Annotated in this window: 48 protein-coding genes and 1 pseudogene (2 of these 49 only partly in view); 20 read left to right on the top strand and 29 right to left on the bottom strand. The window is 69.0% G+C overall.

Annotation, left to right across the window (positions count from 1 at the left end; all coding sequences use genetic code 11):
- The 5 genes and pseudogenes from ABT115_RS03555 to aspS form a co-directional block, all read right to left on the bottom strand.
- Positions 1 to 646: the 5' portion of a nitroreductase gene (locus tag ABT115_RS03555; RefSeq protein ID WP_351783569.1), read on the bottom strand. Its footprint begins 20 nt before the window's first position; 646 of the gene's 666 nt are visible here — the first part of the coding sequence; its start codon is at positions 644 to 646; its stop codon lies beyond the left edge, outside the window.
- Positions 647 to 980: 334 nt separating this feature from the next.
- Positions 981 to 1349, bottom strand: a pseudogene (locus ABT115_RS03550) (helix-turn-helix domain-containing protein); the annotation flags it as partial.
- 126 nt (positions 1350 to 1475) lie between these two features.
- On the bottom strand, positions 1476 to 1883 hold the full coding sequence (locus ABT115_RS03545; protein ID WP_351783567.1) for a PIN domain nuclease: 408 nt from the start codon (positions 1881 to 1883) through the stop codon (positions 1476 to 1478).
- A complete protein-coding gene (locus ABT115_RS03540) occupies positions 1880 to 2113 on the bottom strand; it encodes a type II toxin-antitoxin system VapB family antitoxin (RefSeq protein WP_114249151.1) in 234 nt (77 codons plus the stop codon). The genes ABT115_RS03545 and ABT115_RS03540 overlap by 4 nt, the downstream gene beginning before the upstream one ends.
- Before the next feature lie 234 nt (positions 2114 to 2347).
- A complete protein-coding gene (gene aspS / locus ABT115_RS03535) occupies positions 2348 to 4165 on the bottom strand; it encodes an aspartate--tRNA ligase (protein ID WP_351783565.1) in 1818 nt (605 codons plus the stop codon).
- Positions 4166 to 4403: 238 nt separating this feature from the next.
- Here aspS and ABT115_RS03530 point away from each other — a divergent pair, with 238 nt between their 5' ends.
- Positions 4404 to 6503 (top strand): ATP-binding SpoIIE family protein phosphatase, encoded by a 2100-nt coding sequence (locus tag ABT115_RS03530; protein WP_351783563.1) that lies wholly within the window; start codon positions 4404 to 4406, stop codon positions 6501 to 6503.
- Between the two features lie 37 nt (positions 6504 to 6540).
- On the opposite strand, the gene ABT115_RS03525 is transcribed toward ABT115_RS03530, so the two are convergent.
- The 3 genes from ABT115_RS03525 to ABT115_RS03515 form a co-directional block, all read right to left on the bottom strand.
- Positions 6541 to 7596 carry an AI-2E family transporter gene (locus ABT115_RS03525; protein WP_351783561.1) on the bottom strand — a complete coding sequence of 352 codons (1056 nt, stop codon included), beginning with the start codon at positions 7594 to 7596 and terminating at the stop codon, positions 6541 to 6543.
- A gap of 84 nt (positions 7597 to 7680) precedes the next feature.
- The gene (locus ABT115_RS03520; protein WP_351783559.1) at positions 7681 to 8637 is read right to left on the bottom strand and encodes a pirin family protein; all 957 of its coding nucleotides are present in this window, start codon (positions 8635 to 8637) and stop codon (positions 7681 to 7683) included.
- 149 nt (positions 8638 to 8786) lie between these two features.
- Entirely contained in the window at positions 8787 to 9227 is a 441-nt protein-coding gene (locus ABT115_RS03515; protein ID WP_072487501.1) for an SseB family protein, read from the bottom strand.
- A 171-nt stretch (positions 9228 to 9398) separates the two neighbouring features.
- Between ABT115_RS03515 and ABT115_RS03510 the strand changes: the two genes are divergently transcribed.
- The 4 genes from ABT115_RS03510 (at position 9399) to ABT115_RS03495 (ending at position 16692) form a co-directional block, all read left to right on the top strand.
- A complete protein-coding gene (locus ABT115_RS03510) occupies positions 9399 to 11225 on the top strand; it encodes an acyl-CoA dehydrogenase (RefSeq protein ID WP_351783557.1) in 1827 nt (608 codons plus the stop codon).
- 272 nt (positions 11226 to 11497) lie between these two features.
- Positions 11498 to 12796 (top strand): M18 family aminopeptidase, encoded by a 1299-nt coding sequence (locus ABT115_RS03505; protein WP_351783555.1) that lies wholly within the window; start codon positions 11498 to 11500, stop codon positions 12794 to 12796.
- A gap of 155 nt (positions 12797 to 12951) precedes the next feature.
- Entirely contained in the window at positions 12952 to 15753 is a 2802-nt protein-coding gene (locus ABT115_RS03500) for an AfsR/SARP family transcriptional regulator (protein WP_351783553.1), read from the top strand.
- Positions 15754 to 15933: 180 nt separating this feature from the next.
- On the top strand, positions 15934 to 16692 hold the full coding sequence (locus ABT115_RS03495) for a DUF4232 domain-containing protein (RefSeq protein ID WP_351783551.1): 759 nt from the start codon (positions 15934 to 15936) through the stop codon (positions 16690 to 16692).
- A gap of 93 nt (positions 16693 to 16785) precedes the next feature.
- Here the strand turns inward: ABT115_RS03495 and ABT115_RS03490 are convergent, their stop codons facing one another.
- Both ABT115_RS03490 and ABT115_RS03485 read right to left on the bottom strand, forming a co-directional pair.
- Positions 16786 to 18612: an NHL domain-containing thioredoxin family protein gene (locus tag ABT115_RS03490; protein WP_351783549.1), complete on the bottom strand. Its 1827-nt coding sequence runs from the start codon at positions 18610 to 18612 to the stop codon at positions 16786 to 16788.
- A gap of 180 nt (positions 18613 to 18792) precedes the next feature.
- A complete protein-coding gene (locus ABT115_RS03485) occupies positions 18793 to 19593 on the bottom strand; it encodes a carbon-nitrogen family hydrolase (RefSeq protein ID WP_351783547.1) in 801 nt (266 codons plus the stop codon).
- Between the two features lie 330 nt (positions 19594 to 19923).
- Between ABT115_RS03485 and ABT115_RS03480 the strand changes: the two genes are divergently transcribed.
- Positions 19924 to 20748: a maleylpyruvate isomerase family mycothiol-dependent enzyme gene (locus tag ABT115_RS03480; RefSeq protein ID WP_351783545.1), complete on the top strand. Its 825-nt coding sequence runs from the start codon at positions 19924 to 19926 to the stop codon at positions 20746 to 20748.
- Between the two features lie 80 nt (positions 20749 to 20828).
- Here ABT115_RS03480 and ABT115_RS03475 read toward each other — a convergent pair whose 3' ends face one another.
- Together ABT115_RS03475 and ABT115_RS03470 are read right to left on the bottom strand one after the other, a co-directional pair.
- Positions 20829 to 22139, bottom strand: a complete 1311-nt coding sequence (locus ABT115_RS03475) for an MFS transporter (protein WP_351783543.1) — start codon at positions 22137 to 22139, stop codon at positions 20829 to 20831.
- Positions 22136 to 22843 (bottom strand): GntR family transcriptional regulator, encoded by a 708-nt coding sequence (locus ABT115_RS03470; RefSeq protein WP_351783541.1) that lies wholly within the window; start codon positions 22841 to 22843, stop codon positions 22136 to 22138. Before ABT115_RS03470 ends, ABT115_RS03475 begins: the two co-directional genes overlap by 4 nt.
- Before the next feature lie 157 nt (positions 22844 to 23000).
- Between ABT115_RS03470 and ABT115_RS03465 the strand changes: the two genes are divergently transcribed.
- A complete protein-coding gene (locus tag ABT115_RS03465; RefSeq protein ID WP_351783539.1) occupies positions 23001 to 23957 on the top strand; it encodes a BRO-N domain-containing protein in 957 nt (318 codons plus the stop codon).
- A 33-nt stretch (positions 23958 to 23990) separates the two neighbouring features.
- Here ABT115_RS03465 and ABT115_RS03460 read toward each other — a convergent pair whose 3' ends face one another.
- Together ABT115_RS03460 and ABT115_RS03455 are read right to left on the bottom strand one after the other, a co-directional pair.
- Positions 23991 to 24170 carry a DUF397 domain-containing protein gene (locus ABT115_RS03460; RefSeq protein ID WP_351783537.1) on the bottom strand — a complete coding sequence of 60 codons (180 nt, stop codon included), beginning with the start codon at positions 24168 to 24170 and terminating at the stop codon, positions 23991 to 23993.
- Complete coding sequence (locus tag ABT115_RS03455; RefSeq protein ID WP_351783535.1) at positions 24167 to 25057, bottom strand: helix-turn-helix domain-containing protein; 891 nt, start codon at positions 25055 to 25057, stop codon at positions 24167 to 24169. The genes ABT115_RS03460 and ABT115_RS03455 overlap by 4 nt, the downstream gene beginning before the upstream one ends.
- A 226-nt stretch (positions 25058 to 25283) precedes the next feature.
- Between ABT115_RS03455 and ABT115_RS03450 the strand changes: the two genes are divergently transcribed.
- Together ABT115_RS03450 and ABT115_RS03445 are read left to right on the top strand one after the other, a co-directional pair.
- The gene (locus ABT115_RS03450; RefSeq protein ID WP_351783533.1) at positions 25284 to 25733 is read left to right on the top strand and encodes an ATP-binding protein; all 450 of its coding nucleotides are present in this window, start codon (positions 25284 to 25286) and stop codon (positions 25731 to 25733) included.
- A gap of 131 nt (positions 25734 to 25864) precedes the next feature.
- Positions 25865 to 26764: a D-alanyl-D-alanine carboxypeptidase family protein gene (locus tag ABT115_RS03445; protein ID WP_351783531.1), complete on the top strand. Its 900-nt coding sequence runs from the start codon at positions 25865 to 25867 to the stop codon at positions 26762 to 26764.
- Positions 26765 to 26836: 72 nt separating this feature from the next.
- Here the strand turns inward: ABT115_RS03445 and ABT115_RS03440 are convergent, their stop codons facing one another.
- The 4 genes from ABT115_RS03440 to pdhA (ABT115_RS03425) form a co-directional block, all read right to left on the bottom strand.
- Complete coding sequence (locus tag ABT115_RS03440; protein WP_351783529.1) at positions 26837 to 27226, bottom strand: VOC family protein; 390 nt, start codon at positions 27224 to 27226, stop codon at positions 26837 to 26839.
- Positions 27227 to 27428: 202 nt separating this feature from the next.
- Entirely contained in the window at positions 27429 to 28838 is a 1410-nt protein-coding gene (locus ABT115_RS03435; protein ID WP_351783527.1) for a dihydrolipoamide acetyltransferase family protein, read from the bottom strand.
- A gap of 10 nt (positions 28839 to 28848) precedes the next feature.
- Positions 28849 to 29829, bottom strand: coding sequence for an alpha-ketoacid dehydrogenase subunit beta (locus ABT115_RS03430; protein WP_351783525.1), 981 nt, complete (start codon positions 29827 to 29829; stop codon positions 28849 to 28851).
- Positions 29830 to 29831: 2 nt separating this feature from the next.
- Positions 29832 to 31004, bottom strand: coding sequence for a pyruvate dehydrogenase (acetyl-transferring) E1 component subunit alpha (gene pdhA, locus ABT115_RS03425; protein WP_351783523.1), 1173 nt, complete (start codon positions 31002 to 31004; stop codon positions 29832 to 29834).
- A gap of 340 nt (positions 31005 to 31344) precedes the next feature.
- Here pdhA (ABT115_RS03425) and ABT115_RS03420 point away from each other — a divergent pair, with 340 nt between their 5' ends.
- From ABT115_RS03420 to ABT115_RS03410, 3 genes are all read left to right on the top strand, one after another.
- On the top strand, positions 31345 to 32004 hold the full coding sequence (locus tag ABT115_RS03420; protein WP_351783521.1) for a response regulator: 660 nt from the start codon (positions 31345 to 31347) through the stop codon (positions 32002 to 32004).
- Between the two features lie 166 nt (positions 32005 to 32170).
- The gene (locus ABT115_RS03415) at positions 32171 to 32599 is read left to right on the top strand and encodes a pyridoxamine 5'-phosphate oxidase family protein (RefSeq protein ID WP_351783519.1); all 429 of its coding nucleotides are present in this window, start codon (positions 32171 to 32173) and stop codon (positions 32597 to 32599) included.
- Positions 32600 to 32725: 126 nt separating this feature from the next.
- Positions 32726 to 33718, top strand: coding sequence for a phosphotransferase enzyme family protein (locus tag ABT115_RS03410; RefSeq protein WP_351783619.1), 993 nt, complete (start codon positions 32726 to 32728; stop codon positions 33716 to 33718).
- A 30-nt stretch (positions 33719 to 33748) separates the two neighbouring features.
- Here ABT115_RS03410 and ABT115_RS03405 read toward each other — a convergent pair whose 3' ends face one another.
- Entirely contained in the window at positions 33749 to 35383 is a 1635-nt protein-coding gene (locus ABT115_RS03405) for a protein kinase domain-containing protein (RefSeq protein WP_351783517.1), read from the bottom strand.
- 458 nt (positions 35384 to 35841) lie between these two features.
- Between ABT115_RS03405 and ABT115_RS03400 the strand changes: the two genes are divergently transcribed.
- The 6 genes from ABT115_RS03400 to ABT115_RS03375 all read left to right on the top strand — a co-directional run bounded on the left by ABT115_RS03400 (position 35842) and on the right by ABT115_RS03375 (position 43537).
- On the top strand, positions 35842 to 37479 hold the full coding sequence (locus ABT115_RS03400; RefSeq protein ID WP_351783515.1) for a protein kinase domain-containing protein: 1638 nt from the start codon (positions 35842 to 35844) through the stop codon (positions 37477 to 37479).
- A 565-nt stretch (positions 37480 to 38044) separates the two neighbouring features.
- Complete coding sequence (locus ABT115_RS03395) at positions 38045 to 38359, top strand: hypothetical protein (protein WP_351783513.1); 315 nt, start codon at positions 38045 to 38047, stop codon at positions 38357 to 38359.
- An 83-nt stretch (positions 38360 to 38442) separates the two neighbouring features.
- Positions 38443 to 39069 (top strand): PadR family transcriptional regulator, encoded by a 627-nt coding sequence (locus ABT115_RS03390; RefSeq protein ID WP_351783511.1) that lies wholly within the window; start codon positions 38443 to 38445, stop codon positions 39067 to 39069.
- 186 nt (positions 39070 to 39255) lie between these two features.
- Positions 39256 to 40035: an ABC transporter ATP-binding protein gene (locus tag ABT115_RS03385; RefSeq protein ID WP_351783509.1), complete on the top strand. Its 780-nt coding sequence runs from the start codon at positions 39256 to 39258 to the stop codon at positions 40033 to 40035.
- A complete protein-coding gene (locus ABT115_RS03380; protein WP_351783507.1) occupies positions 40032 to 42869 on the top strand; it encodes an FtsX-like permease family protein in 2838 nt (945 codons plus the stop codon). Before ABT115_RS03385 ends, ABT115_RS03380 begins: the two co-directional genes overlap by 4 nt.
- Before the next feature lie 119 nt (positions 42870 to 42988).
- On the top strand, positions 42989 to 43537 hold the full coding sequence (locus ABT115_RS03375) for a bacterial proteasome activator family protein (protein ID WP_351783505.1): 549 nt from the start codon (positions 42989 to 42991) through the stop codon (positions 43535 to 43537).
- A gap of 116 nt (positions 43538 to 43653) precedes the next feature.
- On the opposite strand, the gene ABT115_RS03370 is transcribed toward ABT115_RS03375, so the two are convergent.
- The 7 genes from ABT115_RS03370 to pdhA (ABT115_RS03340) all read right to left on the bottom strand — a co-directional run bounded on the left by ABT115_RS03370 (position 43654) and on the right by pdhA (ABT115_RS03340) (position 52374).
- Entirely contained in the window at positions 43654 to 44640 is a 987-nt protein-coding gene (locus tag ABT115_RS03370; protein ID WP_351783503.1) for an NAD(P)H-quinone oxidoreductase, read from the bottom strand.
- A 206-nt stretch (positions 44641 to 44846) separates the two neighbouring features.
- Complete coding sequence (locus ABT115_RS03365; RefSeq protein WP_351783501.1) at positions 44847 to 45983, bottom strand: potassium channel family protein; 1137 nt, start codon at positions 45981 to 45983, stop codon at positions 44847 to 44849.
- Positions 45941 to 47671 carry a molybdopterin molybdotransferase MoeA gene (locus ABT115_RS03360; protein ID WP_502969017.1) on the bottom strand — a complete coding sequence of 577 codons (1731 nt, stop codon included), beginning with the start codon at positions 47669 to 47671 and terminating at the stop codon, positions 45941 to 45943. The genes ABT115_RS03365 and ABT115_RS03360 overlap by 43 nt, the downstream gene beginning before the upstream one ends.
- A 137-nt stretch (positions 47672 to 47808) precedes the next feature.
- Positions 47809 to 48651, bottom strand: a complete 843-nt coding sequence (locus ABT115_RS03355) for an NTP transferase domain-containing protein (protein ID WP_351783499.1) — start codon at positions 48649 to 48651, stop codon at positions 47809 to 47811.
- A 98-nt stretch (positions 48652 to 48749) separates the two neighbouring features.
- On the bottom strand, positions 48750 to 50183 hold the full coding sequence (locus ABT115_RS03350) for a dihydrolipoamide acetyltransferase family protein (RefSeq protein ID WP_351783497.1): 1434 nt from the start codon (positions 50181 to 50183) through the stop codon (positions 48750 to 48752).
- The gene (locus ABT115_RS03345; protein ID WP_351783495.1) at positions 50183 to 51214 is read right to left on the bottom strand and encodes an alpha-ketoacid dehydrogenase subunit beta; all 1032 of its coding nucleotides are present in this window, start codon (positions 51212 to 51214) and stop codon (positions 50183 to 50185) included. Before ABT115_RS03345 ends, ABT115_RS03350 begins: the two co-directional genes overlap by 1 nt.
- Positions 51211 to 52374 (bottom strand): pyruvate dehydrogenase (acetyl-transferring) E1 component subunit alpha, encoded by a 1164-nt coding sequence (pdhA, locus tag ABT115_RS03340; RefSeq protein ID WP_351783493.1) that lies wholly within the window; start codon positions 52372 to 52374, stop codon positions 51211 to 51213. Before pdhA (ABT115_RS03340) ends, ABT115_RS03345 begins: the two co-directional genes overlap by 4 nt.
- Before the next feature lie 265 nt (positions 52375 to 52639).
- Between pdhA (ABT115_RS03340) and ABT115_RS03335 the strand changes: the two genes are divergently transcribed.
- On the top strand, positions 52640 to 53146 hold the full coding sequence (locus ABT115_RS03335) for an Lrp/AsnC family transcriptional regulator (protein WP_502969021.1): 507 nt from the start codon (positions 52640 to 52642) through the stop codon (positions 53144 to 53146).
- 191 nt (positions 53147 to 53337) lie between these two features.
- On the opposite strand, the gene ABT115_RS03330 is transcribed toward ABT115_RS03335, so the two are convergent.
- Positions 53338 to 53931 carry a TetR/AcrR family transcriptional regulator gene (locus ABT115_RS03330; RefSeq protein WP_351783489.1) on the bottom strand — a complete coding sequence of 198 codons (594 nt, stop codon included), beginning with the start codon at positions 53929 to 53931 and terminating at the stop codon, positions 53338 to 53340.
- A gap of 123 nt (positions 53932 to 54054) precedes the next feature.
- On the opposite strand from ABT115_RS03330, the gene paaN reads away from it, so the two are divergent.
- The gene (gene paaN / locus ABT115_RS03325) at positions 54055 to 55755 is read left to right on the top strand and encodes a phenylacetic acid degradation protein PaaN (RefSeq protein WP_351783487.1); all 1701 of its coding nucleotides are present in this window, start codon (positions 54055 to 54057) and stop codon (positions 55753 to 55755) included.
- A 232-nt stretch (positions 55756 to 55987) separates the two neighbouring features.
- Here paaN and ABT115_RS03320 read toward each other — a convergent pair whose 3' ends face one another.
- Complete coding sequence (locus ABT115_RS03320) at positions 55988 to 56629, bottom strand: TrmH family RNA methyltransferase (RefSeq protein ID WP_351783615.1); 642 nt, start codon at positions 56627 to 56629, stop codon at positions 55988 to 55990.
- A gap of 116 nt (positions 56630 to 56745) precedes the next feature.
- Positions 56746 to 57671 carry the 3' portion of an HTTM domain-containing protein gene (locus ABT115_RS03315; RefSeq protein ID WP_502969016.1) on the bottom strand. It continues 337 nt past the right edge of the window, so only the last 926 of its 1263 coding nucleotides appear in the window; its start codon lies off the right edge, out of view — the gene reads right to left on this strand; its stop codon occupies positions 56746 to 56748.

The following is a 57671-nucleotide window of genomic DNA, read 5'->3' as shown; positions in this document are numbered from 1 at the left end:
CTGTTTCTGTCATGTCCGCCCGCCCGGTACGCAGCCGTGGCACGCCTTCCTTCTCGAATCCCACCGCGACACCGCAGAACAGTACGAGCCCGTCATCGGCTCCGACCATCTGGCTGACGGTCTTGCGATACATCGTCCACATCACCTGGGGGCAGCTGTGCAACCCTTCCGCCCTCAGCAACAGCATGACCGTCTGCAAGTACATCCCCGCGTCCCCCCACTGCCCGGGCCCCATCGTCCGGTCGAGGTAGCAGAACAGCACGACCGGCGCCCCGAACGCCTCCGAGTTCAAGGCAGCGATCTTTGTGGGCCTGTCGAGGTCGTCGCGCTCGATTCCCAGCGCTGTGTACCGCTGGGCGGCCGCGGCGGAAAAACGGTCCAGATACGGCGAGGTCAGTTCGGCCGGGTACATCGGATACTCCCGCTCATCTCCCGGGTCTCCCGCCAGTGCCCTGGCCGTCGCACGCCTCTTCAGTCCGGCCAAGGGCTCGCCGGTCACGACAAACACATGCCACGGCTGGAGGTTCCCGCTCGACGGTGCCCGCGTCGCTGCAGCCAGCACTCGTTCGAGTACCTCTTTGGATACCGGCTCATCGCTGAACGCCCGCACGGCCCGGCGGCTGTCCACGGCTTCATACACATCCACGTCTTCTCGTCCTCTCGCTCAACGACAACCGCTTCTCCACCGTCTTCAGTACACAAAAGAGGCAACACGTTGATCCGGATCGCACTTCGATCTGCGGCAGGCGGGAGCGCCGTTCCTCGGCTGGAGAGAGGTGTGTGGCATGCCTGCCGGCGAGGACATCCGGTAAGCGGCATGTGTGCGGGCTGTGCGTTGCTGCGAGGCCGCGGAAGTCACGCCTCGCCGAACTGCCCGCCCTTCACGCCACCCAGAAGCCGGCCCAGCTGAGCCGGGGTGACCGCCAGCTCCGTACCGGGGTCATCGCTCTCACGGAGCCGTATCAAGCTGTTTTATGCGGCAAGCTCGACGCGTGGACGATCTCCACATCGCGCCGGAACGAGGCGTGGTGCTCCAGCTCCGACAGATCCAGAAACGCCGGTGGCAGTACTCCCTGGAACTCCTCCCACCAGCCACGCGTACGGTCAGTCACCATCGCCGCGAGCGCGTCGATCAGTTCTTTGTCGGCGCAGGCGCAGTGGGCCGCGAGCCTTCGCAGCCGCTCTTCACTGACGCCGGCATTCCCAGCCTCTATCTGGCTCATCTGAGCAGAGTTCGTTCCGAGAAGTCCTGCCAGCTCCCGAGCCGTCATGCCCGCTGCATCCCGCAGCTTGCGCAACTCCACACCCAGGCGCACCTGGCGTGCGGTCGGCTGACTCCTCGCCGGCATACAAACGCACATTCCTCGCATCGGCCACTTCCCGGCGGCAACCAGCCGGAGCCGGTGATGGCGGCACGCAGCATCGTTCGCTACGAACGGCGGGCCGGGCCGCCAGGATCGACGCTGACAGACGGGTCAAACCCGTACGTCCCGCTGCTGCACTTCCTTGAGGACCGCCGCCACTGCGGCGAAGTCGTTATCCACGTGGAGCACGGTGTGACCATGATGGACCGCTGTCGCACACACCAATAGATCGATGGCGCCCGCCGCCCGGTGCTGCCCGTGCTGCGTGAGCTTGTACTGGGCCGTATCGACCCAGCGCCACGCGTTCTTGGGAACCGGCGAGAGCTCGCAGAGATCGTCCAGCTCTCCGGCCAACTCGTCGCGGTGGGCGGGGCTGGTGGCCGAGTACAGGAACTCAGTACGCGTGGGCTCGCACATGCGGAACACCCCGGCGGCGATGTGCCCTTCCCACGGGCGCAGCGCCCCTGGGGTGCGAAAAAGGTGCCACAGCGCAGAGGTGTCAACGAGATACGTGATCATTCAAACGCCGCCCGCCGCGCGCGCTTGACAGCGTCGTACGCCGCTGCGGCCTTCTCGAACTCACCGCGCTCGCCCCGCTGGGCCAGCTTCTCGGCAGCCTCAAGCCTCCTGATACGAGCCACATAATCCCGCAGGGCCGCGTTGACGGTCTCCTTCTTCGTCGTCGCGCCCATCAGGCGCATCGCCTCAGCCAGCGCCTCGTCATCCAGGTCGATCTGAGTTACGGACATGCTCACCACCTCCACCGGCCCACATCATGTACATAAATAAGATACATAACCAACATCTACTCGCGCTGGGCCACCCATCGAACCCACAGCCGAATGTCGGCGTGCCCTCCGACTCTTGCGGAGTCCAGTGCTCGTCAAGACGGGCTCACCGCTCACCCGCCGGAGATGGCGAACAGCCCCCGGCCGTCCGGCCGGGGGCTGTTTCACGTGGAACAGCAGCGGAACCGCTGACGCCTACTTCGCGCCGGTGTCCCTCGCTACCGAGTCCTTGGCCCCGGCCTTCTCCTTCGCCGTCGCGGCGGGCTTGCGGAGCTGGATGTTCAGCTCGCGCAGGCGGCTCTCGTCCAGCTCCGTCGGGGCGCCCATCATCAGGTCCTGGGCGTTGCCGTTGAGCGGGAAGGCGATCGTCTCGCGGATGTTGGGCTCGTCGGCCAGCAGCATCACGATGCGGTCGACGCCCGGGGCGATGCCGCCGTGCGGCGGGGCGCCGAGGCGGAAGGCGCGGAGCATGCCGGCGAACTCGTGCTCGACTGTCTCGCGGTCGTAGCCGGCGATCTCGAAGGCCTTGAGCATGACGTCGGGCTCGTGGTTGCGGATGGCGCCGGAGGACAGCTCGATGCCGTTGCAGACGATGTCGTACTGCCAGGCCAGGATGTCGAGCGGGTCCTTCTCCTCCAGGTCCTTCATGCCGCCCTGAGGCATCGAGAAGGGGTTGTGCGAGAAGTCGATCTTGCCGGTGTCCTCGTCCTTCTCGTACATCGGAAAGTCGACGACCCAGCAGAACCGGAAGACGCCCTCCTCGAAGTGGCCGGCGCGCTTGGCGGCCTCGACGCGGACGGCGGACATGATCTTGGAGACCTCGTCGAACTCGCCCGCGCCGAAGAAGACCGCGTGGCCGGGGACGAGGGACAGACGCTCGGTGAGGGTCTTGATGTCGTTCTCGGTGAGGAACTTGGCGATCGGGCCGGCAAGGGAGCCGTCCTCGCCGACGCGGACCCAGGCCAGGCCCTTGGCGCCGTGCTGGACGGCGTAGTCGCCGAGGCCGTCGAAGAACTTCCGGGACTGGCCGGCGGTGTCCGGGACCGGGAGGGCGCGGACGTGCTTGCCTGCGAACGCCTTGAACTCCGAGTCGGCGAAGATGTCGGAGATGTCGACCAGTTCCAGCTGGGCGCGCAGGTCCGGCTTGTCGTTGCCGTACTTCAGCATCGCCTCGCGGAACGGGATGCGCGGGAACGGCGAGGTGACGTGACGGCCGTTGCCGAACTCCTCGAAGAGCTCGGTCATCAGCTTCTCGATCGGTCGGAAGACGTCCTCCTGCTCGACGAACGACATCTCGACGTCGAGCTGGTAGAACTCGCCGGGCGAGCGGTCGGCACGGGCGTCCTCGTCACGGAAGCACGGCGCGATCTGGAAGTAGCGGTCGAAGCCGGAGATCATCAGCAGCTGCTTGAACTGCTGCGGGGCCTGGGGCAGGGCGTAGAACTTGCCCGGGTTCAGCCGGGACGGGACGACGAAGTCACGGGCACCCTCGGGGGACGTCGCGGTGAGGATCGGGGTCGCCATCTCGTTGAAGCCGAGGGCCACCATCTTGGAGCGGATGGAGGCGATGACGGCCGAGCGCAGCATGATGTTGCGGTGCATGCGCTCGCGGCGCAGGTCGAGGAAGCGGTACTCCAGGCGCCGCTCCTCGTTGACCCCGTCCTCTGCGTTGATCGTGAAGGGCAGCGGGGCGGCCTCGCCCAGCACCTCGACCTCGGTGACCTCGATCTCGATCTCGCCGGTCGGAAGCTCCGGGTTGACGTTGTCCGCGCCGCGCGCGGACACCTTGCCGTCGATCCGTACGACGGTCTCCTTGGTGAGCTTCGTCAGCGCCTCGTTGCCGGCGGTGCCGGGACGGGCGACGAGCTGCACCAGACCGTAATGGTCGCGCAGATCGATGAAGAGGATGCCGCCCAGGTCTCGGCGATTGTGCAGCCAGCCGCTCAGCCGGACGTCGGTGTCGACGTCAGAGGCGCGGAGCTCGCCGCAGGTGTGGGACCTGTACCGATGCATCGTCGTTCATCCAGTCTTCGCGGTTCGGGGTGGATTCAACCACCCCAGGCTACCGCCCGCGCCCGCACCGAATCATTGACATTGACATTTCAAGATCATCAAGTGTGTGACGGGCGCCCGGCGGACCGCGCCCGGACCAGTCCTGGACCTGCCCGGACGAGTCCTGGATCTGCCCGGACGGGCCCTGGGGGAACGACCTCGGTGGCTTTTGCGGAGCAAATCTTCTTAAAGTAGGGCAATGCTCACTGAGGACGTTCTGGCCGCGACCGCAACCGGTCTGTGGCGCTGGGACAACGGAGCCGGGACCGTCACGCTCGACGCGGAGGCGGCCCGGCTTCTTGAGATGCCCGCGGCGGCCGGTGTCTTCCGTGAGTCCGCGCTGCGTTCCCGTTGCCATCCGGTCGACTGGAACGAAATCAACGGGGTGGTGAATCTCGCGCTCGCCGAGGGCACCCTCGCCGAGGCCCGGCTGCGGATCGTGGACGAAAGCGGCCGGGTGCTGCGTACCGTACGCAGCCGTTCCAAGCCGCTCCCTCCCGAGGAGCCGGACAGCACGGCCTATGTGCTGGTCGGCACCCTTCAGGAGGTCGCCGAGCCGCAGCCCGGCACCACCGGGGCGCACACCCCCATCACCGGTGACTGGCGCCGCTCCCGCGAGGCATTCCTGCTGGACGCGGGCCGGGCGCTGGCCGAGGCCCGGTCGACGGAGGAGGTGCTGCGGGTCGCCGCCTCGCTCTCCATGCCCGGGTTCTCGCCGGACGGCCTGGCGGTCTTCGGCATCGCGGGCGGGCGGCTGACGGTCACCGGACACCATGGACACGAGGCGGGCGACGAGGACCCGTTCAACGACATGCCGCTGAAGACCGACTATCCAGCGGCCGAGGTCGTACGGACGGGCCGGGCGATCTATCTGCCCTCTCCCGAGGACTACAGGCGCCGGTACCCGACCACCTGGCCGCTCGCCAGTCCATTCAAGCGCCAGTCCTGGGCTTTTCTGCCACTGATCGTGGCGGGGCGGACCATAGGCGCCTGGATGGCGGGGTTCCGGCACCCGGTGTCGTTCTCGCCGGACGAGCGGTCCGTGCTGACGACGGTGGCCCGGATGCTCGCGCAGGCGCTTACCCGTGCCGGCGTCGCCGAGAACGAGCGGGAGCTGTCCCTGGGGCTGCAGCGCTCGATGATGCCGTCCCTCGGCCCCGACATCCCTGGGATGACGGTCGCCGCCCGCTACATACCGACCGGCGGCGGGCTCCAGGTCGGCGGCGACTGGTACGACATGATCCCGCTCCCCAATGGCCGCATCGCCCTCGTCATCGGTGACGTCCAGGGCCACGATGTGCGTGCCGCGGGCTTGATGGGCCAGTTGCGGATCGCCCTGCGCGCGTACGCTGCCGAGGGCCACCGCCCGGATGCGGTGCTCTCCCGCGCCTCCCGGTTCCTCTCCGGGCTCACCGACGCGTACGAGGACGGTGAGGAGACCGGGCCGCGCTTCGCGACCTGTCTGTACGCGGAGGCCGACCCGGAGACCGGCACCCTCGACATCGCGCGGGCCGGCCACCCCGACCCGGTGGTGGTGACCGCCGACGGGAGCGCGGTGATCCGCCAGACCGGGGGCGGGCTGCCGCTCGGCGTCGAGGCGGACGCCCACTATCCGACGAGCCGGCTCACCCTGGACGCCGGAGAAACGATCATGCTCTGCACGGACGGGCTGATCGAGACCGGCGGCCATGACATGGCGACGGGCTGGATGCGGCTGCGGCCGCTCCTGGAACAGCGCACGGCCGATCTGGAGAAGCTCGCCGACACCCTCGTACAGGCCGTGCACGGGCCGACGTCGCACTACACGACGGGGCCGCTGGCGGACCGCAGGGAGGACGACATCGCGGTGCTGCTGCTGCGGCGCGACGGGGGTGTGCGGCTGCAGAAGGCGTCGCGGCGCACCGCGCTGACCATCGAGCAGGCCGAACCGGAGCGGATCGCGGCGGCGCGGCAGCGGCTGCGGGAGCTGCTGCACGACTGGACGGATCCGGAGCAGGTCGACGCGGCGGTGCTGATGATCTCGGAGATGGCCACCAATGTCCTCGTCCACACGGACGGGGACGCGCTGATGGTCGCCCAGGCGACGGGCGAGCACGGTGAACGGCGACTGCGGGTGGAGGTGGCCGACGGCAGTGCCGAGCTGCCGCACAAGCGACAGCCCGGGGAGATGGCCTCCAGCGGGCGGGGGCTGGTTCTGATGGAGATGCTCGCCGATGCGTGGGGGGTGGATCCGCGGGGGGCGGGGAAGTCGATCTGGTTCGAACTGTACGAGTCGCAGGGGTCGAGGACGGCGGACTGAGGGGGCCTGGTTCGCGGCTGCCCCACCCGGCAGCCTCTCAGGTGGCTGGCGGGCCGGAACGCCCTCCGCGCAGTTCACCGACGATGCCGAAGGCCGCCGCGCAGGCCGGTACCGCGAGCAGCATGCCCAGCAGGCCCGCAACGCTGGCGCCCGCGGTGAGCGCGATCATGATGGTGGCGGGGTGCATCTGGACCGTTCGGCTCTGGATCATCGGCTGCAGGACGTGTCCCTCCAGCACCTGTACCGCGAGCACGACCCCCAGCGCCCAGAGCGCGATCACGAACCCCCGGTCGGCGAACGCGACCAGGACCGCGACCGCGCCGGAGAGAAACGCCCCGAGATAGGGGATGTAGGCACCGACGAAAACCAGCGCACCCAGCCCCACCGCGCCGGGGACGTTCAGGATCAGCAGACCGATGGTGATGCAGGTCGCGTCGATCATGGCGATGAACGTGGTGCCGCGCATGAAACCCTGGACGGCTTCGAAGGCCCGCCGCCCCATGGCCTCGACCTGTTCCCCGGTACCGCGCGGGGCGACCGAGTGGGCGAGGTTCACGGCCCGGTCGGAGTCGCGCAGGAAGAAGAAGGTCAGCAGGAGGGCGAGGACGCTGGTCGCGATCAGCGAGCCGATCAGGCTGATCCCGGAGAGAATCCCGCCCGCGGCGCTCGCCCCGAACTTCTCGGCAAGCTTCTGGGCGTTGGCGACGACGTCGTTCAAATTGGTGTTCTTGCTGATGCCGAAGTGGTCGACGACCCACTGCCCGGCGTCCTTCAGGGAGCGGACGATCTGCTCGCCGGTGTCGACGAGCGCGGTGACGACGATGTATCCGGCGCCGCCGACCACCGCGACGAGCAGGACGCAGGTGAGCCCGGCGGCCAGCGAGCGGTTCATTCCGCGGACGGTCAGCCAGCGGTGGACCGGACCGAGCAGCGCCGTACCGAGCAGCGCGAGCAGGATGGGGGTGACCGCGGTCTTGAAGACGACGCACAGCCAGACGGCGACCGCCGCGACCCCGGTGACCAGGAGAACGACACCGCACCAGGCCGCTGTGCGCCGCGCGGCATCGGGCAGGAGGGGCTTCTGATTTTGCACCCTCCCACCCGATCACAGTACGGGTGCGATGTCCCGCCTGCACTGCCGTACGGGTGCTAGATTGTCACATTTCAGCCACAGCTGTTACATTCCGTGAACCGCGGGCACCGTACCGAGACGGCCGGCCTGAAAGTCCTCGAAGGCCTGCTTCAATTCGGCCTGACTGTTCATCACGAACGGCCCGTAGTGCGCCATCGGCTCTCGGATCGGACGGCCGCCGAGCAGGACGACCTCCAGGTCCGGAGCGTTGCCGTCCTGCTTCTCGTCCGCGCGGACAGTCAGCGAGGAACCGGCGCCGAACACCGCGGTCTGCCCCATGTGTACGGGGCGCCGCTCCGCACCGACGCTGCCGCGTCCGGCGAGCACGTACGCGAGTCCGTTGAAGTCCTCGCGCCACGGCAGGGTCACCTCGGCGCCGGGACGGACAGTGGCGTGGATCATCGTGATCGGGGTGTGGGTGATACCGGGGCCCTCGTGCCCGTCGAGCTCACCGGCGATGACGCGGAGCAGCGCGCCGCCGTCCGGGGAGGCGAGGAGCTGGACCTGGCCGCCGCGGATGTCCTGGTAGCGGGGGTCCATCATCTTGTCGGCCTTGGGCAGGTTCACCCAGAGCTGGAGGCCGTGGAAGAGGCCGCCCGACATCACGAGGGACTCCGGCGGCGCCTCGATGTGGAGGAGGCCGGATCCGGCGGTCATCCACTGGGTGTCGCCGTTGCGGATGGTGCCGCCGCCACCGTTGGAGTCCTGGTGGACGAAGGTTCCGTCGATCAGGTACGTGACGGTCTCGAAGCCGCGGTGCGGGTGCCAGGGGGTGCCCTTCGGCTCTCCGGCCGCGTACTCCACCTCGCCCATCTGGTCCATCATGATGAACGGGTCGAGGTACTTGTAGTTGATCCCGGCGAACGCACGGCGAACCGGGAAGCCCTCGCCCTCGAAACCGCTCGGCGCCGTGGTGACGGCGAGCACGGGACGGGCTGTGGCGTCGCCCGAGGCGGCGATCTTGGGCAGGGTCAGCGGGTTTTCAACGGTCACTGCGGGCATGGGAGCCACCTCCGGGATTGTCCTGAGCCCCAATTTAGTTGAATGGTGAACATCCCGCAAGGCGTCATTCATTCCCGCACCGGCCACGACGACGAGAAGGGGCCCGTACCGCGGCGCGGTACGGGCCCCTTCTCGGAAAGATCCGGACGTCAGCCGTACATACGGCGCATCGCGAAGTCGACCATCTGCTCCACGGCCTTGGCGTCGAAGACCATGCGGTGCTCGCCCTCCATGTCGAGGACGAAGCCATAGCCGGTCGGCAGCAGGTCGATCACCTCGGCCCCGGTGATCACGAAGTACTTGGACTCCTTGCCCGCGTACAGCCGCAGCTCCTTGAGCGTGGTGAACATCGGGATCACCGGCTGCTGGGTGTTGTGCAGCGCGAGGAATCCTGGATTGTCGCCACGCGGGCAGTAGACCTTCGACGTCGCGAAGATCTGCTGGAAGTCCTCGGCGGACAGCGAGCCGGTGGTGAAGGCACGTACCGCGTCCCCCAGGGACGGCGGCGAGGGCTCGGGATACAGCGGCTGCTCGCCGTAGCCGCCACCCATCTGCTGCTGTGCACCCGGGTTCTGGTCGTAGCCGTACATGCCGCAAAGAGTAATCGGACACATCGGCCCTGGAGGGGTTGCGTCTTATTACTGGCGGGTAGCATCATCGGAGAGGTCAGCTGATATACGTACCGCCAGCTCGTCGCCCGCCCGGCCCATACCCCTTCCCGGGGCGCTGTGCGCCACTGCTATTGATTACGGAGCCTTCCCATGGGGCACTACAAGTCGAATCTCCGCGACATCGAGTTCAACCTCTTCGAGGTCCTCGGGCGCGACAAGCTGTACGGCACCGGACCGTTCGCGGAGATGGACGTCGAGACCGCGAAGAGCATCCTCGACGAGGTCAACCGCCTCGCCGAGAACGAGCTCGCCGACTCGTTCGCCGACGCCGACCGCAACCCGCCGGTCTTCGACCCGGAGACCAACACCGCACCGGTCCCGGCCTCCTTCAAGAAGTCCTACCAGGCCTTCATGGACTCCGAGTACTGGCGCCTGGGCCTGCCCGAGGAGATCGGCGGCACCACCTCCCCGCGCTCCCTGATCTGGTCCTACGCGGAGCTGCTGCTCGGCTCGAACCCGGCCGTCTGGATGTACTCCTCGGGCCCGGCATTCGCAGGCATCCTCTTCGACGAGGGCAACGAGGCGCAGAAGAAGATCGCCGAGATCGCCGTCGAGAAGCAGTGGGGCTCGACGATGGTGCTGACCGAGCCCGACGCCGGCTCGGACGTCGGCGCGGGCCGCGCGAAGGCCGTCGAGCAGGAGGACGGCTCCTGGCACATCGAGGGTGTGAAGCGCTTCATCACCTCGGGTGAACACGACATGTCCGAGAACATCATCCACTACGTGCTGGCCCGCCCCGAGGGCTCAGGCCCCGGTACGAAGGGCCTCTCGCTCTTCATGGTCCCGAAGTTCCACTTCGACTGGACCACGGGCGAGCTGGGCGAGCGCAACGGCGTGTACGCGACGAACGTCGAACACAAGATGGGCCTCAAGGCGTCCAACACCTGCGAGATGACGTTCGGCGACCAGCACCCCGCCAAGGGCTGGCTGATCGGTGACAAGCACGACGGCATCCGCCAGATGTTCCGCATCATCGAGTTCGCCCGCATGATGGTCGGCACGAAGGCCATCGCGACCCTGTCGACCGGCTACCTGAACGCGCTGGAGTACGCCAAGGAGCGCGTCCAGGGCTCGGACCTGTCGCAGTTCATGGACAAGACCGCCCCCAAGGTCACCATCACGCACCACCCCGACGTGCGCCGCTCACTCATGACGCAGAAGGCGTACGCGGAGGGCATGCGCTCCCTCGTGCTGTACACCGCCTCCGTCCAGGACGCGATCCAGGAGAAGGAGGCCGCGGGCGAGGACGCCAAGGCGCTGCACGGCCTCAACGACCTGCTGCTCCCGATCGTGAAGGGCTACGGCTCCGAGAAGTCGTACGAGCAGCTGGCGCAGTCGCTGCAGACGTTCGGCGGCTCCGGGTACCTCCAGGAGTACCCGATCGAGCAGTACATCCGTGACGCCAAGATCGACACGCTGTACGAGGGCACGACGGCCATCCAGGGCCAGGACTTCTTCTTCCGGAAGATCGTCCGCGACCAGGGTGCCTCGCTGAACGCCCTCTCCGAAGAGATCAAGAAGTTCCTGGCCGGCGCCCAGGGCGACGGGGAGCTGTCCGGTGCGCTGGACTCGCTCGCCAAGGCGGCCGTGGACCTGGAGGCGATCGTCGGCACGATGATCACCGACCTCACCGCGACCGGTGAGGACGTCAAGAACATCTACAAGGTCGGCCTGAACACCACCCGCCTGCTGATGGCCTCCGGCGATGTCGTCGTCGGCTACCTGCTGCTCAAGGGCGCGGCCGTGGCGGTCGAGAAGCTGCCCACCGCCTCCGCGAAGGACGTCGCCTTCTACCAGGGCAAGATCGCCGCCGCGAAGTTCTTCGCCGCGAACGTCCTGCCGGGCGTCTCCACCGAGCGCGCGCTCGCCGAGTCCGTCGACAACTCGCTGATGGAGCTGGACGAGGCAGCGTTCTAGCCTCCGCCCCCGCTCACGATCGCAACACGCACCGTCACCCGGACACGCTTTCGGGTGGCGGTGCTGTCGTATCAGCTGGGTACGCTGGCTGCAGCGCTCAGAATCCCGTCGACCGCCTGAAGCTCTCCGACCCGTGCGACATCGACCTCACCGCCATCGACCAGTTGTAGGCCCGGCCTCCCCGCACGCGCCCCGGCTCCGCGGACGTCCCGCGACCCCGGCCGCGGGGCGACGGTGAATCCGGCCGGTGCGGCCTCGTTACAGTGAGGAACATGAGTTCCTCCCTCCGCTTCGACCGCGGTCACACCGACGATCTGATGGCCTTCCTGATGGCCTCCCCCTCCCCGTACCACGCCGTGGCCACCGCGGCCGGGCGGCTGGAGAAGGCCGGCTTCCGACAGGTCGAGGAGACCGCGGCCTGGGACGGCACCAGCGGGGGGAAGTACGTCCTGCGCGGCGGTGCGATCGTGGCCTGGTACGTGCCGGAGGGCGCCGCGGCGCACACCCCGTACCGGATCGTCGGGGCGCACACCGACTCGCCGAATCTGCGGGTCAAGCCGCTCCCGGACACCGGGGCGTACGGCTGGCGGCAGGTCGCGGTGGAGATCTACGGCGGGACGCTCCTCAACACCTGGCTCGACCGGGACCTCGGTCTCGCCGGCCGGATCTCATTGCGCGACAGCACGCACCGGCTGGTGAACATCGACCAGCCGCTCCTGCGCGTGCCGCAGCTGGCCGTGCACCTGGACCGGTCGTCCAACACCGACGGTCTGAAGCTCGACCGGCAGAAGCACATGCAGCCGATCTGGGGGCTCGGGGACGTCGAGGAGGGCGACCTGATCCGCTTCGTTGCGGAGGAAGCGGGCGTCGACGCCGAGGACGTGACCGGCTGGGACCTGATGCTGCACGCCGTCGAACCGCCCGCCTACCTGGGCCGGGACCGCGAGCTGCTGGCCGGGCCCAGGATGGACAACCTGCTGTCCGTGCACGCGGCGACCGCCGCGCTGGTCGCCGTCGCCGGGCAGCCGGACTCCGAGCTTCCGTACATCCCGGTGATGGCCGCCTTCGACCACGAGGAGAACGGCTCGCAGTCCGACACCGGCGCCGACGGGCCGCTGCTCGGCACGGTTCTGGAACGCTCCGTCTTCGCCCGCGGCGGTACGTACGAGGACCGCGCCCGGGCCTTCGCCGGAACCGTCTGTCTCTCCTCCGACACCGGCCACGCGATCCACCCCAACTACGCCGAGCGCCACGACCCGACCCACCACCCGATGGTCAACGGCGGACCGATCCTCAAGGTCAACGTCAATATGCGGTACGCGACCGACGGCAGCGGCCGGGCCGTGTTCGCGGCGGCGTGCCAGCAGGCGGACGTGCCCTGGCAGACGTTCGTCTCCAACAACTCGATGCCGTGCGGCACCACGATCGGCCCGATCACCGCCGCCCGGCACGGCATTCAGACCGTGGACATCGGCGTCGCGATCCTGTCGATGCACAGCGCCCGTGAACTGTGCGGCGCGGACGACCCGTATCTGCTGGCCAACGCGCTGGCGGCGTTCCTGGCCGGCTGAGAGGCTGTCGGGTGGGCGCGCCCCGGCTCCCACCCCACGGCCGCGCTCCGCGAACTGGCCGGTAACCCTTCGTCGGCTCGACGGAACCTCCCGATATTCTGGGACTTCGCCCGTGCCCCACGCCGGGCGCACCTCGCCCGGAAGGGAAGCCGTACGTGGAGTTCCGGCTGCTCGGCACCGTCTCCGTGGATACGCGCACCGGGCCGCTGCCGCTCGGTCCCGCCAAACGCCGCAGCCTGCTCGCCGCGTTGCTGCTGTCCGCCAACACACCGGTGTCCATGGCCCGGTTGACGGACTCCCTGTGGGACGAGGCACCGCCGCTGCACGCCCGTAGCGTCATCCAGGGGCACGTGTCGCAGCTGCGCGCCCTCCTGGTCGGCGCGGACGCGGAAGCCTACGGGGTGGAACTGGTCACGCTCGGCGACGCGTATGTGCTGCGAATACCGGAAACCCTGCTGGACTCGTACCGGTTCGAGGAGCTGCTGGTACTGGCTCGGGAACAACGCAGCCCCGCCGACGCCGTATTGATGCTCAAGGACGCCCTGTCCCTGTGGCAGGGCCCGGCGCTCACCGGCGCGTTCGCCGGGCCGCCGCTCCAAGCCGCCGCTCACTCGCTGGAGGAGTCGCGGCTGGCGGCGGTCGAGCAACTGGCGCGGGCCTACGCGGCGCTGGGGGAGCACAGCCGGGCCGCGGCGACGCTGCGGGCGGAAGCGGTCGCGCATCCGATGCGGGAGTCGCTGGCGGCAGCCCTGATGGCGGCGCTGTACCGGGCGGGGCGTCAGTCGGAGGCACTGGACTGGTTCCACCGCACCAGGCGGCTGCTCGCCGACGAGCTGGGAATCGACCCTGGGCACGAACTCGCCGACGCATACGCACTGATCCTGCGCGGTGCCCCCGAGCCGGACGCACGGACCGAACCGGCAGCTCCCTCGGACGACTCGACCGGCACCACGGAGGTCGGGGCGGAAACCGGCACCCCCAGCGCTCCCGGCCCGCCGTCACCCCGCCCCCTCCCCCTGCCGCCCCTCGGCGGCCAGCCGCACCCCACCGATCTGCTGCCCCGCGCACCCCGCGGCTTCCACGGGCGGGTTGCCGAACTGGCCGCGCTCACCCGGGCCGCGGCCGGCGAGGCACCCGTCTGTCTGGTCACCGGACCGGCCGGCGTAGGAAAGACCGCGCTGACCCTCCAGTGGGCGCACCGCAACCCCGCCGCCTTCCCGGACGGACGGCTCTTCACCGATCTGCGCGGATTCAGCGACACCGGTGAGCCCGCGCTCATCGAAGTGCTGCGTGATTTCCTGCTGGCGCTCGGCGTCGCACCGCGCCGTGTCCCCGAATCCGTCCCCGCCGCAGCGGCGCTCTTCCGGTCCCTGACCGACCGGCGCCGGCTGCTTGTCGTCCTCGACAACGCACGCGACTCCGCCACGGTCAGGACACTGCTGCCGGGCGGCACCGACTGCGTCACGCTGGTCACCAGCCGGCACCGGCTGGAAGGCCTCATCGCCTCGGACGCGGCGCGTCCCGTCCCGCTCGACATACTCGAACCGCAGGACAGCACGGGCCTGCTGGCCGGTGTCCTCGGCGAGGAACGAGTCCTCGCCGAACCGGTGGCGGCCCGCCGACTAGCCGAGCTCTGCGGCGGCCTGCCGCTCGCCCTGCGCGTCACCGCGGCCCGGCTGGCGGGGCGCCCGCAGTGGACGCTGGCCGGACTGGCCGACGAACTCTCCGACGAACGCAGCCGGCTGATGTACCTCGACGTGGACGACACCGGTGTCTCGGCCGCGCTGCGGCTGACCGTGCAGCAGCTGCCGCCGGACGCCGTCCACCAGTTCACCCGGCTCGGCCACCACCCCGGCAGCCACTTCGACCCGTACACGGCCGCCGCGCTCGCCGGCACGGACCCGGTCGCTGCCACAGCGGCGCTGGAACGGCTCGCCACCGCCCACCTCGTCACCGAGACGGCGCCCGGGCGCTGGGTTTTGCACGATCTGGTCCGTCTGTACGCCCGCGGTCTGGACCCCGCGTCCGGGCCAAAAGCCCTCGTCGGCGTCCTCGACCACTACATCGCCACGGCACTCGCCGCCGCCGACACAGCCGAACCCGGCGGCGAGCCCTGCTTCGTCCTGCCGGACGACTACCACTGCCCCGCCGCCGTCAGGGACTTCACCGACCGGGCGGCGGCGATGAGCTGGCTGGCTGCCGAACGCGACGATCTGGCCCTGGCCGCCGTCGCGGCCCGGACCGCTGGGCTCGACGACCGGGCCTGGCGGATCATTCTGCTCCAGTGGCCGCAGGTGGTTTGGCGGGTACGGGACGGCTGGGCCCCGCTGCTGGAACTGGCGCTGGACTCCGCCCGCACCGAGAGCGATCCGTACGCCGAGTCACGGGTCCTCAATCTGCTGGGCTGGGTGCTGACCGAGGAGGGCAGGACCGCCGAGGCCGTCACCCTGCTGGAACGCTCGCCCGCCCTCGCCCGGCAGGCCGGTGACCGGCTCGGCGAGGCGACCGCGCTGATCAACCTGGCCATCGTCCAGGCGGAACAGGGCGGACTCGACGCGGCGCTGAAGCGCTGCGAACGGGCCGTCCGCCTGGCCCGCGAGGAATCCGACGCGCACACCGAGATGCTCGCCCTGCAGCACCTCGCCCGGATGCAGCTCACTGCCAACCGCCCGCAGGACGCCCTTCGCTCCGCCCGGACGGCACTCGACCTCGGGCCCGAGCACGAGGAGGCCGCGCGCCGTGTGCTGCTGCTGACCGTCAGCGGCGAGGCCCGGCTGGCACTCGGCGAGGAGGACGACGGCATCCAGCTGCTGGACCTGGCGGCCGGGAAGGCGGAAGGCGTCGGCTACGACGAGGGTGCGGTCCGGGCGCTCGAAGCGCTGTTGCGGGTCACGGCGCGGACGGAGTACCGCAGGCGGTACGAAGAGGCGGTCCGGCGGCTCACCGACAGCGGCTGAGCGGTACGCCCGCGCGGTGACGTGAGAGTGACGGTCCCGGACGTCAGCGGGACGTCAGTGGGAGGTCAGCGGAACATGAGCGACGGACCCCAGACTCATGGATGTCAGCAGGTCAGAGGCGTTCGCCACATGACTGGGGCGTCCGCCCCGTATCGCACTCGTCACACTCGGGGGAATTCCATGAGTACCTTCCGCAACCGCTCCGCCGCCCTCGCCGCCGCGACCACCGCCGTGCTCGCCCTGGCCCTCACCGCCTGCGGCGGCAACGACGGCACCGGCACGAAGTCCGCCGGCCCGGCGAGCGACGCCGCAGCGGCTGCCGCCTCGACGAACGCCTCCCAGCCCGCCGGCGACGCGGCGACCACGAGCAGCGCGAAGACCGGCGGTGCCGGGCAGAACACTGGAGCCACGAAGACGGGCGCCTCGAAGACCGGCACGTCCAACGGCAGCACCGGGACGGGCGGCAACACCAGCGACAGCTACGCCTACACGCACCCGTGCAAGAGCGAGGACCTGTCGGTGCGTGTGTACCCCCGCGAGGGCTCGGCCACCCAGCACGTGATCGAGGTCAACAACGTCGGCGCGAACTCCTGCGGCCTGAGCTACTTCCCGCGGGTCAGCCTGGGCGCCGCGAAGGCCTCGGACCGCAGCTCCGACATCACGCCGGCCGTTCCCGGCGGCCTGGGCGGCGCACCCGCGTACCCGGTCAAGCCCAAGACGGCCGCCATCGCGGTGATCGACCTCAACCCGAGCGGTGCGAACGGTCTGACCTGGATCGACGAGATGAACGTGCTCGCCGACGGCGACCACATGCCCAACGCGGACACGCAGAACTTCGCGCTCGGCCCCGATGTGAAGGTGCGCGATCCGAAGCTGGGCCTGTACCAGAGCACGGTTGCCGAAGCGGTGAGCTCCATGAAGCAGGCGGGCACCTCCTGACCCGCTGAGAGCCGTACGACGGGCCTCGCGTGACCTGCCCCCCCCGCCGCACCCGGCGCAGCAGGCCCTCCGTATCCGGGTCTTCGCGTGCCGTCAGGCCTGCTCGTCCATCCCCGCCAGCACCAGCGGCAGCCGGGGCGTTCCTTCCGCGGTCACGTGGACGGGGACGCCCCAGTCCTGCTGGTGGACATGGCAGGCCGGGTACTCGTTCGCAGGGTCGTCGTCGCAGGACGCCGCCATCGCGGACACATGCAGGACCCCCTCGGTGACACCGTCGGCGAGGACCAGGTCGCGGAACAAGTCGGTACCGGGGCCCGAGCCCTCCGCCAGCAGTTCCGGCGGGGTCGACGAGACCAGCAGCCTGGTCGAGGGACCGTACCGGGTGTCCAGCTTCTGTCCGGCGGGGGCCTGGAAGACCACATCGAGCCGGAGCGTGCCCGGGGCGATCTCGGTGGCCGCGCGCTGCGTGTGGTGTGCCTGGTCGGCGACGCGTACGGCCTCCTCCGGGAGCCGCAGCCGGGTCAGCCGGTGCCGGGCGGACTCGACGACGACGAGATCGCCTTCGGCCAACACGGCGTCGCTGGGCTCGCGCAGATCCGTGGCCAGGGTGGTGACCTCGCCGCTCGCGGGGTCGTAACGCCGCAGCGCGTGGTTGTACGTGTCGCAGACGGCGACGGACCCGTCGGGCAGAGCTGTCACCCCCAGCGGGTGCTGGAACAGGGCCTGATCCGCTGCACCGTCGCGGTGTCCGAAGTCGAAGAGGCCACTTCCGACGGCTGTACGGACGGCAAAGCCGGGGCCGTCGCGCTCGACGTGCCGCAGGGCGGACGTCTCCGAGTCCGCGACCCACAGCCGCTCCCCGTCGGCCGATGTGGCGAGCCCGGACGGCTGGGCGAACCAGGCCTCGTCAGCCGGTCCGTCGACCAGGCCCTCGTTGGTCGTGCCCGCCGCGACCCGCACCGTCCCCGTAGCAGGGTCGTACGTCCACAGCTGGTGCACGCCCGCCATGGCGATCCACAGCCGGTCCGCGAACCAGGCGACGTCCCAGGGAGAGGAGAGATCGACCTCGCGGGCCGGGCCCGTCGTCGGCGAGCCCTGCCACCACTGACGGCCGGTGCCGGCGAGAGTCGTCGTCACCCCGGTGGTGAGGTCGAGGGCGCGGATGGCGTGGTTGACGGTGTCGGCGACCGCGATCCGGCCGTCGGGCAGCACGGCCAGCCCCTGCGGCTCGGAGAACCGGACCTCGTCGGGCCCGCCGTCGGCGAACCCCCTGTCCCCCGTACCGAAGTGACGGCGAACCGTTTCACTGTCACGTTCGATCTCGACCAGGCGATGGCGGGTGGTGTCGGAGACAAGGAAGCCGCCGTCGGGCAGGAGCAGGACCTTGCCGGGGAACCGCAGATGCGTGGCGACCGGCTCGGGCGCGACGTAGGGGCCGTCGCCGCGGCGCAGCGTGCCCTTCGCGCCGTGCTCGGCCTCCAGCTCCTCGACCAGCTTCTCGATGGCGTGCGCATGGCCCTCACCCGCGTGCTGGGCGACGACATAGCCCTCGGGGTCGATGACGACGAGCGTGGGCCAGGCGCGTACGGCGTACTGCTTCCAGGTCGCCAGTTCCGGGTCGTCGAGAACCGGGTGGTGGACCTCGTACCGCTCCACGGCGTCGACGACCGCCTGGTGCTCGGCCTCGTGGACGAACTTCGGCGAGTGCACACCGATGATCACGACGGTGTCGCGGTGCTTCTCCTCCAGCTCACGCAGCTCATCGAGGACATGAAGGCAGTTCACACAGCAGAAGGTCCAAAAATCCAGGATCACAATGCGTCCTCGCAGGTCAGCGAGGGTGTACTGCTGGTCGCCTGTATTGAGCCAGCCGCCCTTGCCGATCAGCTCGGGAGCCCTGACGCGCGCACGTGTTGCCATGGGAACAGTCAACATCACGGTGGCCCGCACACATTCCGAAGGGTCCACACATTCCGGAGGGTTGGCAACTGCTCGCTGGGGAGCAGGTATGAGGTCGGTTTAGCTCGATCGTGTCATGGTCGGCCCACAGTCTTCACCGAGCACGTGGGCTGACCTCGGCGCGTTTCACGTGAAACGTGACTACTTGCCCGTCTCTGGCGGGGCCAGCCCCAGCCGCCGGTCCTTGAGCGCCGGGAATTGCTCGCGCGTGGCGGCGACCTTCGACGGATCGAACTCCACGGTGAGCACCTCCTCGTCCGCGCCCGCCTCAGCAAGCACCTCGCCCCAGGGGTCGACGACGATGCTGTGTCCGGCCTGCTGGATTCCGGCGTGGGTGCCCGCGGTGCCGACGGCCAGGACGTACGACTGGTTCTCGACGGCGCGGGCTCGGGCCAGCAGCGTCCAGTGAGCGCGGCGTCGCTCCGGCCAGCCCGCCGCGACGATCAGCGTCTCAGCGCCCGCGTCGACCAGGCCACGGAACATTTCCGGGAAACGCAGGTCGTAGCAGGTGGCGAGGCCCAGGGTGGTCTGTGGCAGGGCGACCGTGACCAGCTCCTCGCCGGCGCCCATCATGACCGCCTCGCCCTGGTCGAAACCGAAGCGGTGGATCTTTCGGTACGCGGCGGCCAGCTCGCCGTCGGGTGTGAAGACGAGCGCGGTGTTGTAGAGGGTGCCGTCAGCCGCGCGCTCGACGAAAGAGCCCGCGTGCAGCCAGACCCCGGCATCGGCCGCGGCCTTCGACATGATGTCGTGCGTGGGCCCCTGGAGCGGCTCGGCCTCGTCCGCGAAGGCGGTATACGCGAACGCGCCGACTGGCCAGAGTTCGGGAAGGACCACCAGATCCGCACCGCCCTGGGCCGCGATCAGCGAAGCCGCGCGCCGCCTACGGAATTCGACGGATTCGTCCGGGTCTACCGCGATCTGGATGAGGGAGGCGCGCACACTACCACCGTTCTGGCATTCAAGCCGTCAACACGGGCCTACGATCGTCACACGAAAGCACTGCCGGGGTGCCTGCTCGCAGCGTAACTTAGAGCGTCCGGCGACTGGGGGGTGGAAGAAGGAGCGGGGCTGGGTGCGTGCAGCTGCAAGGCGGAAGAGGGAGCCAACGCGGAGCGTTGGTGACCGACGACAACGCCGCAGATGTGCGTGCCCAGCCCCGTGACGCCACCCCCCGGTCACCAGACGCTCTGAGCGATCGAACCTCCCACGCAGCCCGCCGCCGCGCCCAGCACTCCAGCCCATGCACCGCAGAACCGCACGAGGGGTCACGTGACCGTCCATCCCAGCCTCCAGACCTACGCCGATGCCTGGACCCACTCCATCGAGTCGATAGCCGAGCTGGTGAAGCCACTCGCCGAGGGAGAGTGGAACCGCCGTACGCCGTGCCCTGCCTGGTCGGTGCGTGACATCGTCTCGCACGTCATCGGCATGGAGTGCGAGCAGCTCGGCGACCCGCGCCCGATCCACAGCCTGCCGCGCGACCTCTACCACGTCCAGAACGACTTCGCTCGCTACATGGAGATGCAGGTCGATGTGCGGCGCCACCACACCGCGCCGGAGATGACCTCCGAGCTGGAGTACACGATCATTCGCCGCGCACGTCAGCTGCGCAACGAGACACGTGACCCCGAGACCATGGTCCGGGCGCCGCTCGGCGCCGAACAGACCCTCGAACTGGCACTGCGGATGCGGGCCTTCGACGTCTGGGTGCATGAGCAGGATCTGCGGACGACGCTGGGGCAGCCCGGCAATCTGGACTCCCCCGGCGCCACCATCGTCCAGGACACGCTGCTCGACGGGCTGCCGAAGGTGGTCGCCAAGGACGCGGGGGCGCCGCCCAACTCTGCGGTCGTGATCGATGTGCACGGGCCGCTGGAGTTTTTGCGCACGGTCAGGGTCAACGCGGAGGGCCGCGGTTCGGTGGACGGTTCGCCGTCCCTCGGCCCCGCGGTGACGCTGGCGATGGACTGGGAGACGTACTACCGCCTCGCCTGCGGGCGGGTGCGCGCGGGGGCGGTCGCGGACCGGATCAAGGTCGAGGGCGACGAGGATCTGGCAGAGGCGATCCTGCAGAACTTCGCCGTGACGCCGTAACGCTCCGGCCTCATGCCACCGTGGTCGGCGGCGCCCGTCGTACGGGACGGGCGCGCCGCCGATCCGGCGCGACAAGCACGTCAAGCGGGTACGTGCACGGCTTCCACGCGGCTGATCACATGGTGGTCCCGCTCGCGGTGCGCGGCCCGGGAGTACAGCCGCAGAATCTGTACGACGCCGAGCGCCTCCAGTACGAAGACCGAGGCGAACGCGATCCGGTAGTTGTCGCCGGTCGCGTCCAGCAGCACGCCGATGGCGAACAGCGTTGTCATCGAGGCGGTGAAGCCGCCCATGTTGACGATGCCCGACGCGGTGCCCTGGCGCTCCGGCGGGTTGGCCGGCCGGGCGAAGTCGAAACCGATCATCGAGGCCGGACCACAGGCGCCGAGCACCACGCACAGGACGATCAGCAGCCACATCGGGGCGTGGTCGCCCGGGTAGAAGATGGTCGACGCCCAGAGCAGAGCCGTCACCATGACCGTCCCGAGGGCCAGCGGGGCACGGGCCGCGTGGTGGCGGGCGATGATCTGCCCGTAGACCAGCCCGAACACCATGTTGGAGAGCACCACCAGGGTGAGCAGCCGACCGGCGGTGGACCGGCTCAGCCCCTGCGCCTCCACCAGGAACGGCAGTCCCCACAGAAGCAGGAACACCATGGCCGGGAACTGCGTGCTGAAGTGCACCCACATGCCGAGCCGGGTGCCGGGCTCCCGCCAGGAAGCAGCGATCTGCTTGCGTACGTAGGCGGCGCCCGCGCGCTCGACGGGCGGCGGCTCGTGCCCTTCGGGGTGGTCCTTCAGGAACAGCAGAAGAAGGACGAGGACGACGACCCCGGCGGCGGAGCTGCCGACGAAGGTGGCGGTCCAGCCGAATTCGTGCAGGGCGGGCGCGATGAAGAGCGTCGAGACGAGGTTGCCCGCCATCCCGAAGAGCGCGGCGACCTGCCCGATCAGCGGAACGCGCCGGGCCGGGAACCAGCGGGCGCCGAGCCGCAGCACGCTGATGAACGTCATCGCGTCGCCGCAGCCGAGCAGCGCCCTGGACGCCAGCGCCATGCCGTACGACGGGGAGAGCGCGAAGCCGAGCTGCCCCAGGGTGAACAGGACGGCCCCGAGGGCGAGAACCTTCTTGGTGCCCAGCCGGTCGATCATCAGGCCGACGGGTATCTGCATGCCCGCGTAGACGAGCAGCTGAAGCATGGAGAACGTGGAGAGCGCGGAGGCGTTGACGTGGAACCGGTCGGCGGCGTCGAGTCCGGCGACCCCCAGACTGGTGCGGAAGATTATCGCGACGAAGTAGACGGCGACACCGATGCCCCAGACCCACACGGCACGCCGACCACCAGGTGGATCACCGGGCAGGGACAGGGTGGGAGAGGCAGCAGAACTCACCGGTCCTCACCCCTGACGAGCACCCTGACCCGGCTGACATGACGCCGCACGACGTGCGCGGCACCGTCAGCGTCACCGGACCTGATCGCCTCCAGCAGCTCACCGTGCTCGGCGATGTTGGCGGCGATTCTCCCCGGATGCGCTTCCATCACGGCGACGCCCATCCGCAACTGCCGGTCGCGCAGCTGGTCGTAGAGGCGCGAGAGGATGTCATTGCCCGCGTTGCGCACGATCTCGGCGTGGAAGCAGCGGTCCTTCACGGACACCGCGGCCAGATCCCCGGCCTCGGCCAACTGCCGCTGCTCCTCCAGAAGTTCTTCGAGCCGTCCGATCAACTGCGCGGAGGCGGGCACGGCCTTGCGGGCCGCAAACTCTTCGACTAGCAGCCGGGTCTCCACCACATCGGCCATCTCCTGCGCGGAGACGGCGAGAACGAGAGCGCCCTTCTTGGGATACAGCTTGATCAGCCCCTCGACCTCCAGCCGCAGCAGCGCTTCACGCACGGGCGTGCGGGAGACACCGACCGCCTGGGCGAGTTCACCTTCGGTGAGGAGCGTGCCGCCCTCGTAGCGGCGGTCCAGGACCGCCCCCTTGATATGGACGTACACGCGCTCGGCGGCGGGGGGCTGCTTGAGGGAAGACTTCACGGTCGACTTCGCGGCGGAATTCGCAGGGGGCTTCACAGCAGGGGGCGCGACAGGCATGCACACAGCATAGATACAACATGCGTACATATGCTTCGCCCCTCCAGGATCTGGACGCGCGAAACCCCGAGAGCCCGCCCCGTAGTGATGAACATTTTTGCTTCCGGTGGCACATTCGATTTGCTCCGCTTTACGTTCCGTCACGGAGGTGGTTCACATGACCATGGAGAACACACCGGGCGCGGCCGACGGGGTGGAGCGGACACCCGCACGGCGTGACGCGATCGACATCAACGACTTCGTGTACGGAGCGACAGGGGCCCGGGTCCGACGGCTGACCATGCCGGACGGAAAGCACTGGTTTCCGGCGGTGGACGTGTGCGGGCAGTTGGGGTACACGACACCGCACAAGGCCCTTCGCGATCACGTTCCTGAGAAAATGCGAGACTTTCTTGAGACAGTGACTGGAAGTCACGGTCTCAGCGTTCCCGCAGGTAGAGAGTGGCGTCGAGACCTGCAAGTCATCGATCTACGGGGACTGATCCACCTCGTCAACGGCTGCACGAAGCTCTCGTGCAGACCGTTCAAGGAGTGGGTCGTCGACGTCATCGTCGCGGTCCAGCGGGACGGCAGTTACTGTCTCGACAGTCCTCGACCGGCCAACTCGGAACCGGCTGTGACCGCCCCCGTCATCCACGCACTGCCGGCTCAGGTCGCCGACGCGATCGTCCGGCTCGAAGAGCGGAACCTCAAGCTGGACGAGCAGTTCGCAGCCGCACAGCATGAGACGCTCCTCGCGCAGCGGGCCACGGCACGCGCGCTGGAACGGATCGCCGACCGGCTCGACACCCTGTTCGCCGACGGCTCCGCCCTGGTCCCGCCCGCGACCGTCGTACCCGCACAACCGGTACGCCCCACCGCCGAGGCCGTCCTCGACGACTGGAGGTCACGCATGTCCTTGACGGAGGACGTCTGGGCGGTCGCCGTCACCATGGCCCCCGTACTGGCGGCGGAGGGTGAGTGGTCCCAGCCCCTGGAGTCCATCGCCGACCGCACCGGCCTCACCGTGCAGCGGGTGAACGAGTGCCTGCGGTTCATGCGCAAGCACGCCTGTATCCGCTCCCGGGGCGGCACGGTGGACGGCGCACCGGTCTATGTCCTGAACCATCCGTAGCGGGGGCGCGGCGTTTGTGCGTCCGTACGTCCGTCAGGGCTGCCGGAGCCCGTCCCGGAAGGCGTCCCACGCGGCGGCTGTGAGGACGAGGACGGGTCCGGTGACGTTCTTGGAGTCGCGGACGGCGACGGTGTGGGGGATGTTGCGGGCGACCTCCACGCATTCGCTGGACGTGGCGCTGTAACTGGACTTGTGGAAGTGGAACACCTTCACCTGCTCATTTCCTTCTCGATGCGCTGGATGAACTGCGTTGAGTCGTAAGGCGAGAGGCTCATCCGCGATGCCTGGTTGAAAAGGTCCACGAAGACCTGGCTCTCGGCTGCGTCTTCAACCCAGATCGTCGACCTCGGGGTGTCCATGTGCACAACGTCCACCGCTTCATCCTCTCCGAAGGAGAGGACGTTGAAGGGGCCGCCAATGCAAGGATGGCTGCCCGCGCGGAATGGCAGCACCTGAATGTGCACATTCGGAAGTTCGGCCAACTGACCCAGGTGCGCCAACTGGCGTGCCATCACTGACGGTCCGCCCATCAGTTGGTGCAGCGCTGCTTCCCAGATAACCGCATGGATGCGCAGCGGCGTATCGCCGTACAGCCTGGCCTGTCGCTTGGCCCTCCCCGTGACAACATCCTCGATCCGATCGAGGTCGTCCCACGACATGTCCGCCACGCCCATGGCTCGCGTGTACTCAGCCGTCTGGAACAAGCCGGGGATAAGCGCCATTTGCCACTGTCTCACCCTGACGGCAGCATCTTCCATGGCGATGTATTCCACCTGCGTGGCGAGGGTCGGGGTGTCGTTCCACCAACCCTTTACCTTCCTGCGCTCGCGGTCCGCCTTGGCGATGTCCAGCAGCCCGGCGATAGTCCTGCTGTCCTCGACGCCATACAGCATGCACAGGGCACGGATGTCGGGGTCGCGGATCGGCACCCAGCCGCTCTCCATCTTCACGATCTTCGTCGGCGTCGCGCTGAGCGCTTCAGCCGCCTCACGCTGAGTCTTGCCGACCGCTACACGCAAACTCTGCAGATCTCCGCCCAGCCGTCGGCCAAGCACGGTGGAGACCCGGTTTCCCTTTGCCCCATTGCCAGATGCCTGCATATCGCCCTCCCACTCGACGTCAACAGTGTCGCAGCAAGAGCTGCGCGCCCAGCACCCCACCACTCCTATGGGGAATATATCTCCCAGAGCCTTGAATCCCAGATATGCCAACCTCTACGTTCGGCGACGAACCACCCACCGAGCGAAACCCGTTGGCGGAAGCGCACCGCCCTGCCCCCGTGCAGGCCCGGCATTGCCACCGCCCTCCACACCGAGAGGCGCGTCCATGACCGCAGCCCAGCCCCTCCCCGCGCCCACACCCGAACCCGCACTTCGCGAGGACCGGCTCGACTACACGCCGAACGCCCGCAGCGTCACCCTCTGTCGGCGTCGCGCCGCACGGCTCGTACGCGAGTGGGGCCACCCCCGCCTCGCGTCCGACACAGCCATCCTGGTCAACGAGTTGGCCACCAACGCACTGCTGCACAGATGCCTGCAGGACCGACTGTTCCGGGTCCGTCTCATCCTCACGGAGACCAGACTCCGTATCGAGGTGACCGATCCGCGCGGTGAACGACTGCCGGGGCTGCGCGCTCCCGCCGACGACGAGAGCTACGGGCGGGGCCTGCTGATCGTCGACGCACTGGCCGCCGACTGGGGCGTCGAACAACGCACGGTCGGCAAGACCGTCTTCGCCGAACTCGCACTCCCCGGGTCACCGCAACCACACTCCTGACACCACCCGGCCATCTGCACACGCCCCAAAGTCAGCCCGGAAATCGGTACATCCATTCACCCCCCTCATGAGTCTCACCACTGAGCGGCACCTCATATGGCCGCATTCCAGGGGCATTTGGAGCGTTCAAGTTGAAAATCGGCATCAAGGGCATAAATCGCGTTTCCGCCGCTGCCACCGTGGCCCTCACCGCGGGTGCCGTCATCTCGGGCAGCGTATTCGCCTCCACCGCGCAGGCTGCCACGCTGCCCACCCCCACGATCACCGCCAAAGGCGGTTACGTGATGAACAACGGGACCGCTAAGACCCTGTACAGCAAGGCCGCGGACACCCGTCGCTCCACCGGCTCGACCACCAAGATCATGACCGCCAAGGTTGTCCTGTCGCAGAAGAACCTCAACCTGGATTCCAAGGTCACGATCCAGAAGGCGTACAGCGACTACATCGTCTCCAAGGGTGCCTCGTCGGCCCGCCTCATCGTGGGCGACAAGGTCACCGTCCGCCAGCTGCTGTACGGCCTGATGCTGCCGTCCGGCTGCGACGCCGCTTACGCGCTGGCCGACAAGTTCGGCTCCGGCACCACCCGCGCGGCCCGTGTGAAGTCGTTCATCGGCAAGATGAACGCCCAGGCCAAGTCCCTCGGGCTGAAGAACACCCACTTCGACTCGTTCGACGGCATAAGCAATGGCTCGAACTACTCGACGCCGCGCGACCTGACGAAGATCGCCAGCAGCGCGATGAAGAGCTCCACGTTCCGCACAATCGTGAAGACCAAGTCGACCAAGCAGAAGGTCACCACGAAGTCCGGTGGCTACCGCTACATGTCGTGGTCCAACACCAACGCGATGCTCAGCAGCTACAGCGGTGCGATCGGCGTGAAGACCGGTTCCGGCCCGGCGGCCAAGTACTGCCTGGTCTTCGCCTCGACCCGCAACGGCAAGACGGTCATCGGCACCGTACTCGCCTCCACCAGCGCGACCACCCGGACCGCTGACATGAAGAAGATCATGGACTACTCCTTCAAGAAGTAGCCCGGCCCGGCAACGCACGCAAAGAGGGGGCCCGCGCCACGCGGGCCCCCTCTCGCCGTACCGGAGAAATACTCAGTCGAGACAGAACTCGTTGCCCTCGATGTCCTGCATATTGATGCACGACTCGTTGTTCTCGTCGGCATACAGCACCTTCAAGCACACCGCCCCGAGCGCGACCAGCCGATCGCGTTCGGCCTCAAGCGTGGCCAGACGCTCCGCACCCACGAGCCCGGTACCGGCCCGCACGTCGAGATGCACCCTGTTCTTGGCGACCTTGCCCTCGGGAACCTGCTGGAAATACATGCGCGGGCCCTCACCCGTGGGATCGGAGCACGCAGCCCATGAACCCTGTCCCTCAGAAGGCAGCGTTACGACGTACCCCAACGCCTCGCACCAAAAACGAGCAACACGCTCGGGTTCTGCACAGTCGAAGGTGACTTGAAACTTCTTGACCGATGCCATCGGGCCACCCTAACAGCGAGCCTCTGCGGCCCATTTCCCGGTAAGGATTGGCACGTTGACCAGATTCAAAGAGTTGCTCACCGTTACAGGTCAGGCTGAAAAAGACCGTTTTCGCCGAACTCACTCTGCGGCAAAGGCCGGACGCACTGGTGGGCCCGCGAATACCGCGCGGGCCCACTCGGCACACGTACCGCAAAAACCCCTACGCCCAGGTGATCAGCCGCTTCGGCTGCTCCAGGATCGCGGCGACATCCGCCAGTACCTTGGAGCCGAGCTCACCGTCGACCAGGCGGTGGTCGAACGACAGGGCCAGCGTGGTGACCTGACGGGGCTTCACCTTCCCCTTGTGAACCCACGGCTGGAGCTTGATCGCGCCGACCGCGAGGATCGCGGACTCGCCCGGGTTCAGGATCGGCGTCCCGGTGTCGACGCCGAAGACACCGACGTTGGTGATCGTCACCGTGCCGCCCGCCATGGCGGCGGGGGACGTCTTGCCCTCGCGCGCCGTGGATACCAACTCACCCAGTGCGGCGGCGAGTTCGGGGAGGGTCTTGTCGTGCGCGTCCTTGATGTTCGGCACGATCAGGCCGCGCGGGGTGGCGGCGGCGATGCCCAGGTTGACGTAGTGCTTATGGACGATCTCCTGGTTCGCCTCGTCCCAGGCGGCGTTGACCTCCGGGTTCCGCTTGATCGCGACCAGGAGGGCCTTGGCGATGATCAGGAGCGGGTTGACCCGCACCCCCGCCATGTCCTTGTCCTCCTTGAGCTCCGCGACCAGCTTCATCGTGCGCGTGACATCGACAGTCACGAACTCGGTGACATGCGGAGCCGTGAACGCGCTGCCGACCATCGCCTGCGCGATGGCCTTCCGTACGCCCTTGACCGGGATACGGGTCTCCCGCGCGCCCGCGACAAAGGCGGCCGGTGCCTCGGGGGCGGGGGCCGGCGCGGCCTCCACCGCGACGGGGGCCTGCGCCTGTGCCGTTACGGGCGCGGCCGCCGCATGCACGTCCTCGCGGGTGATGATCCCGTCCTTGCCGGTCGGGACGACCGTCGCCAGGTCGATGCCCAGGTCCTTGGCCAGCTTGCGCACCGGCGGCTTGGCGAGCGGCCGAGTCTCCCGGGCGGTCACGGCTCCGTGACCGTTCATCTCGCTCTGGACCGCGGCCGCCGCGGCGGGTGCCGCCGTCTCGGCACCCTTGCGGGCGCGCCGCTTCGTGGAGGTCTCGGCGACGCCGTAACCCACCAGGACGGGCTGACGGCCCTTGGGGGCCTCGGGTTCCGGCTCCGGTTCCGCGACCGGCTCAGGAGCCGGGGCCGGGGCCGCGTCACCGCTGCCCGGCGCCACGTCCACCGCGATGATCACCTGGCCGACGTCGACGGTCGTGCCCTCGGGGAAGCGCAGTTCGTGCACCACCCCGTCGAACGGGATGGGCAGCTCCACGGCCGCCTTCGCCGTCTCGACCTCGCACACGACCTGGCCGTCGGTGACGGTGTCGCCGGGCTGTACGTACCACTTGAGGATCTCGGCCTCGGTCAGTCCCTCGCCCACGTCGGGCATCTTGAACTCACGGAAGCGAGCAGCGTTGGAAGTGTCGGTCATCGTTGTCACGCCCCAGTCCTCAGTACGCCAGCGAGCGGTCGACGGCGTCGAGCACACGGTCAAGACCCGGCAGGTACTCGTCCTCCAGCCGCGCCGGCGGGTACGGGGCGTGATAGCCGCCGACCCTCAGCACCGGTGCTTCCAGATGGTAGAAGCAGCGCTCGGTGATCCGGGCGGCGATCTCGGCCCCGGAGCCGTAGAACACCGGCGCCTCGTGGACCACGACGAGCCGGCCGGTCTTCTCGACCGAAGTCTGGATGGTGTCGAAGTCGATCGGGGACATCGAGCGCAGGTCCAGGACCTCGATCGACTTGCCCTCCTCCTGGGCGGCCGCGGCCGCTTCGAGGCAGACCTTCACCATCGGTCCGTACGCGACGAGCGTGAGGTCGGAGCCCGTACGTGCCACCGCGGCCCGGTGCAGCGGGACGGGAATGGAGTCGGTCTCGACCTCGCCCTTGTCCCAGTAGCGGCGCTTCGGCTCGAAGAAGATGACCGGGTCGTCGCTCTGGACGGCCTGCTGCATCATCCAGTAGGCGTCGCTCGCGTTCGAGGGCGAGACCACCTTCAGGCCCGCGACATGCGCGAACAGGGCCTCGGGGGACTCACTGTGGTGCTCGACGGCACCGATGCCGCCGCCGTACGGAATCCGCACGACGACCGGCAGCTTGATCTTGCCGAGCGCCCGGGCGTGCATCTTCGCGAGCTGCGTGACGATCTGGTCGTACGCAGGGAAGACGAAGCCGTCGAACTGGATCTCCACGACGGGCCGGTAGCCGCGCAGGGCCAGGCCGATCGCCGTACCGACGATGCCGGACTCGGCGAGCGGGGTGTCGATCACCCGCTCCTCGCCGAAGTCCTTCTGGAGTCCGTCGGTGATCCGGAAGACCCCGCCCAGCTTGCCGACGTCCTCGCCCATGATGAGGACCTTGGGGTCGGTGTCGAGGGCCTTGCGCAGCGACTCGTTGAGAGCCTTCGCAATGGACATCTTTTCCATGGCCATGGCTAGTTGCTCTCCTCGGCGAACGATGCCTGGTAGGCGGCGAACTGGGCGCGCTCCTCGTCGACGAGCGGGTTCCCGTCGGCGTAGACGTGGTCGAAGATGGCCATCCGGTCCGGATCGGGCATCGCTCGTACCGCTTCTCGCACCCGCTTGCCGAGGGCTTCGCTCTCCGCCTCCAGCGCGGTGAAGAACGCCTCGTCGGCGGCGTCCTGCTTCTCCAGGTACGTACGCAGCCGCAGGATCGGGTCCTTGGCCTCCCAGGAGGCCCGCTCCTCGTCCGCCCGGTACTTCGTCGGGTCGTCGGAGGTGGTGTGCGCGCCCATGCGGTAGGTGAACGCTTCGACGAGCGTGGGCCCTTCCCCCCGGCGGGCCCGCTCCAGCGCCGACCTGGTGACGGCCAGGCAGGCGAGTACGTCGTTGCCGTCGACCCGGACGCCGGGGAAGCCGAAGCCCTGCGCGCGCTGGTAGAGCGGGACGCGGGTCTGCTTCTCGGTCGGCTCCGAGATCGCCCACTGGTTGTTCTGACAGAAGAAGACGACCGGGGCGTTGTAGACCGCGGAGAAGGTGAAGGACTCGGCGACGTCTCCCTGGCTGGAGGCACCGTCGCCGAAGTACGCGATCACGGCCGAGCCCGCGCCGTCCTTGGCGACGCCCATGGCGTAGCCGGTGGCATGCAGGGTCTGCGAGCCGATGACGATCGTGTACAGGTGGAAGTTGTTGCTGTTCGGGTCCCAGCCGCCGTGGTTCACACCGCGGAACATCCCGAGCAGATTGGTCGGGTCGACACCCCGGCACCAGGCGACGCCGTGCTCGCGGTAGGTCGGGAAGACGTAGTCGTCGTCGCGCAGGGCCCGGCCTGAGCCGATCTGGGCGGCCTCCTGGCCGAGCAGCGAGGCCCACAGGCCCAGCTCGCCCTGGCGCTGCAGGGCGGTGGCCTCGGCGTCGAAGCGGCGGGTCAGGACCATGTCCCGGTACAGACCGCGCAGCTCTTCGGCGGTCAGGTCGATCTGGTAGTCCGGATGCTCCACCCGCTCGCCCTCGGGCGTCAGCAGCTGTACGAGCTCGGGCTCGGAACTCTGTGGCGTCTTGGCGGCCCTCTTAGCGGGCGTTTTCACGGCGCTGGTCCGCTTGCTGCTGCGTCGCGGTTTGCGCGCGGCAGTGCTCTCCACGGTCACTTGCGGTGCTCCTCCGTCGGTCCGGCCCCCGGGGTCTGCCGGGAAGCCAGTGCGGCTCGCCTGTTTCCGTACCCGTGCACGGGGTGGGTGCCGCTCGGTCCGGGAACAGGCGTGACAGGTGCCCCGGCGAGCGCCCTGCCAAAAGCACGTTACCCAGTACGCCGCATAACTGCGAAACCCCTCTGACCTGCGATTTTGCTTGGATTTCCAAGTAAATCGAAAACGTCGGGAACTTTCGCTGGTCACAGCACTGGTAACAGCCTTGCAGGCCGCCGGAACAACGGCACGTTATCCCGCCGTTCGGCGGCAGGGAAGAGGCGAGTGTGTGAGACTGCATTTTGTGCGCGAACAAGGAAAAATCACTGTTTTTCTGCTGGATGACCACGAAGTCGTCCGGCGCGGGGTCCATGAATTGCTCTCGGTCGAGGACGGCATCGAGGTCGTCGGCGAGGCCGGCACGGCGGCGGACGCACTGGTCCGTATCCCCGCGACCCGGCCCGATGTGGCGGTGCTCGACGTGCGGCTGCCGGACGGGAGCGGCGTGGAGGTCTGCCGGGAGATCCGTTCCCAGGACGAGAACATCAAATGCCTGATGCTGACCTCGTACGCCGATGACGAGGCCCTCTTCGACGCGATCATGGCAGGCGCGTCGGGATATGTACTGAAGGCGATCCGCGGCAACGAACTGCTGAACGCGGTACGGGACGTGGCGGCCGGGAAGTCGCTGCTGGACCCGGTGGCGACCGCCCGGGTGCTGGAGCGGCTGCGCGACGGCAAGAAGGGCCGGGACGACGACAAGCTCGCCGGTCTCACCGATCAGGAGCGCAAGATCCTCGATCTGATCGGGGAGGGACTGACGAACCGGGTGATCGGGGAGCGACTGCACCTCGCCGAGAAGACGATCAAGAATTACGTCTCCAGCCTGCTCTCCAAGCTGGGCATGGAACGGCGCTCGCAGGCCGCCGCGTACGTGGCCAGGCTGCAGGCCGAGAGGCGCTGAGCGCCACGTGGCGGGAAGGCCGGGGGCTGAGCGCCGCGTCGCGGCAAGGCCAGGACGTGCACGGAGCGGCCGCGGTCCTCGGTGATCCTCCTCGGGACTTTGGTCCCGGACCACTTGGGGCCGCGGCCTCTTTCTGCGGCCTGGTCGGCGGCGGAGAGTGGACGACATGCCCTCTGAGGAACTGCACGCGATCGACCTGCTCGGCCGCGTCCCGTACGGCCGGCTGGCGACGAGCATGCGGGCCCTCCCGATACTGGCGGTCGCCCGCCACATCGTGGTCGACGGTCGCGTCGTCCTGCGGATGCACAGCGGCCTCGGCTACCACGAAGCCTGCAACGGCACGGTCGTGGCGTACGGAGCGGACAACTTCAACGCCGCGCCCTCGGAGGACGACGGCGAGCTGTGGTCAGTACAGTTCACCGGCCCCGCCAAGATCGTGCACCCGACCCCCGAACAGCGGGAGCGCTTCGGCGCCGCCCCCGTCCAGGTGAACGGAGAGCCCTTCGCCCCGGCCTACCTCGGGGTCGACCCGCACTTCGTCTCTGCGCACACTCTGAACTTCCACGCAAGTCAACTGATCCGCAACGCAGCGTGATCTAACATCTGGTGAGTGGCGCGCTCATCTGTAACCCTTCCGTCTGCTCCGCCGGCCGGCGAGGTGCTGTGCTCGTCCGTGCCCCGTTCGACCACGGCTTGTCCTCCCGTCCCTCCGGTGGACGAGGTGCTGCGCCGCTACCCGAATGCCGGTGAGCCCCTCACCTGCAAGCCCGTCACCCAGGGCCTGCTCAACCGCGGCTACCGCGTCTCCACGACCCGCGGCTCCTACTTCCTCAAGCATCACCTCGACGACTCCACCGGCGACCGCGCCACGATCGCCCGCCAGCACCGCGCCACCCAACGGCTGCAGTCACTCGGCGTGCCCGTCGCCCCGCCCGTGGAGGACACCGAGGGCGACACGGTCACGGAGATCGGCGGCCGGTGCTACGCCCTGCACCCCTGGGTCGACGGACTGCACCGAGCCGGCGCCCAGCTCACCGCTGCCCAGTCGCAACGGCTAGGAGCGCTGCTCGGGGCGGTGCACACCGGGCTCGAACAGGTCATGGAGGCGGGCACGGGGCTCGCCGGGCGGTCCGGCGGCTACCAGAGCCCCGACCCCGCCGACACCTTCGCGCTGATCGACGACCTGCTGGCGGCCGCGCGCGGGCGCCACCCCCGGGACTCCTTCGACGAGCTGGCCGAGCACCGCCTCCTGGAGCGGCGCATCCTGCTGGAACAGCACGCCGACCGCAGGCCGCCCACCCCCGGCATCCCGGCCACCGGCTGGGTGCACGGCGACTTCCACCCGCTGAACGTCCTCTACCGGGGCACGGCCCCGGTAGCGATCCTCGACTGGGACCGGCTGGGGGTCCAGCCGCGCGCGGAGGAGGCGGTACGAGCCGCGGCGATCTTCTTCGTACAGCCGGCCGGAAAGCTGGAACTGGAGAAGGTACGGGCGTACGCGGGGGCCTACCGGCGGGCGGCCGGGGCTGGGGCGGCGGAGCTGGCCGCGGCGGTACACCGGGTGTGGTGGGAGCGGCTCAACGACTTCTGGATACTGCGCTGGCGCTACTGCCTGCACGACCGAAGGGCCGACCCGCAGTTCCCTGCGGTGTCGGCCCTGGCGGTCTGGTGGACGCGCGAGTACGAGGCGGTGTGCGAGGCGTTCACGGGGTGAGGCCCCGTGAACGCCTCAGAGCCTGTCGGGTCACTGGGTGGCGGAGCCTGCGAGGGTGCCTGTCGTGCCGGCCGCGCCCGTGGTGGTCCCGTTACCGCCGCCGTCCGTACCCGTGCCTCCGCCGTCCGACCCGGTACCGCCGCCGTCCGTACCCGTGCCCCCGCCGTCCGACCCGGTACCGCCGCCGTCCGTACCCGTGCCCCCGCCGTCCGACCCGGTACCGCCGCCGTCCGTACCCGTGCCCCCGCCGGTGCTGCCACCCGTAGCCGGTGTCGACGGATTCGTCGACGGCGGCTCGGACGACTTGCTCGGGGTGGCCGACGGGGTGTAGGTGGGCCGCGGCTGCCAGTCCTGATGGTTGCCGGTGGAGTTCTCCGGCTGCTGGGTCTGCTCGCTCTGCTTGTCGCTCGGCGGGGGCGAACTCTCCGGCTTGGCCGACGGGCTGGTGGTCTTCGTGGGCTTCTTCTCGTGCTGGTTGCCGTTGTCGTTCGCCGCGCTGACGGCGAAGGCGACACCGGCCCCGATCGCGATCAGCGCGAGTACGACGAAGAGCCACAGCTTGCCGCGGCCGCCGCCGTGGTGTCCGCCTTCGTAGCCACCGTCGTCGGGGTTCATCGGCGGCAGGATCGGGCCCTGCGAGGTGTCCCCGTGCTGCGGGTGGCTCATCGCCATCGTGCCCCCGGCGATGCCCATGGCCGGGGTGTGTCCGCCTTGGTGCATCGCGATCGGGCCGGTGTTCCAGGTACCCGTATGGCCGCCCTGCACCTGAAGCATCTGCAGGCCGTACTGGACGAGGCCGCGCATCTCCTCGGCGCTCTGGAACCGGTCGTCCGGGTCCTTCGCGAGCGAGCGCATGACCAGCCCGTCCAGCTCCGGCGGCACCGCGTCCAGGACCTCGGACGGCGGAACCGGGGTGTCCTGCACATGCTGATACACCACGGAGAGCGGTGTCTCACCCATGAACGGGGGCCGCAGCGCCAGGAGTTCGTACAGCAGGCAGCCGGTGGCGTAGAGGTCGGAGCGGTGGTCGACGGCCTTGCCCAGCGCCTGCTCGGGGGAGAGGTACTGCGGCGTGCCCATGACCATGCCGGTCTGCGTCATCGTCGACTGCGCGCCGTGCAGCGCACGGGCGATGCCGAAGTCCATCACCTTGACCGCACCGGAGTTCGTGATGATCACGTTGGCCGGCTTGATGTCACGGTGCACGATGCCGTGCTGGTGCGAGTACGCGAGGGCTTCCAGCACACCCGAGACGATGATCAGCGCCTGCTCGGGCGGCGGGGCCTCGGCATTGAGCAGCAGATCGCGGATGGTGCGGCCCTCGACGAGCTCCATCACCATGTAGGGGACGGTCTGGCCGCCCACGACGTCCTCGCCGGAGTCGTACACGGCGACGATCGCATGGTGATTGAGGCCCGCCACCGACTGTGCCTCGCGGGTGAACCGGGCCTTGGAGACCGGGTCCTCGGCGAGATCGGAACGCAGGAGCTTCACCGCGACCGTGCGTCCCAGCCGGACGTCCTCGGCCGCGAAGACCTCCGCCATGCCGCCCCGGCCGAGCCGGTGGGTCATCCGGTATCGCCCGTCACCGACGACGCCGCCGATGCCCCAGGAGTCGGTGCCATCCGAAACTCCGCCGCCGTTTGCTTCGGAATCGGGTGCCATCAGTCCTCGCCGTCGTATCTGTCCGCGCGTCCGCGGGTTCTCACGGTGTCCAGTGCCGCGACCGGCAAGGTCTGCCCCCGTCGCGACGTCCGGCACACGCGCTCGCGGCATTGACCAAAAGCCCAGGTAGCTCCCCTACAAGGGCTTCCGGCCGCCTTGATCACATGCACCGGTCGCCGCTCCTTGACGGGCAAACCTTGCCGGCAGCGGCACTAGCTGCATTGCCACGTCACGCTACAGCCTCCGCCGGACACACCGTTTCCGGGAGGGACAGGTCATCCGGCCGACCGGCGTGCCGCGCGCGCAGATTCCGTGCTTTTCCTGTAACGCTTCCGAGACGCTCCTTGTGCTGAGGATCACGGAACGAGCTCTTGGCTTGACGTGTCGTACCCCTCGGGCAGACTTGGCGCGTAATTGAGGATCACCGCGCCAGTCGCGCGCCGAGGGGGAAGCAAGTCATGAGCCAGGACGGCGCACACGGCGCTCAGGGTCGCTACGCGGGCGGTTCGGTCGCCGGCGGCCGGTACCAGCTTCGCGACCTGCTCGGCGAAGGCGGAATGGCGTCCGTATACCTGGCGTACGACTCCGCGCTGGACCGCCAGGTCGCGATCAAGACACTCCACACGGAGCTGGGCCGCGAGCAGTCCTTCCGCGAGCGGTTCCGGCGCGAGGCGCAGGCCGTTGCGAAACTGCAGCACACCAACATCGTCTCGGTCTTCGACACCGGCGAGGACGAGCTCGGCGGCGCGCTGATGCCGTACATCGTCATGGAGTACGTCGAGGGGCAGCCGCTCAGCTCCGTGCTCCAGGCGGACATCCAGAATTACGGCGCGATGCCGGCCGACAAGGCGCTCAAGGTGACGGCCGACGTGCTGGCCGCGCTGGACACCAGCCACGAGATGGGCCTGGTCCACCGCGACATCAAGCCCGGCAATGTGATGGTGACCAAGCGCGGTGCCGTGAAGGTCATGGACTTCGGCATCGCCCGCGCCATGCAGTCGGGCGTCACGTCGATGACGCAGACCGGCATGGTCGTCGGCACCCCGCAGTACCTCTCCCCCGAGCAGGCCCTGGGCCGCGGGGTGGACGCGCGCTCCGACCTGTACTCGGTCGGCATCATGCTGTTCCAGCTGCTGACCGGGCGGCTCCCGTTCGACGCGGACGCGCCGCTCGCCATCGCGTACGCGCACGTCCAGGAGGAGCCGGTCGCGCCCTCCACCATCAACCGGTCGATCACCCCGGCGATGGACGCGCTCGTCGCCCGCGCGCTGAGAAAGAACCCGAACGAGCGCTTCCCGAGCGCCGCGGCCATGCAGGACGAGATCGCGCGCGTGCTGAACGCGAGCGGGCAACCGGGCGCCCCGGCGATCGTCGCGGGCGGCGGCGCGCCGTCGAACAGCGGTATGGGCGTCAGCTCGGCGGTCTTCCCGCCGGTCGACCAGCCGGCGCCGCAGAACGTCCAGATGCCGTACCAGCCGGGTCCGTACCAGCCGGGACCGTACGGTCCGCCGACCCCGGCGCCCGCTCCGTCTCCGTCGTACGGCTATCCGCAGACGGTTCCGGCATACCAGAGCCCGGCGCCCATGTCTCCGATGCAGCAGCAGACCCCGCCGCCCTACACAACCGCGCCGCAGACACAGTCGCGGACCGGCTCCGGCAAGGTCAGCTCGAAGCGGATGAAGCAGGTGATCATCGGCGCGATCGTGGTCGCGCTGCTCTCGGTCGGCGGAGCGATCGTGGAGAACGTGACGAAGGATGACTCGGGTTTGGGCGATTCCTCCGCGAACGAGTCTCCGACCGCGAGCGAGCACAAGGATCCGGAGCGGAACCGGACGATGAAGACCGAGAACTGCACGGACGCCCTGGAGGACTCAGTCGATCCGAGCAAAGTCATCGCGCCGAAGTTCTTGTACAAGGACTATCTCTCCGCGAAGGCGTGCGCGGACGCGGCCGGCTGGACCGTCAAGAAGGTCAAGGTCCCTGGGAACGCGTACGCGGAGGATCAGGTCATCGACCAGTTCCCGTCGTCCGGCACCGCCGTGGACAAGACCGGTGCCCACTTCGAACTGCGCGTCGCGACGGGCGACCCGGCCTGAGCGGACGTGCACTCGGGTACACGGGTAGCCGAGTGCATGAGAGGGCGGGCTTCCCCGACCGCATACACGTGACGGCACCCCTCCGAGGTCGTCACATATCCGAGATGCCGGACATATCGCCACATGTGACGCTGACCTCATGGCTCCAGGACTTCTCCCCTCACGGTCTACGAGGTGTGTGACCTGTCTCATATTCGCGACGGGCGCGGCGATGGGGGGCGCAACCGGCGTGGCGCACGCGGACCGGCGCGCCCCCGGTGGGACGCCGGGGGCGAACAGCGCCTCGGTGGCGCCGCCCACGACCACGCCGGCCGCCCCCTCCGCCCCACCTTCCAGCACCCCCGGTGTCGAACCGTCAGGCAAGGGTTCGGCCACCCCTTCGGCCGCACCGACTCCTTCAGCCGTACCGACTTCTTCAGCCGTACCGACGACCACTCCCTCGGGGGGCGGCTCGGCAGCCCCGACACCTCTGGCATCCGCTCCCCCCTCCTCCTCCTCGGCCTCCGGCTCCCCCTCGGCCTCACCCTCCTCCGCAACCGCTAACGCCGGGTCACCGCCTCCCGAAGTGCAGCCCCCGCTCGCCGGGCGCGAGGCCGGCGGGGGGCGGCTGCGGCCCGGGCGGCAGCTCCTGCCGTGGGAGCTCGCACCCGCGGACGGTTCGTTCGACGAGCCCGACGCGCGACCCGCGGCGACCGACCCGCCGCCGGTGACCGCCGCGACACCGGCGGCGAGCACATCCCCCGAAGCCGGCCGACTCGCTCCGCAGGCACTCGACAGGCCTGCCGTCGAGCGGGTGCAGCGAGTGTCTCTGGGCGCCGGAATCGCGCTGATAGGACTGGGGTTGGGCTTCCTGGCCTTCCGTTTGCGCCGCCCGAACTGAGACCGGTCCACAGGCCTCCCCCGGCTCCCACGCACTCCGGCGGCGACTTGCAACAAGCAACATACTCGGTATACATACTCAGTATGTCGATCCGTCACGGCCTACTGGCCCTGCTGGAGCGGGGGCCCGGATACGGCTCCCAGCTCCGTACCGAATTCGAATCGCGCACCGGCTCCACCTGGCCGCTCAACGTCGGCCAGGTGTACACAACACTGAGCCGACTGGAGCGCGACGGCCTGGTCGCCCAGGAGGACGAGGACGACCAGGGACACGCCCTCTACACGATCACCGACGACGGCCGCACCGAGCTGCGGAGCTGGTTCGAGACGCCCGTCGACCGCAGCAACCCGCCGCGCGACGAGCTGGCCATCAAGCTCGCCATGGCGGTCGGCGCGCCGGGGGTCGACATCCGGGCCGTCATCCAGTCCCAGCGCCGCCACACCGTGAAGGCGATGCAGGACTACACCCGCCTCAAGGGACAGGCCCTGGCCGATGTCCCGGCCAACCGCGACGAGGTCGCCTGGCTCCTCGTACTCGAGCAACTGATCTTCCAGGCGGAGGCCGAGGCCCGCTGGCTGGACCACTGCGAGTCCCGGCTGGTCCGCCTCGCCGAGGCCGCCGCGACGGAGCCGGAGCCCGCGGTGCGTACGACCAGCCGAGCCCCGGCCCCTACCCGTGCCCGTATCGCGCACCTGCGCAGCCGGCGCTGACCACAGACAGCCCGCGTCCACAGACAGCCCGCGTACGCACCCGGCGCTCGAACCACCCTCGAACCGCCCAGGTGCCGACGCCGACCGCCGACCATTGGCCGCTGCGGTATCAGCCGTCGGCCCCACAGACGTCGGCCCCACAGACGTCGGCCCACAGATCCGTTCCAAGGGGGGGAACCACCCACCATGTCCTCGCGTGCCCCGTCCCGATCCGCGTCCTCGCCCGGTTCGCCGCTGTCGCTCCACGCACCGGTACTCGAACTCCGAGCGCTCACCCGCACCCACGGCACCGGCGTCGCCGAGGTGCAGGCCCTACGCGGCGTCGACCTCTCCGTGCACACCGGTGAGCTCATCGCCGTGATGGGCCCCTCCGGCTCCGGCAAGTCCACCCTGCTGACCATCGCGGGCGGTCTCGACACCGCGACCAGCGGCCAGGTCATCATCGAGGGCCAGGACATCTCCGGCCTCGGACGCAAAGGCGTCGCCGCTCTGCGCCGCCGCAGCGTCGGCTATGTCTTCCAGGACTACAACCTGATCCCGGCACTCACCGCCGCCGAGAACATCGCCCTGCCGCGCGAGCTCGACGGGGTCTCCGCGCGCAAGGCCCGCAAGGAGGCACGGGCGGCGCTGGAGGAGTTGAAGCTCCTGAAGGTCGCCGACCGGTTCCCGGACGAGATGTCCGGCGGCCAGCAGCAGCGCGTCGCGATCGCCCGTGCGCTGGTGGGGGACCGGCGCCTCGTGCTCGCCGACGAACCGACCGGGGCCCTCGACTCCGAGACCGGCGAGGCCGTGCTCGCGCTGCTGCGCAAACGCTGCGACCAGGGTGCGGCCGGCGTGATGGTGACACACGAGCCGCGGTTCGCCGCCTGGGCGGACCGGGTGGTCTTCCTCCGCGACGGTTCGATCGTCGACCAGACGCTCACCGCCGGTGCCGACTCGCTGCTGGCTGCCGAGGGCGCCCAGTGAGCGTCTTCACGGGCTGGCGCGCCTCCCTCCGGATAGCCAGGCGCGACGCAATGCGTGCCAAGGGCCGCAGCGCGCTGGTGGTCGCGATGATCGCGGTCCCGGTACTAGGGGTCACGGCCCTCGACGTGACGTACCGCAGTGTCACACCGACCACCTCCGAGCAGCTGACGGCCGAAATGGGCTCCGCCGACGCGCTCTTCAGCGACCCGCAGGTCGGCCCCATCGAGCAGATGCCCGACGGGGAGATGTACAACGAAATCGGAGGCGGCCGGCTGGAGAACGACACCGGCCCCTCGGTCGACATCAGAACCACGTTCCCCAAGGGCTCACGGGCGATCAGCATCCAGTCCGTCCCGGCGAGCGTCACCACCAAGTACGGCATCGCCGACACCGAAGTCCGCGAGTTCCGCACGTCGGACAAGCTGGCCCGCGGCAAGATCGACCTGGTTCGCGGAACCTACCCGCACGGCAAGGGCGAGGTGGCCGCCACCGAACCGTTCCTCAAGTCGACCGGGCTGCACATCGGTTCAACCACCACCCTGCGCAACTCCGGTGAGAAGTACACGATCACCGGAGTGGTCGAGCAGCCCGACGAGCTGAAGGCCAAGGCTCTGTACGCCGACCCGGGAACGGTCATCGCGCCGTGGAAGGCCAAGGCCGACCACGACAAGAAGGTGCTGCCGCCGAACGCCAATTCCAAGAACTGGCTGGTCAAGGCGCCCGAAGGGGTGGGGGTGACCTGGCCGCACATCATGGAGGCCAATAAGTCGGGCATCCTCGTCAAGTCCCGCCAGGTCGTCCTCGCCCCGCCGCCGGACTCCGAGGTCCCACTGGCCAAGAACGCCCCCAACATGTACTTGGACAGTTCCAAGGACCTGAGCGTGGCCCTCATCACCGTGATTTCCATGGCGGTCCTGGAGATCGTGCTGCTCGCCGGACCTGCCTTCGCCGTCGGTGCGCGCCGCTCCCGCCGTCAGCTCGGCCTGCTCGGCACCTGCGGCGGAGACAAGAGCCATGTGCGGGCCGTGGTGCTCGGCGGCGGTCTGGTGCTCGGCGGCGCCGGGGCCGTGGCCGGTGTGGTGGCCGGGCTCGGGCTGACCGCGGCGTTTCGCCCCGTGATCGAAGACTGGGCCGGGACACGCTTCGGCTCCCTCTCCCTGAAGCCCGCGGAGCTGTTTGCCATCGCCGCGCTCGGCCTGATCACCGGTCTCCTGGCGGCGTTCGCCCCGGCGATCGTGGCGAGCCGGCAGTCGGTACTGGAGTCGCTCACAGGACGGCGCGGCGTCCGCCGCTCCTCCCGCGTGCTGCCCATCCTGGGCGTCTGCTTGCTGGCCATCGGTTGTGCCGTCGCCGTCCTCGGCGGCACCAGCGGAAAATCGGTACTGGTCGTCGGCGGCTCGATCACCGCCGAACTCGGGCTGCTCGCCTGCATCCCGGTGATCGTCGGCTTCCTCGGGCGGCTCGGCAAGAGACTGCCTCTCTCGCCCCGGATGGCGCTGCGGGACGCGGCCCGCAACCGCGGTCGTACCGCTCCCGCCGTGGCCGCGGTGATGGCGGCCGTCGCGGGTTCGGTCGCCATCGCCACATACGCGGCCAGCCGTTCGGCCCAGGCGGAGTACGACTACATTCCCTCGCTCGCCAAGGGGGCCATCGTCATTGCGTCCGGCGACGAGAAGGCGGCCGAGCGCCTCCCGCTGGCTCGGACAGCGGTGGAGCGGAACATGGACGTCACCAGCAAACCCGTGAATTTCCGGCGGGTCTGGGCAGGCAGCGACTGCTACGTCTACGAGGATAGCCAGTGCAACTCGCTGGAACTCGTCAAGCCCACCGGCAAAGCCCGCAGCTGCCCGCTCACTGGCAAGGGAGCCAAGAAACTGGCCGCGCGGCTCTCCGCCGACGAGCACAAGAAGCTGATGAGTTCCCCCGTCTGCCTCGACCTGGTGGGGTCGGGCGTCTTCAACACCGATGAGAGCAACATCGTCGTCGCGGACGCGGCCCTGCTCGACACGTATGTGAAGCTCGACGACCCGGAAGCCGCCAAGGCACTGGCCGCGGGCACACCGGTGCTGCTCAACCCGGTGTACGCGGAGAACGGGGAGGTCACCATCAAGGCGGTGCACCAGTACAGCGAGAAGGACAGAACGAACTGGAAGCTGCACCCGGGCAAGGCGCGGACCACTGTGGACAAGCTGAAGGTGTACGTAGCCCCGGCGAAGTACGCTGCCACCCCTGGAATCCGCATGATCCTCCCAGAGAAGACCGCAGAGCGGCTCGGCCTGCACACCAGGGTGTCCGGGAGCGTGTATGCCGTCGGCCATGCGCCGACGGACGCCGAGTACCAGCGGGTCAACAGTGCCATCGAGCAGGCGGGCGGCGGCATGTGGGTGCAGTCCGAACGCGGCCTCGGCCAGGAGCAGGACACCATCTTGCTGGTCCTGACCCTGTTCGCCGGCGTGGTGACCCTGGGCGCGGCCGCGATCACTACGGGCCTCGCCAAGGCGGACGCGGAAGCCGATCTCAACACTCTCAGCGCGGTTGGTGCGACTGACGGCATGCGGCGGAAGCTGTCCGGCTTCCAGTGCGTGGTGGTGGCGCTGACGGGTGTGGTGCTCGGCACACTGGCAGGCGTGGTGCCCGCGGTGGCACTGCGCCTCACCGACCTGCGGGAGGCACTGCAGGTGATGCGGGCGGATCCCACGCAGTCGGCGTACACGCCGATCGTGCTGCCCTGGGAAACCCTCGGTCTGCTCGTCGTGTGTGTTCCGATGTTGGCCGGTTTGCTCGCGGCGGCGTTCACGCGGTCGCGCCTGGTGCTGGCACGGCGGGCCGGATGATGACGCGGGCGGTGCGGTCAGTGGCCTGACCGGCTGATTCGGTGCCCTCGTAAACGGTGGATCAACCGTTTACGGGGGCACCACCGTGTTGTACGGCAGGTGTGCGAGACAATGGCGCCATGGAGATGCCGAGGAATGAACGGTCGCAGGAGCACCCCCAAGTCCTCGTAGTGGGGCAGGACGGCATGGCGATCGGCGGCGGTGGCACTGACGACGAATCGCGTGAGGTCCCAGTGACGGAGATGGTCGAACAGCCCGCCAAGGTCATGCGCATCGGCAGCATGATCAAGCAGCTCCTGGAGGAGGTCAGGGCGGCTCCTCTCGACGAGGCGAGCCGGGTAAGGCTCAAGGAAATCCACGCAAGCTCCGTGAAGGAGCTGGAGGACGGCCTCGCACCGGAGCTGGTGGAGGAGCTCGAGCGGCTCTCCCTGCCGTTCACCGATGAGTCGGTACCTTCCGAGGCGGAACTCCGCATTGCGCAGGCCCAGTTGGTGGGCTGGCTGGAGGGCCTCTTCCACGGCATCCAAACGGCGCTGTTCGCCCAGCAGATGGCGGCACGGGCCCAGCTGGAGCAGATGCGGCGCGCCCTTCCGTCGGGGAGCGGACACGAGGATCAGGACGGCAGCGGGGACCAGCACGGGGCCATCCGGTCGGGCCCTTATCTCTAGCCCGTACATCGCAATTGGTTCGCGCACCTAGATCACATGGCAACATCAAGGCCCGGCGCACATGGTCAACGACCTGTGCGCCGGGCCTTTTCCTGCGCAGTGGGGGAGGCGGCGCTTCAGCCCGTGGGTGTCTGCAGAAGCACCTTGCCGATGTGTGCGCTGGACTCCAGCACCCGGTGAGCCTCGGCGGCATCGGGCATCGGCAGCGTGCGGTCCACGACCGGCCGGACGACACCGTCGGCGATCAGCGGCCAGACGTGCTCGCGTACGGCGGCGACGATGGCGGCCTTCTCGGCGAGCGGTCGGCCACGCAGCGAGGTCGCGGTGATGGCGGCCCGCTTGTTCAGAAGAGCGCTCAGATTCAGCTCGCCCTTGACGCCGCCCTGGAGGCCGATGATGGCCAGCCGGCCGTTGACGGCGAGTGCCTTCACATTCCGGTCCAGGTACTTCGCGCCGACGATGTCGAGGATGACGTCCGCACCGGCCCCCTCCGTCGCCTTGCGCAGCTCCTGGACGAAGTCCTGCTCCCGGTAGTCGATCAGGATGTCGGCCCCGAGCTCCGCGCAGCGCGCGAGCTTCTCCGGTCCGCCCGCGGTCACCGCGACCCGTGCACCCACGGCCTTGGCGAGCTGGATCGCCATCGTGCCGATGCCGCTGGATCCGCCGTGCACCAACAGCGTCTCGCCAGGGCGTAGATGGGCCACCATGAACACGTTCGACCAGACCGTGGCCGTCACCTCGGGCAGTGCTGCGGCCAGAGTCAGGTCGACTCCGTCCGGTACGGGCAGCAGCTGCCCGGCGGGGACGGCGACCTTCTCCGCGTAACCGCCGCCTGCGAGCAGTGCACACACCTCGTCACCGACCGCCCAGCCGGTGACACCGGGCCCGATCGCCGAGATGCGGCCCGCGCACTCCAGGCCCGGATACGGGGACGCGCCGGGCGGCGGGTTGTAGAACCCCTGCCGTTGCAGCACGTCGGCGCGATTGACAGCGCTGGACACGACATCGACGAGGACCTCGCCCGCGCCGGCTACCGGATCTGGCACCTCGGCCCATACGAGCGCCTCGGGGCCACCGGGTTCGGGGATCGTGATCGCATACATGGCGGCGAGGCTACTCCGCGGCGCAGACCGGGCAACGCCGTGACGCCGTGAGACGGGCGACACCGGGGGCAGCGGGCCGGGCGACACCGTGGGCGGCGGGCGAAGCCATGGGCGGCGGGCGACGCCGTTGGCGGCGGGCCGGGCCGGGCCGGCGGAAGCAAACCATGCCTTGGCGACGCCCGCTACCTGCGCGGCGCGATTCCCGGCTACGGTCGCGGCGTACCCGTAGCCGGGTAGCTCAGCGGTGGTTCGTTCGAGGCACGCACGATGGTGATCAAACGGTCCGTCAACTGCAGCGGACTGGCCGCCGGATCGTCGTATCCGATCAGCCGATGCCCGCGCAGCACGCTGACCACGAGATCGTCGGTCTCCCGGACGCTCTTGCCCACCTCGGCCTTTATCACCGGCCGTTCAACGAGATCGAGACCGCTGCCCTGCTGGATCAGATCCTCCATCACCGTGCCCGCGCTGGGGCTGAGGACGGAGAGGCCGAGAAGTCGACCCGCCGCGCTGGCGCTGGTGATCACGGCGTCGGCGCCGGACTGCCGGAGCAGCGGAGCGTTCTCCTCCTCACGCACCGCGGCGACGATCTTCGCGCCGCGGTTGAGCTGCCGCGCCGTCAACGCCACCAGCACCGCCGTGTCGTCGCGCTGGGTGGCGATGATGATCTGACGTGCCTTCTGGAACTCGGCCCGCAAAAGCACCTCGCTGCGGGTCGCATCGCCGACCACGCCCACGAACCCTTCGGCGTTGGCGATCTCAATCACCTTGGTCGCCGGGTCGACGATGACGATCTGTTCCTTCTTCAGGCCGCTGGCCCGCAGGGTCTGAATGGCCGAACGGCCCTTCGTGCCAAAGCCGACGACAACGGTGTGGTCACGCAAGTTGGTTCTCCAACGCTTCAGCCGAAAGTCCTCCCGGGTCCGTTCCGTAAGGACCTCGAGAGTGGTGCCGACCAGGATGATCAGGAAGAGCACCCGCAGCGGTGTCACGAGCAACACATTGGTGAGCCGGGCAGCGTCCCCGTACGGGGTGATGTCGCCGTAGCCGGTGGTGGAGAGGGTGACCGTCGCGTAGTACACCGCGTCCAGCAGGTCGACCGTGCCATCGGCAGCGTCGTGATATCCATCGCGGTCGAGCCAGACGATCAGCACAGTGACGGCAAGCACCATCAACGCCATCATCAGCCGCTTGGCGACCTGCCGAGCCGGTCCGTAGACGACCCTGCGCGGGAGCTGCACCCGTGTGGGCGCGACATACTCGTCGGCGCGCCTGGCCATCGCATCGTGGCCGGGAAGTTTCACGTGAAACACCCTTCCGTCCACGGCGTCGCCGAGGCCCACGGCAGGTCAAGAATCTCCACCTCAGTGCCGGACCGTACCCCGCCCGGTGGTACGACGGCCAGCCCGTCCGCCGCGGCAATTCCTCGGAGCATCGCCGGACCGTTGTAGTGCAGCGGTATGACGTACTCGGCTCCACTGCCGGTGCCCGCGTCGCCGAGGTAACCGGCGCTGTCGCCGGTGCTGCCTGTGCGGCGGACGACAGGCACCAGACGGGTGTCGTGCGGGTGCCCGTGCACCTCGTCGTGCACGACGACCCGGTACGGTGTCTCCGGCGTAAGGCCCGCCAGCCCGCGGAGCAGCGGTTCGGCGAGCGTGAGGAGCCCGGAGACAGCGGCCAGGGGATTGCCGGGCAGTCCAACGAGATACGGGCCCACGTCTGAACCCTCCGTCTTGAGTCTGGCCAGCAGCATCGGGTGACCGGGGCGGACCGCGACACCGTCGACCAGCAGCTCGGCCCCGATCTCGGCCAGGACTGGGTGGACGTGGTCGACAGGGCCCGAGGCGGTACCGCCGGTGGTGATGACCAGAGCGGCGTCGGAGGTGGTGAGGAAGTGCCGGAGGGCCGCCGCGTCGTCGCCGAGACGCTGCGGGGCGGAGACCTCGGCGCCCAGCGCTCGGAGCCAGGGCCCGATCATCGGGCCGAGCGCGTCACGGATCAGCCCGTCGTGCGGCAGACCGCTGGTCAGCAGTTCGTCACCGAGGACGAGGATGTCGACGCGAGGGCGGGCGACGGTAACGAGCTCGTCGTACCCGGCAGCGGCGGCCAGACCGAGGACAGCTGGAGTCACCAGGGCTCCTGCGGGCAGGAGTTGATCGCCGGAACGACATTCCTGACCACGGGGCCTGATGTCCTGTCCGGGGAGCACCTGATGCTTCGCGTGAAGCAGCCCCTTGACCTCGTCCACGTGAGCGTTTTCGCTGCGGATCACGGCGTTGGCATCCGCCGGGATGCGGGCGCCGGTAGCGATACGTATGGCATCGCCGTCGGGGAGCGTGGCGGGGGTGCTGTGCCCGGCAAGGATGCCCAGATCCTGGCCTGGGCGTGAACCTGCACCCGTGTCCCCGGAACTCTTCTCGTTTCCGGCTCCCTCGGCCTTGCGGATGGCCCACGGCCCCGGTCCGGTGACGACCCAGCCGTCCATGGCGGAGGTGTCGAAGGACGGCAGATCGGTGAGCGCGACCAGCGGCTCGGCGAGTACGTGTCCGAGCGTCTGGTCGAGGGGGAGTCGCCGGACGCGGGCGGGAGCATCCCGGCCCGACCGCGCGGCGAGGGCACGCGCCTGCCGCCAGGGCGTCGCCCGCCTGTGCCGGTGCCGGTCGGCGCTCCGGTTCGGGGGCGGGGGCGGAATCTGGGACGCGGACGCGAGTCTTTCCGTGCGGCGGGGCAGGTCCGTGGAGCTCGGTTGCGCCGAGAGGCCGAAGTCCATGAAGTGGGGCTGATCCGCGGGCTGAGGGCGACGTGCGAGGTGGGGCTCATCCGACGACTGATGCCCGACCAGAGCGAGAGCCTGTTCAACAGCCCTGTCCTCCTCGGCAGCCCGCAGCTCCTCAGGAGTCAGGCCTCGATGCGCCGTGGGAGGACGGCCGCTCGCCGAGGGCAGGTCGACGGCTGACGACGGGGTGGCCACCGAAGACGAGCTGACCGTCGAGGAGGAGTTGGTGGCCGCCGACCGATCACCTGCCTCCATTCCGCGGTCGGCCGACTCCGGATGGTCACAGGCCGAAGGCCCGAGCCCTGCCGAGGGCCTCACGCCCGCCGAAGGCCCGACGCCCATCGACGCGACGCCGACCGTCGGAGGTGGGTCTGGCCTGCCGTTGTGGGCTGTCATTGCGTCTCGTTCTCGTCCGCCCACCGAAGTGCGAGCGTGGCAGCCTTTCGGGCGGCCTCGGCCACCGCCGCCGGCCCGTCGCCGCTCGCCTTCGCCGCCGCGTACCCGACCAGGAAGGTCGTCAGGGGCGCGGCGGGCCGGGCGACGCCGTGGGCAGCATCACGGGCGAGATCGAGCAGGACGTCGGTGTCGACGTCGAGTTCGATGCCCAGTTCGTTCTTGACTGCGGTAATCCATTCGTCCAGCACGGTCCCATGCTCTCTGATACGGGCCCGTGCCGACGCAATGTCCTCCCAGGTGTCGCAGTCGAAGGAGGCGTGGGGGCCGGCCCCCACCCGGGCAAGGTCGAGTTCATTCGTCAGCAACCGCAGGGGCAGTCCGGACAGGCTGCCGTGCTCAGTGGCGAGCAGGGCGAGCTCGCGGCGCAGCGGTTCGGCGCGGTACACGGCGACGAGAGGCTGGTCGCGGCCGTCCTGATCGGTGCACAGGGCCCCGTCCCGCTGCCCGTCAACGGCGGCGGCCAGCAGCGCTCCGACCGCGCTCTCCCCGAGGAACGGCAGATCGGCGGAGAGTACGAGAACCCATTCCGCGGCGGTACACCGGACCCCGGCGCCGAGCGCGGCCAACGGGCCGCCGCCCTGCGGCTCTTCGCGCGTCCATGTCACTGCGCGCACGGTGGGCCGCCGCCCGCCAACCACCACGGTGGTCGAGGCATCGGCGCAGGCTGCCAGCACCCGGTCGAGCAGCGCACGGCCACCGACCCGGATTCCGGGCTTGTCGGCGCCGCCGAGCCGCTTGGCGGCCCCTCCGGCAAGGACGATGGCGTCATACGCGGTCATGCATCCGAGTATGCGGGCCGCGGCTTCCCGTTGATCCTCCCGTCCGTGATCCGGTGCATCAGCGACGGAAGGAAACGGGAGCCCGCGCCCCTTTCCGCCTACAACATGCGCAGCAGCACCGCCGGTTGTTCCACACAATCGGCCACATAGCGCAGGAAGCCACCCGCCGTACCGCCGTCGCAGACCCGGTGGTCGAAGGTCAGCGAGAGCTGGACAACCTGGCGTACGGCCAGCTCACCCTCGTGCACCCACGGCTTGGGCACGATCCGGCCGACACCCAGCATCGCCGCCTCCGGGTGGTTGATGATCGGGGTCGAACCGTCGACTCCGAACACCCCGTAGTTGTTCAGCGTGAACGTGCCGCCGGTCAGCTCCGCCGGGGTCAGCCTCCCGGTCCGGGCCACCTCGGTCAGCCGGGCGATCTCAGCCCCGATCGACTCCGCGTTCCGGGCCTGCGCATCCCGTACGACGGGGACAACCAGGCCCCGCTCGGTCTGGGCCGCGAACCCGAGATGGATCTCCGGCAACCGCACGATCTCCCCCGCTTCCAGGTCCACCGTGGAGTTGAGCTCGGGGAACCGGGCCAGCGCAGCGGTGCAGATACGCGCCAACAGGGCGAGCACCGACACCTTGGGCCCGGCGGCCGGACCGGTGGCGCTGTTCATCGCGGCTCTGGCCGCCATCAATTCGGTGGCGTCGGCGTCAACCCAGCACGTGGCATCGGGGATCTCCTGGCGGCTGCGCGCCAACTTGTCGGCGACTGCGCCCCGTATACCGCGCAACGGAATCCGCTCCACGGCCGGACTCGCAGCCTTCTGCGCCACCAGCGGCTGCGACGTCGGTTCCGAGGCCGGCTCCGGCACCGAGGCCGGCATGGGAGCCTCCGCCCCCTCTGCGAGTGCCCTGATCGCGGATTCGACATCGGCCCGCAGGATCAGCCCGTCGGGCCCGGAACCCGCCAGCTGCCGCAGATCAAGACCATGCTGCCGCGCCAGCTTCCGCACCAGCGGGGAGACGACGGCCACCGGCCCCTGCGCCGCGTCCGGAACAGCCTCAGAAGCCGCAGCCGCAGCCGTCACATGTGCGGCAGCAGGCGCCGCCATTTCCTCGGGACGGACCCGTCGACGGCGCGCCACCGGTGCGCCCGTCCCGTATCCGACCAGCACATTGCCGGACGCCTCCGCCTCACCGGACCCGGAACCGGACTCGCCTGAACCAGCCCCCGACCCCACAGCCGATGCCACTGCCCCAGCCCCAGCCCGCACGTCCGAGCCCGCCAAGCCCTCGGAACCCACCGCCACCGTCAACAGCGGTGCCCCGACCGGAAGTTCCTTGCCCTCGTCACCGAACCGCGCGGTCACCACACCCCCGTACGGGCACGGCACCTCCACCATCGCCTTGGCCGTCTCGACCTCGACGACCGGCTGGTCGATGGCGACGACATCGCCGACCTCCACCAGCCAGCGCACGATCTCCGCCTCGGTGAGCCCTTCGCCGAGGTCCGGCAGCCTGAATTCGAATACCTGGGGCATCAGCTCTCCGCCTCCCACTGCAGGCGGGCGACCGCGTCGAGCACCCGGTCCACGCCCGGCAGATGGTGCCGCTCCTGCATCGGCGGCGGATACGGAATGTCGAACCCGGTGACCCGCAGCACCGGCGCCTCCAGATGGTGGAAGCAGCGCTCGGTGACCCGGGCCACGATCTCGCCGCCCGGACCGCCGAAACCGGATGACTCATGAACAACGACGGCGCGCCCCGTACGCCGCACGGAAGCGGCGACTGTCTCGTCGTCGAACGGCACCAGTGAGCGCAGGTCGACGACCTCGAGATCCCAGCCCTCTTCAACGGCCGCATCCGCAGCCTCCATACAGACCGGCAGCGACGGCCCGTACGTGATCAATGTCGCGCTGCGCCCGGGCCGGCGGACGACAGCCCGTCCGATCGGCTCCACGACCACCGGCGCCTCGGGCGACCAGTCCGCCTTCGACCAGTAGAGCCGCTTCGGCTCCAGGAAGACCACAGGATCGTCGGAGGCGATCGATGCCCTCAGCAGCCCGTACGCATCCTCGACCGTGGCGGGCGTGACGACATGGAGGCCGGGCGTCGCCATGTAGTACGCCTCCGAGGAATCGCTGTGATGCTCGACCCCGCCGATCCCGCCGCCGTACGGCACCCGGACCGTGATCGGCAACGGCATGGCACCGGCGGTCCGGTTGCGCATCTTGGCGACATGGCTGATGAGCTGCTCGAACGCTGGATAGGCAAAGGCATCGAACTGCATCTCCACCACGGGCCGCAACCCGTACATCGCCATACCGACGGCCGTGCCGAGGATGCCCGCCTCGGCCAGCGGGGTGTCCGTGCAACGGTCCTCGCCGAACTCCTTCGCCAGACCGTCGGTAATCCGGAAGACCCCACCGAGCGTGCCGACGTCCTCACCGAGGACATGCACCGCCGGGTCCTCGGCCATCGAGTCGCGCAGCGCTCGCCCGAGCGCCTGCGCCATGGTGGCGGGTTTGAGCTTCGCCGTTCGCTCCCCGGCCGGTACCGCTGCGGTGGTCATCGCCCTTCCTCCAGGTCGTTGTGGCCGTGCCGGCCCCGCTCGGCCTCCAGCTCGACACGCAACCGGGCGGCCTGCTCCCGTAGTTGCGTGGTCTGCTCCGCGTAGACATGGGCAAAGAGATCCATCGGTTCGAGCACCGGATCGGCGTTCATCCGCTCGCGCAGAGCGGCAGCCATCCCCTCCGCAGCCGCGCGCGCCCGCTCGATCCCGTCGTCGCCGAGCAACCCCCGCCCGGTCAGCTCCCGTTCCAGGAGCTGGATCGGATCGTGCGCACGCCACACCTCCACTTCGCTGGCGCCGCGGTACCGCGTGGCGTCGTCGGCGTTCGTATGGGCATCCATGCGGTACGTCACCGCCTCGACGAGCGTCGGACCGCCGCCGCTCCGGGCCCGTGCGACCGCCTCACCGAGGACCTGGTGCATGGCGGCTGCGTCATTACCGTCCACCAGCCGACCCGGCATCCCGTATCCCACGGCCTTGTGCGCCAGAGACGGAGCAGCGGTCTGCTTAGCCAGCGGTACAGAGATCGCGAAGCCGTTGTTCTGTACGAGGAAGACGACCGGGGCCCGCCAGACAGCCGCGAAATTCAGCGCCTCATGGAAATCGCCCTCGCTGGTCCCACCATCACCGACCATGGCCAGCGCCACCACATCGTCCCCTTTGAGGCGCGCCGCGTGTGCCAGGCCCACGGCGTGCGGCAGCTGGGTGGCGAGGGGGGTGCAGAGCGGGGCGATGCGGTGCTCTCGCGGGTCGTAACCGGTGTGCCGGTCGCCGCGCAGCAGCGTCAGTGCCTCGACCGGGTCCAGGCCGCGCGCCACGGCCGCCAGCGTGTCGCGATAACTGGGAAAGAGCCAGTCACGCTCCTCCAACACCAGCGCGGCCGCTATCTCGCAGGCCTCCTGCCCCGTGCTCGACGGGTAGACGGCGAGCCGACCCTGCTTGGTGAGAGCGGTGGCCTGCGCGTTGTACCGTCGGCCGCGCACCAGCTCCGCGTAGAGCCGCAGTAGCAGCTCGGGGTCGGCATCGGCCACGGCATCCGTACCGAGCACGCGGTACGGCTCGGGGTCCGGGAGCAGCGGCGCGGGATCGGTGAGCGGCTTCCAGGCCGGGGGCGGCGTGGGCCGGTAAGCGGCCGCGCCGGGCAGCTCTTGGACCGTCATGACAAGCACCTCCTGGCATCGAGGGGTTTTCGAGCGGCGTCTGGCTACATCGGGGGAAAGTCCGATGTCGAGGGGTGTCGAAATACATCGAAATGTCGAGCGCTGTCCGAGGCACGAATGTGGTGTGCCTCACCTACCGATTGTTCGGTCGCGAGCGCATTTTGGCTACAGGCACCTTCAGCCTGTGGACAAACGGTTCTCCACAGCCTGGGATAGGGGCAGGTCGTCCAGGACGGGGAGGCGCGGGCAGATGTCAGCTGAACAAATGGCCGACGGGGGCGAGGATCCGGGCCAGGTTCCGCCCGCGCGCCCGCTCGACGCCATCGACCGCGACATCCTGCGACTGCTCCAGACGGACGGCCGTGCCTCTATACGATCGGTGGCCGATCGCGTCCATGTGTCCCGGGCCAACGCGTATGCCCGGATCAACCGGCTCATCGACGATGGCGTGATCCGCGGTTTCAGCGCGCGCGTGAACCATGAGCGGGCAGGGCAGGGCGCCTCCGCGTACATCACTCTCAAGATCGTCCAGAATTCCTGGCGTACCGTGCGTGAGCAGCTCCAGGCGCTGCCAGGGGCCACGCACATCGCACTGGTCAGCGGCGACTTCGATGTCCTGCTGCTGGTGCACACCCCGGACAACCGGTCGCTGCGCGAGCTGGTCCTGACCAGGATCCAGGCCATCCCGGAGGTGCTCTCCACCCGCACACTTCTGGTGTTCGAGGAGACGGACCTGGCCCCGGGACCGGCCAGACCCACCGAGCTCACCTGACGGAAATCAGTGACCGTGAACCAGTGGTCCGAATCAAGACCGACACTTCTTCAGGAAGCGTACTTCTCGATGAACGCCCGGACCGTGGCCCAGTTCTTCACGCTGTTGAGCAGCGCCACCCCGTGCTCGCCCGCACCCTTGATGTAGACCAGCTTGTACTCCGACGCCTTGGTGCCGGCCCTGTCAACGGCTCAGCGGCTGGACCGCATCCCCTCGAAGGCCACCCGGACGAGCGTGTCCGCCAGCCGCTCCCCGTCGGCGCCGCCGTCCGGTTGTGGCCGGTACCACTCCACCAGGGAGTTGACCATCCCGAAAAGCAGCCGTGTCACCAGCCGTATGTCCACGTCGGAGCGGAGATCGCCGTCCGCGACCGCCGCCTCGAGCAGATCGGTCACCCGATGGTCGAACTCGCGCCGCCGCTCCATGGCCCAGCGCTCGGTCTTCGTATTGCCCCGTACGCGCAGCAGCAGCGTGACGTAGGGCAGTTCGGCTATCAGCACATCGACGGTACGACGGGTGACGTACTCGACCCGCTCGATCGCACTCCCCTGCGTGGCTCCCGGCTCGTCGAGGATTCCGAAGAGCCCGTCCAGCGCCCGGCTGACCGCACGGCGGAGCAGTTCCTCCTTGCCCGCGACATGATGGTAGATGGACGACTTGGAGATGCCCGCCGCCTTGGAGAGATGCTCCATGGATGTGCCGTCGTAGCCGCGCTCGTTGAAGACACGGACGGCGACGGTGAGCAGACTCTCCGGGGTGTACGTGTCCCGCTTGGCCGTGGTCATGTCCGCGATCCTCCCCTATGAGTTGTCCACAGGTTTGGCGGGCCCCCTTGTCCCGACCGATCGTTCGGTTACTCTAACTCTGTCCGCCCGTCCCTGCCCAGCTCGATGAGGAGTTGGTCCGTCATGGCCGCCGAGCTCTCCCCGCACCTGCTGTCCGAGAAGCACCGCCCCACGCTCGACCAGGCCCTCGACGCGATCCGTACGCGCGCCTACTGGTCCCCGCATCCCGAGCATCCGAAGGCATACGGCGAAGGCGGTGCCCCCGGCAGCCTGAGCGCCGCCGAGGGCAAGGCAGCCTTCGACGCCGTGCTGAACACCCGGCTCGACCTCGGCCAGCCTGGCACCGACGGCTGGACGGGCGGAGAGATCTCTCCGTACGGGCCCGAACTCGGCGTCGAATATCCGCACACCGACCTCGACGTCCTGCTTCCGGCGATGCGTATGGGAATGGCAGCCTGGCGTGCGGCGGGCCCCGAGACCAGGGCCCTGGTCTGTCTGGAGATCCTGGCGCGGATCAGTGCGAGGACCCATGAGTTCGGCCACGCCGTGATGCACACCAGCGGCCAGGCCTTCATGATGGCGTTCCAGGCAGGCGGCCCGCACGCCCAGGACCGCGGCCTGGAGGCGGTGGCGTACGCCTACGAGGAGCAGATCCGCACCCCGCAGAGCGCCGACTGGTCCAAGCCACAGGGCAAGCGCGACCCGCTCCAACTGCAGAAGTCGTTCACCGCGGCGCCCCGCGGCATCTCGCTCCTGATCGGCTGCAACACGTTTCCCACGTGGAACGGCTATCCGGGCCTCTTCGCCTCCCTGGCCACCGGCAACCCAGTCCTGGTGAAGCCGCACCCCCGCGCCGTGCTTCCGCTCGCGCTCACAGTGCAGCTGGCCCGCGAGGTGCTCTTCGAGGCGGGCTTCGATCCCAACCTGGTAGCCCTGGCGGCCGAACGGCCGGGCGAAGGCATCGCAAAGACCCTCGCGGTACGACCCGAGATCAAGATCATCGACTACACCGGCTCCACCGCCTTCGGCGACTGGCTGGAGACCAACGCCCGCCAGGCCCAGGTCTACACGGAGAAGGCCGGAGTCAACACGATCGTCTTCGACTCCACCGACAACTACCAGGGCATGCTCGCCAACCTGGCGTTCTCCCTCTCGCTGTACAGCGGCCAGATGTGCACCACCCCGCAGAACCTGCTGATCCCCCGGGACGGCATCACGACCGACGCCGGCGACAAGTCGTACAGCGAAGTCGTCGACGACATCGCCGCCGCGATCAATGGACTGCTGGGCGACGACGCCCGGGCCAACGCCCTGCTCGGCGCGCTGGTCAACCCCGATGTGAAGGCCCGCCTGGAGGCGGCCGCGGAGCTGGGCGAAGTCGCCCTGGCCTCCCGCGAGGTGGCCAACCCGGAATTCCCCGATGCCGTGGTCCGCACCCCCGTCGTCGTCAAGCTGGACGGCGCCAAGCCCGACGACGAGGAGCACTACCTGTCGGAGTGCTTCGGACCGGTCTCCTTCGCCGTAGCGGTCGACTCGACAGACCACGCCGTGGAACTGCTCCGCCGCACGATCCGCGACAGGGGCTCGATGACGGTAGGCGCGTACACCACCTCACCGGAAGTGGAGCGCGCGGTGGAGGATGTCTGCCTGGAAGAGTCGGCCCAGCTCTCGCTGAACCTGACCGGCGGGGTATACGTCAACCAGACCGCGGCGTTCTCCGACTTCCACGGCTCGGGCGGCAACCCGGCAGCGAACGCAGCCCTCTGTGACGGAGCCTTCGTAGCAAGCCGCTTCCGCATGGTGGAAGTCCGTCGCCAGGCGTAATACCCGCCCCTGCCCTTTTGGACTCGTCCGCCTCTCGCCTCCCCACCCAGCCCCTGCTCACCCCTCCCGGCTCCCTCAGCCCCTCCGGCGTTTGAGGAGCGGGGGTCCGGGGGGGGCGGAGCCCCGGTTACGGGAAGGGGCGGTGGAGGAACAGGCCCGCTACAGCCGCCGCCCCACCCGCACCCGCCGGCCCCACCTAACCTCTTAGAACCCCGGCCCCGCCCCCGGGCCCCTACTCCCGCTCCGCCCCCGGAATCTCCGCATACCGCTGCACCCACGCATGCATGGCAATCGCCGCCGCAGCCCCCGCATTGATCGACCGCGTAGACCCGAATTGCGCAATGGAGCACACCATCGCCGCACGCTTGCGGGCCTCCGCGGTCAGCCCGGGCCCTTCCTGCCCGAAGAGCAGCACACACCGCCGCGGCAACTCGGTCCGCTCCAGCGGCACGGCCCCCGGCAGATTGTCGATCCCGATGATCGGCAGCCCCTCCGCAGCCGCCCACGCGGTCAGCGACTCCGTGTCGGGGTGGTGACGCACATGCTGGTACCGGTCGGTGACCATCGCACCACGTCGGTTCCAGCGCCGTCGCCCCACGATGTGGATCTCCTTGGCGAGGAAGGCGTTCGCGGTGCGCACCACGGAACCAATATTGAAGTCGTGGCCCCAGTTCTCGACCGCCACATGGAAGTCGTGCCGCCGCAGATCCAGATCGGCGACGATTGCCTCCCGCGTCCAGTACCGGTAGGCGTCGCCCACGTTGCGCCGGTCGCCGTGGGCGAGCAGCTCGGGGTCGTACTGCTCACCCACGGGCCAGGGCAGCGGATGCGGCCCGACGCCGACCTCCGTCCCGTATCCGTCGTCGTACTGCATCGGTTCCGCCGCCGGTACAGATGCGACGGGCGGTTCGAGTCCGAGTCCCACGGGCTCTTCGGTCAATGCGTCCCCACCGGTATTACCGGTGCTGCCACTGCTGCCGCTCTTACTGCTCACCCGACGAGCGTATGACCCCCGGCGCCACTGTGCTGCGGGGCCTCCTCGTCATCGACGGCATGCCGCTGCCCCGGCACCTTGCCCCTGCGCGCGAACAGCAGTTCCCGCCCCAGGGTCACCCGGCCGCCGAGCCACACCAGGAAGACGGTCGGCAGGAAGACGGAGTCGGCGGCGATCATCGCCATCGAGAAGAACGGCAGCCCGAGCAGCAGGGCGATGCCGACGTGCTCACACATCATGACGACGAGCAGGACGTTCTTGACCCGCCGGTTGAACAGGGCGAAGGGAAAGGCGACCTGGACGATGACCGTGCCGTACGTCAGCAGCATCACCATGACACCGCTGGACGCGAGGATGTCCGACAGCCCGGGCCAGGGCGTGAAGTAGTCGAGCTTGAGTGGGTAGTACAGCGCCGTGCCGTCCTGCCACCGCGAACCCTGGATCTTGTACCACCCTGCCGTCGCGTAGATCAGACAGACCTCGGCCATGATCACGACAAGAGTCGCATTGTGGGCGAGATTGGCGACAACATCCAGCAGGGTGCGCGCTTCGCTGTCCGGCGCATACCGATTCACAGCCCACCAGGCACCCTGGCCGACCCAGAGGACCCAGAAGAGAACCGGCAGCCACCAGGTGCCGCCAAGGCCGTCTGTCACGGTGGCCACAATCAGAACCAGGCCGAGCACCACCCAGAGAACCGGACCGGCCGCATTCCCCCGCACCGAACGCCGCGGACCATCGTCTTCCGCATCCGCGTCCGCCTCTGCCGGACGCCCCACACGGGCCGCACGCCGCGCATCCAACGACCAGACCTGCCCGCAGCGCGTAAGCACGAGATAGATCGCCATCAGATGGATGACATTGTCGCCGCCGTCGCCCATGAAAATGCTGCGGTTCTGCAGGGAGAGCACACCGGCCATGA

Origin of the sequence: Streptomyces sp. NPDC001832 (genome assembly GCF_040297265.1) — a bacterium.
Classification (GTDB): domain Bacteria; phylum Actinomycetota; class Actinomycetes; order Streptomycetales; family Streptomycetaceae; genus Streptomyces.
This window is presented reverse-complemented; position numbering and strand designations above follow the sequence as displayed.

Excerpts from the sequence above, each read along its gene's own strand:
- ABT115_RS03360 (WP_502969017.1), bottom strand. The coding sequence starts at position 47,671 with ATGGAGGCAGGTGATCGGTCGGCGGCCACCAACTCCTCCTCGACGGTC.
- ABT115_RS03440 (WP_351783529.1), bottom strand. The coding sequence starts at position 27,226 with ATGGCATCGGTCAAGAAGTTTCAAGTCACCTTCGACTGTGCAGAACCC.
- ABT115_RS03455 (WP_351783535.1), bottom strand. The coding sequence starts at position 25,057 with ATGCAGGCATCTGGCAATGGGGCAAAGGGAAACCGGGTCTCCACCGTG.
- aspS (WP_351783565.1), bottom strand. The coding sequence starts at position 4,165 with ATGCATCGGTACAGGTCCCACACCTGCGGCGAGCTCCGCGCCTCTGAC.
- ABT115_RS03385 (WP_351783509.1), top strand. The coding sequence starts at position 39,256 with ATGTCCTCGCGTGCCCCGTCCCGATCCGCGTCCTCGCCCGGTTCGCCG.
- ABT115_RS03320 (WP_351783615.1), bottom strand. The coding sequence starts at position 56,629 with ATGCAGTACGACGACGGATACGGGACGGAGGTCGGCGTCGGGCCGCAT.
- ABT115_RS03495 (WP_351783551.1), top strand. The coding sequence starts at position 15,934 with ATGAGTACCTTCCGCAACCGCTCCGCCGCCCTCGCCGCCGCGACCACC.
- ABT115_RS03515 (WP_072487501.1), bottom strand. The coding sequence starts at position 9,227 with ATGTACGGCTACGACCAGAACCCGGGTGCACAGCAGCAGATGGGTGGC.
- ABT115_RS03510 (WP_351783557.1), top strand. The coding sequence starts at position 9,399 with ATGGGGCACTACAAGTCGAATCTCCGCGACATCGAGTTCAACCTCTTC.
- ABT115_RS03400 (WP_351783515.1), top strand. The coding sequence starts at position 35,842 with ATGAGCCAGGACGGCGCACACGGCGCTCAGGGTCGCTACGCGGGCGGT.
- ABT115_RS03545 (WP_351783567.1), bottom strand. The coding sequence starts at position 1,883 with ATGATCACGTATCTCGTTGACACCTCTGCGCTGTGGCACCTTTTTCGC.
- ABT115_RS03490 (WP_351783549.1), bottom strand. The coding sequence starts at position 18,612 with ATGGCAACACGTGCGCGCGTCAGGGCTCCCGAGCTGATCGGCAAGGGC.
- ABT115_RS03335 (WP_502969021.1), top strand. The coding sequence starts at position 52,640 with ATGGCCGACGGGGGCGAGGATCCGGGCCAGGTTCCGCCCGCGCGCCCG.
- ABT115_RS03430 (WP_351783525.1), bottom strand. The coding sequence starts at position 29,829 with ATGGCCATGGAAAAGATGTCCATTGCGAAGGCTCTCAACGAGTCGCTG.
- ABT115_RS03505 (WP_351783555.1), top strand. The coding sequence starts at position 11,498 with ATGAGTTCCTCCCTCCGCTTCGACCGCGGTCACACCGACGATCTGATG.
- paaN (WP_351783487.1), top strand. The coding sequence starts at position 54,055 with ATGGCCGCCGAGCTCTCCCCGCACCTGCTGTCCGAGAAGCACCGCCCC.
- ABT115_RS03375 (WP_351783505.1), top strand. The coding sequence starts at position 42,989 with ATGGAGATGCCGAGGAATGAACGGTCGCAGGAGCACCCCCAAGTCCTC.
- ABT115_RS03450 (WP_351783533.1), top strand. The coding sequence starts at position 25,284 with ATGACCGCAGCCCAGCCCCTCCCCGCGCCCACACCCGAACCCGCACTT.
- ABT115_RS03355 (WP_351783499.1), bottom strand. The coding sequence starts at position 48,651 with ATGACCGCGTATGACGCCATCGTCCTTGCCGGAGGGGCCGCCAAGCGG.
- ABT115_RS03345 (WP_351783495.1), bottom strand. The coding sequence starts at position 51,214 with ATGACCACCGCAGCGGTACCGGCCGGGGAGCGAACGGCGAAGCTCAAA.
- ABT115_RS03470 (WP_351783541.1), bottom strand. The coding sequence starts at position 22,843 with ATGCCTGTCGCGCCCCCTGCTGTGAAGCCCCCTGCGAATTCCGCCGCG.
- pdhA (WP_351783493.1), bottom strand. The coding sequence starts at position 52,374 with ATGACGGTCCAAGAGCTGCCCGGCGCGGCCGCTTACCGGCCCACGCCG.
- ABT115_RS03330 (WP_351783489.1), bottom strand. The coding sequence starts at position 53,931 with ATGACCACGGCCAAGCGGGACACGTACACCCCGGAGAGTCTGCTCACC.
- ABT115_RS03390 (WP_351783511.1), top strand. The coding sequence starts at position 38,443 with ATGTCGATCCGTCACGGCCTACTGGCCCTGCTGGAGCGGGGGCCCGGA.
- ABT115_RS03415 (WP_351783519.1), top strand. The coding sequence starts at position 32,171 with ATGCCCTCTGAGGAACTGCACGCGATCGACCTGCTCGGCCGCGTCCCG.
- ABT115_RS03540 (WP_114249151.1), bottom strand. The coding sequence starts at position 2,113 with ATGTCCGTAACTCAGATCGACCTGGATGACGAGGCGCTGGCTGAGGCG.
- ABT115_RS03465 (WP_351783539.1), top strand. The coding sequence starts at position 23,001 with ATGACCATGGAGAACACACCGGGCGCGGCCGACGGGGTGGAGCGGACA.
- ABT115_RS03520 (WP_351783559.1), bottom strand. The coding sequence starts at position 8,637 with ATGCCCGCAGTGACCGTTGAAAACCCGCTGACCCTGCCCAAGATCGCC.
- ABT115_RS03405 (WP_351783517.1), bottom strand. The coding sequence starts at position 35,383 with ATGGCACCCGATTCCGAAGCAAACGGCGGCGGAGTTTCGGATGGCACC.
- ABT115_RS03530 (WP_351783563.1), top strand. The coding sequence starts at position 4,404 with ATGCTCACTGAGGACGTTCTGGCCGCGACCGCAACCGGTCTGTGGCGC.
- ABT115_RS03350 (WP_351783497.1), bottom strand. The coding sequence starts at position 50,183 with ATGCCCCAGGTATTCGAATTCAGGCTGCCGGACCTCGGCGAAGGGCTC.
- ABT115_RS03370 (WP_351783503.1), bottom strand. The coding sequence starts at position 44,640 with ATGTATGCGATCACGATCCCCGAACCCGGTGGCCCCGAGGCGCTCGTA.